The sequence below is a fragment of the Kribbella ginsengisoli genome, from assembly GCF_039537185.1.
In the GTDB taxonomy this organism is placed as follows: Bacteria; Actinomycetota; Actinomycetes; order Propionibacteriales; family Kribbellaceae; genus Kribbella; species Kribbella koreensis.
On record NZ_BAABAA010000013.1, the window covers coordinates 1 to 57,671 of the forward strand.

Annotated in this window: 54 protein-coding genes (1 of these 54 running past the window's edge); 25 read left to right on the forward strand and 29 right to left on the reverse strand. The window is 67.5% G+C overall.

Annotation, left to right across the window (positions count from 1 at the left end; all coding sequences use genetic code 11):
* The 3 genes from ABD768_RS33180 to ABD768_RS33190 form a co-directional block, all read right to left on the reverse strand.
* Positions 1-246, reverse strand: a 246-nt coding sequence (locus ABD768_RS33180) for a DUF222 domain-containing protein (RefSeq protein WP_344847425.1), incomplete at its 3' end; no start/stop codon positions are given.
* Between the two features lie 544 nt (positions 247-790).
* Positions 791-1,585: a response regulator transcription factor gene (locus tag ABD768_RS33185; RefSeq protein WP_344847435.1), complete on the reverse strand. Its 795-nt coding sequence runs from the start codon at positions 1,583-1,585 to the stop codon at positions 791-793.
* Positions 1,582-3,555 carry a sensor histidine kinase gene (locus ABD768_RS33190; protein ID WP_344847437.1) on the reverse strand — a complete coding sequence of 658 codons (1,974 nt, stop codon included), beginning with the start codon at positions 3,553-3,555 and terminating at the stop codon, positions 1,582-1,584. Before ABD768_RS33190 ends, ABD768_RS33185 begins: the two co-directional genes overlap by 4 nt.
* Before the next feature lie 158 nt (positions 3,556-3,713).
* Between ABD768_RS33190 and ABD768_RS33195 the strand changes: the two genes are divergently transcribed.
* Both ABD768_RS33195 and ABD768_RS33200 read left to right on the forward strand, forming a co-directional pair.
* Entirely contained in the window at positions 3,714-4,421 is a 708-nt protein-coding gene (locus ABD768_RS33195) for a hypothetical protein (RefSeq protein ID WP_344847440.1), read from the forward strand.
* 80 nt (positions 4,422-4,501) lie between these two features.
* Positions 4,502-5,941: an Nramp family divalent metal transporter gene (locus ABD768_RS33200; protein ID WP_343968830.1), complete on the forward strand. Its 1,440-nt coding sequence runs from the start codon at positions 4,502-4,504 to the stop codon at positions 5,939-5,941.
* Here the strand turns inward: ABD768_RS33200 and ABD768_RS33205 are convergent.
* The 4 genes from ABD768_RS33205 to ABD768_RS33220 are packed head-to-tail and all read right to left on the reverse strand — an operon-like array spanning position 5,925 to position 12,563.
* A complete protein-coding gene (locus ABD768_RS33205) occupies positions 5,925-8,288 on the reverse strand; it encodes a helix-turn-helix domain-containing protein (protein ID WP_344847445.1) in 2,364 nt (787 codons plus the stop codon). The genes ABD768_RS33200 and ABD768_RS33205 overlap by 17 nt on opposite strands.
* 59 nt (positions 8,289-8,347) lie before the next feature.
* Complete coding sequence (locus ABD768_RS33210; protein ID WP_344847447.1) at positions 8,348-10,696, reverse strand: ATP-binding protein; 2,349 nt, start codon at positions 10,694-10,696, stop codon at positions 8,348-8,350.
* Entirely contained in the window at positions 10,689-11,609 is a 921-nt protein-coding gene (locus ABD768_RS33215) for an SMP-30/gluconolactonase/LRE family protein (protein WP_343968835.1), read from the reverse strand. Before ABD768_RS33215 ends, ABD768_RS33210 begins: the two co-directional genes overlap by 8 nt.
* A 24-nt stretch (positions 11,610-11,633) precedes the next feature.
* On the reverse strand, positions 11,634-12,563 hold the full coding sequence (locus ABD768_RS33220; protein ID WP_344847449.1) for an SMP-30/gluconolactonase/LRE family protein: 930 nt from the start codon (positions 12,561-12,563) through the stop codon (positions 11,634-11,636).
* A gap of 54 nt (positions 12,564-12,617) precedes the next feature.
* Between ABD768_RS33220 and ABD768_RS33225 the strand changes: the two genes are divergently transcribed.
* The 4 genes from ABD768_RS33225 (at position 12,618) to ABD768_RS33240 (ending at position 17,038) form a co-directional block, all read left to right on the forward strand.
* Positions 12,618-13,067, forward strand: coding sequence for an Lrp/AsnC family transcriptional regulator (locus ABD768_RS33225; RefSeq protein ID WP_344847451.1), 450 nt, complete (start codon positions 12,618-12,620; stop codon positions 13,065-13,067).
* Positions 13,068-13,133: 66 nt separating this feature from the next.
* Positions 13,134-14,909, forward strand: coding sequence for an acetyl/propionyl/methylcrotonyl-CoA carboxylase subunit alpha (locus tag ABD768_RS33230; protein ID WP_344847453.1), 1,776 nt, complete (start codon positions 13,134-13,136; stop codon positions 14,907-14,909).
* A 71-nt stretch (positions 14,910-14,980) separates the two neighbouring features.
* Entirely contained in the window at positions 14,981-15,877 is an 897-nt protein-coding gene (locus tag ABD768_RS33235) for a peptidylprolyl isomerase (RefSeq protein ID WP_343968843.1), read from the forward strand.
* Between the two features lie 96 nt (positions 15,878-15,973).
* Complete coding sequence (locus ABD768_RS33240; RefSeq protein ID WP_343968845.1) at positions 15,974-17,038, forward strand: hypothetical protein; 1,065 nt, start codon at positions 15,974-15,976, stop codon at positions 17,036-17,038.
* Between the two features lie 63 nt (positions 17,039-17,101).
* Here ABD768_RS33240 and ABD768_RS33245 read toward each other — a convergent pair whose 3' ends face one another.
* The 3 genes from ABD768_RS33245 to ABD768_RS33255 form a co-directional block, all read right to left on the reverse strand.
* Entirely contained in the window at positions 17,102-18,283 is a 1,182-nt protein-coding gene (locus tag ABD768_RS33245; protein WP_344847455.1) for a glycoside hydrolase family 76 protein, read from the reverse strand.
* 85 nt (positions 18,284-18,368) lie between these two features.
* Entirely contained in the window at positions 18,369-19,574 is a 1,206-nt protein-coding gene (locus ABD768_RS33250; protein ID WP_344847474.1) for a SpoIID/LytB domain-containing protein, read from the reverse strand.
* Positions 19,571-21,178, reverse strand: coding sequence for an N-acetylmuramoyl-L-alanine amidase (locus ABD768_RS33255; protein ID WP_344847476.1), 1,608 nt, complete (start codon positions 21,176-21,178; stop codon positions 19,571-19,573). Before ABD768_RS33255 ends, ABD768_RS33250 begins: the two co-directional genes overlap by 4 nt.
* 168 nt (positions 21,179-21,346) lie before the next feature.
* Here ABD768_RS33255 and ABD768_RS33260 point away from each other — a divergent pair, with 168 nt between their 5' ends.
* The 4 genes from ABD768_RS33260 to hypB all read left to right on the forward strand — a co-directional run bounded on the left by ABD768_RS33260 (position 21,347) and on the right by hypB (position 25,019).
* A complete protein-coding gene (locus ABD768_RS33260; RefSeq protein ID WP_343968852.1) occupies positions 21,347-21,829 on the forward strand; it encodes a winged helix-turn-helix transcriptional regulator in 483 nt (160 codons plus the stop codon).
* 98 nt (positions 21,830-21,927) lie between these two features.
* Positions 21,928-22,773, forward strand: a complete 846-nt coding sequence (locus tag ABD768_RS33265; RefSeq protein ID WP_344847478.1) for a hypothetical protein — start codon at positions 21,928-21,930, stop codon at positions 22,771-22,773.
* Between the two features lie 991 nt (positions 22,774-23,764).
* The gene (locus ABD768_RS33270) at positions 23,765-24,094 is read left to right on the forward strand and encodes a hydrogenase maturation nickel metallochaperone HypA/HybF (protein ID WP_344847482.1); all 330 of its coding nucleotides are present in this window, start codon (positions 23,765-23,767) and stop codon (positions 24,092-24,094) included.
* 1 nt (position 24,095) lies between these two features.
* A complete protein-coding gene (gene hypB / locus ABD768_RS33275) occupies positions 24,096-25,019 on the forward strand; it encodes a hydrogenase nickel incorporation protein HypB (RefSeq protein WP_344847484.1) in 924 nt (307 codons plus the stop codon).
* Here hypB and ABD768_RS33280 read toward each other — a convergent pair.
* The 7 genes from ABD768_RS33280 to ABD768_RS33310 all read right to left on the reverse strand — a co-directional run bounded on the left by ABD768_RS33280 (position 24,934) and on the right by ABD768_RS33310 (position 33,046).
* Complete coding sequence (locus tag ABD768_RS33280) at positions 24,934-26,067, reverse strand: glycosyltransferase 87 family protein (RefSeq protein WP_344847486.1); 1,134 nt, start codon at positions 26,065-26,067, stop codon at positions 24,934-24,936. The genes hypB and ABD768_RS33280 overlap by 86 nt on opposite strands.
* A complete protein-coding gene (locus ABD768_RS33285) occupies positions 26,045-27,319 on the reverse strand; it encodes a glycosyltransferase 87 family protein (protein WP_344847488.1) in 1,275 nt (424 codons plus the stop codon). Before ABD768_RS33285 ends, ABD768_RS33280 begins: the two co-directional genes overlap by 23 nt.
* Positions 27,320-27,373: 54 nt before the next feature.
* Positions 27,374-27,511: a hypothetical protein gene (locus ABD768_RS33290; protein WP_344847493.1), complete on the reverse strand. Its 138-nt coding sequence runs from the start codon at positions 27,509-27,511 to the stop codon at positions 27,374-27,376.
* A 273-nt stretch (positions 27,512-27,784) separates the two neighbouring features.
* Positions 27,785-28,240 carry a hypothetical protein gene (locus tag ABD768_RS33295; protein ID WP_344847494.1) on the reverse strand — a complete coding sequence of 152 codons (456 nt, stop codon included), beginning with the start codon at positions 28,238-28,240 and terminating at the stop codon, positions 27,785-27,787.
* Positions 28,227-28,463: an RNA polymerase sigma factor FliA gene (locus tag ABD768_RS33300; RefSeq protein WP_344847496.1), complete on the reverse strand. Its 237-nt coding sequence runs from the start codon at positions 28,461-28,463 to the stop codon at positions 28,227-28,229. Before ABD768_RS33300 ends, ABD768_RS33295 begins: the two co-directional genes overlap by 14 nt.
* A gap of 13 nt (positions 28,464-28,476) precedes the next feature.
* A complete protein-coding gene (locus ABD768_RS33305; RefSeq protein WP_344847497.1) occupies positions 28,477-28,776 on the reverse strand; it encodes a hypothetical protein in 300 nt (99 codons plus the stop codon).
* Positions 28,777-28,927: 151 nt separating this feature from the next.
* Positions 28,928-33,046, reverse strand: coding sequence for a S8 family serine peptidase (locus ABD768_RS33310; protein WP_344847499.1), 4,119 nt, complete (start codon positions 33,044-33,046; stop codon positions 28,928-28,930).
* A 326-nt stretch (positions 33,047-33,372) separates the two neighbouring features.
* Between ABD768_RS33310 and ABD768_RS33315 the strand changes: the two genes are divergently transcribed.
* Positions 33,373-33,915, forward strand: a complete 543-nt coding sequence (locus ABD768_RS33315; protein WP_344847501.1) for a hypothetical protein — start codon at positions 33,373-33,375, stop codon at positions 33,913-33,915.
* 5 nt (positions 33,916-33,920) lie between these two features.
* Here ABD768_RS33315 and hypE read toward each other — a convergent pair whose 3' ends face one another.
* The 5 genes from hypE to ABD768_RS33340 all read right to left on the reverse strand — a co-directional run bounded on the left by hypE (position 33,921) and on the right by ABD768_RS33340 (position 39,497).
* Complete coding sequence (gene hypE / locus ABD768_RS33320) at positions 33,921-35,003, reverse strand: hydrogenase expression/formation protein HypE (RefSeq protein WP_344847503.1); 1,083 nt, start codon at positions 35,001-35,003, stop codon at positions 33,921-33,923.
* Positions 34,996-36,108 (reverse strand): hydrogenase formation protein HypD, encoded by a 1,113-nt coding sequence (hypD, locus tag ABD768_RS33325; protein WP_344847505.1) that lies wholly within the window; start codon positions 36,106-36,108, stop codon positions 34,996-34,998. Before hypD ends, hypE begins: the two co-directional genes overlap by 8 nt.
* Complete coding sequence (locus ABD768_RS33330) at positions 36,105-36,416, reverse strand: HypC/HybG/HupF family hydrogenase formation chaperone (RefSeq protein ID WP_164602167.1); 312 nt, start codon at positions 36,414-36,416, stop codon at positions 36,105-36,107. The genes hypD and ABD768_RS33330 overlap by 4 nt, the downstream gene beginning before the upstream one ends.
* Positions 36,407-38,815: a carbamoyltransferase HypF gene (gene hypF, locus ABD768_RS33335; RefSeq protein ID WP_344847507.1), complete on the reverse strand. Its 2,409-nt coding sequence runs from the start codon at positions 38,813-38,815 to the stop codon at positions 36,407-36,409. Before hypF ends, ABD768_RS33330 begins: the two co-directional genes overlap by 10 nt.
* 178 nt (positions 38,816-38,993) lie before the next feature.
* Positions 38,994-39,497, reverse strand: a complete 504-nt coding sequence (locus ABD768_RS33340) for a helix-turn-helix domain-containing protein (RefSeq protein WP_343968874.1) — start codon at positions 39,495-39,497, stop codon at positions 38,994-38,996.
* 197 nt (positions 39,498-39,694) lie between these two features.
* Between ABD768_RS33340 and ABD768_RS33345 the strand changes: the two genes are divergently transcribed.
* From ABD768_RS33345 to ABD768_RS33390, 10 genes are all read left to right on the forward strand, one after another.
* Positions 39,695-40,762, forward strand: coding sequence for an NADH-quinone oxidoreductase subunit B family protein (locus ABD768_RS33345; RefSeq protein ID WP_343968876.1), 1,068 nt, complete (start codon positions 39,695-39,697; stop codon positions 40,760-40,762).
* A complete protein-coding gene (locus ABD768_RS33350; protein WP_344847510.1) occupies positions 40,759-42,570 on the forward strand; it encodes a nickel-dependent hydrogenase large subunit in 1,812 nt (603 codons plus the stop codon). The genes ABD768_RS33345 and ABD768_RS33350 overlap by 4 nt, the downstream gene beginning before the upstream one ends.
* 1 nt (position 42,571) lies before the next feature.
* Positions 42,572-43,420, forward strand: coding sequence for a NifU family protein (locus ABD768_RS33355; RefSeq protein WP_344847515.1), 849 nt, complete (start codon positions 42,572-42,574; stop codon positions 43,418-43,420).
* The gene (locus ABD768_RS33360) at positions 43,417-44,157 is read left to right on the forward strand and encodes a DUF5947 family protein (RefSeq protein WP_343968882.1); all 741 of its coding nucleotides are present in this window, start codon (positions 43,417-43,419) and stop codon (positions 44,155-44,157) included. Before ABD768_RS33355 ends, ABD768_RS33360 begins: the two co-directional genes overlap by 4 nt.
* Complete coding sequence (locus tag ABD768_RS33365) at positions 44,150-44,782, forward strand: DUF6084 family protein (protein WP_344847517.1); 633 nt, start codon at positions 44,150-44,152, stop codon at positions 44,780-44,782. The genes ABD768_RS33360 and ABD768_RS33365 overlap by 8 nt, the downstream gene beginning before the upstream one ends.
* Positions 44,779-46,062: a hypothetical protein gene (locus ABD768_RS33370; protein ID WP_344847519.1), complete on the forward strand. Its 1,284-nt coding sequence runs from the start codon at positions 44,779-44,781 to the stop codon at positions 46,060-46,062. The genes ABD768_RS33365 and ABD768_RS33370 overlap by 4 nt, the downstream gene beginning before the upstream one ends.
* Positions 46,059-46,580: a hydrogenase maturation protease gene (locus tag ABD768_RS33375; protein ID WP_344847521.1), complete on the forward strand. Its 522-nt coding sequence runs from the start codon at positions 46,059-46,061 to the stop codon at positions 46,578-46,580. The genes ABD768_RS33370 and ABD768_RS33375 overlap by 4 nt, the downstream gene beginning before the upstream one ends.
* A 7-nt stretch (positions 46,581-46,587) precedes the next feature.
* The gene (locus ABD768_RS33380; RefSeq protein ID WP_343968890.1) at positions 46,588-46,803 is read left to right on the forward strand and encodes a HypC/HybG/HupF family hydrogenase formation chaperone; all 216 of its coding nucleotides are present in this window, start codon (positions 46,588-46,590) and stop codon (positions 46,801-46,803) included.
* Entirely contained in the window at positions 46,803-47,486 is a 684-nt protein-coding gene (locus tag ABD768_RS33385; RefSeq protein WP_344847523.1) for a DUF6390 family protein, read from the forward strand. Before ABD768_RS33380 ends, ABD768_RS33385 begins: the two co-directional genes overlap by 1 nt.
* 134 nt (positions 47,487-47,620) lie before the next feature.
* A complete protein-coding gene (locus tag ABD768_RS33390; protein ID WP_343968894.1) occupies positions 47,621-48,400 on the forward strand; it encodes an SDR family oxidoreductase in 780 nt (259 codons plus the stop codon).
* Between the two features lie 72 nt (positions 48,401-48,472).
* Here ABD768_RS33390 and ABD768_RS33395 read toward each other — a convergent pair whose 3' ends face one another.
* From ABD768_RS33395 to ABD768_RS33405, 3 genes are read right to left on the reverse strand one after another with little or no spacing between them, the layout of a single operon-like run.
* A complete protein-coding gene (locus ABD768_RS33395; protein ID WP_344847525.1) occupies positions 48,473-48,865 on the reverse strand; it encodes a helix-turn-helix domain-containing protein in 393 nt (130 codons plus the stop codon).
* A gap of 52 nt (positions 48,866-48,917) precedes the next feature.
* Positions 48,918-49,178 (reverse strand): muconolactone Delta-isomerase family protein, encoded by a 261-nt coding sequence (locus ABD768_RS33400; RefSeq protein ID WP_328334473.1) that lies wholly within the window; start codon positions 49,176-49,178, stop codon positions 48,918-48,920.
* On the reverse strand, positions 49,175-50,554 hold the full coding sequence (locus tag ABD768_RS33405) for an NAD(P)H-quinone dehydrogenase (RefSeq protein WP_343968899.1): 1,380 nt from the start codon (positions 50,552-50,554) through the stop codon (positions 49,175-49,177). Before ABD768_RS33405 ends, ABD768_RS33400 begins: the two co-directional genes overlap by 4 nt.
* Positions 50,555-50,585: 31 nt before the next feature.
* Between ABD768_RS33405 and ABD768_RS33410 the strand changes: the two genes are divergently transcribed.
* The gene (locus ABD768_RS33410) at positions 50,586-51,047 is read left to right on the forward strand and encodes a gamma-glutamylcyclotransferase (RefSeq protein WP_343968901.1); all 462 of its coding nucleotides are present in this window, start codon (positions 50,586-50,588) and stop codon (positions 51,045-51,047) included.
* 512 nt (positions 51,048-51,559) lie between these two features.
* A complete protein-coding gene (locus ABD768_RS33415) occupies positions 51,560-53,218 on the forward strand; it encodes a phospho-sugar mutase (protein WP_344847531.1) in 1,659 nt (552 codons plus the stop codon).
* Between the two features lie 81 nt (positions 53,219-53,299).
* On the opposite strand, the gene ABD768_RS33420 is transcribed toward ABD768_RS33415, so the two are convergent.
* The 4 genes from ABD768_RS33420 to ABD768_RS33435 form a co-directional block, all read right to left on the reverse strand.
* On the reverse strand, positions 53,300-53,749 hold the full coding sequence (locus ABD768_RS33420) for a hypothetical protein (RefSeq protein ID WP_343968905.1): 450 nt from the start codon (positions 53,747-53,749) through the stop codon (positions 53,300-53,302).
* A gap of 204 nt (positions 53,750-53,953) precedes the next feature.
* Positions 53,954-54,886, reverse strand: a complete 933-nt coding sequence (locus tag ABD768_RS33425; RefSeq protein ID WP_343968907.1) for a neutral zinc metallopeptidase — start codon at positions 54,884-54,886, stop codon at positions 53,954-53,956.
* A 112-nt stretch (positions 54,887-54,998) separates the two neighbouring features.
* Positions 54,999-55,880 carry an alpha/beta hydrolase gene (locus tag ABD768_RS33430; protein ID WP_344847534.1) on the reverse strand — a complete coding sequence of 294 codons (882 nt, stop codon included), beginning with the start codon at positions 55,878-55,880 and terminating at the stop codon, positions 54,999-55,001.
* A 76-nt stretch (positions 55,881-55,956) separates the two neighbouring features.
* Positions 55,957-56,526, reverse strand: coding sequence for a PH domain-containing protein (locus ABD768_RS33435; protein ID WP_343968909.1), 570 nt, complete (start codon positions 56,524-56,526; stop codon positions 55,957-55,959).
* An 82-nt stretch (positions 56,527-56,608) separates the two neighbouring features.
* On the opposite strand from ABD768_RS33435, the gene deoC reads away from it, so the two are divergent.
* Together deoC and ABD768_RS33445 are read left to right on the forward strand one after the other, a co-directional pair.
* Positions 56,609-57,565: a deoxyribose-phosphate aldolase gene (gene deoC / locus ABD768_RS33440; RefSeq protein ID WP_343968910.1), complete on the forward strand. Its 957-nt coding sequence runs from the start codon at positions 56,609-56,611 to the stop codon at positions 57,563-57,565.
* Between the two features lie 5 nt (positions 57,566-57,570).
* Positions 57,571-57,671: the start of an aldehyde dehydrogenase family protein gene (locus ABD768_RS33445; RefSeq protein ID WP_343968912.1), read on the forward strand. It continues 1,336 nt past the right edge of the window; the window shows 101 of its 1,437 coding nt (coding positions 1-101); its start codon is at positions 57,571-57,573; the stop codon falls past the right edge of the window.

The window sequence follows — 57,671 nt, forward strand, 5'->3', positions numbered from 1 at the left end:
CGGGTGTTTCGGGAGTGCGAGGGCCAGGCGGACGCGGCGGCGGGCCTCGGCGGGGTCGAGGCGGTAGCGTTTCTCGAGCAGCCGGGCGGTGTCGTGGGCGCCGATCTCCTCGGCGTACCTGATTTCGTCCAGGCGGCGGATGACCTGGTGGCGGCGGGCCAGCAACTCTTCGATCGTGGCCTCGATGACGTCGGCGTCGGACAGCAGCTCGTCGCCGCTCATCAACTCCACCGCCCGGTCATCCATACCGGTAACGTTAGACGAGTCCGTCGACAGTTTCGGGGGCGGAAAGCCCTTATCCACAAGGTGAATTCCTCACCACTTCACATCGACCAAGTACCTGTAGGTTGTTTGAAGGGCGGGCCTCGTTCGGCGTTCGCGCCAGCGGCTACGCCATCGAGTTCGACAGCGGCCGACCCTATGCTGCCTCTCACTTTGGCGCCCTTGCCGCCCAGCAACCCGACCTTCACCCTCGCACCGAGTGAACCACAGCAGCAGCCGGGCCTTGCCTGTAGCCCTTGCCTGTAGTCCTTCTCTCCACACCTGCCGCTCCTGGCACTGGCTAAACGACAGCGGCAACCAGGACTCTCTGTAACTCTTCTCTGTAACTCTTCTCTGTAACTCTTCTCTGTAACTCTTCTCTGTAGCTCTTCTCGCCTGGAAGCCCGGCACCGGGTGGACCACAGCGGCAGCCGGGACGGTCTGTTGCTCTTGGCTGTTGCTCTTGGCTGTTGCTCTTGGCTGTTGCTCTTGGCTGTTGCTCTTGGCTGTTGCTCTTGGCTGTTGATCTTTAGGAGTCGCCGAGGCCGGCGGAGCGGGCTCGGATTATGGCTTCGGGGCGGGTTGCTACCTGGAGTTTGGCGAAGATGTTGGTGATGTGGTTGCCGACTGTGGCTGGGGCCAGGGATAGGCGGTGGGCTATGGCTGCGTTGCCCAGGCCGGTGGCGATGAGGTCTAGGACTTCGCGTTCGCGGGGGGTCAGCTCGGGGAAGGCGGGTTGGTCGGGGCGGGGGCCGGAGAGGTAGGCGAGGGCTCGGCGGGCTACGCCGGGGCCGAAGATTGCTTCGCCGGCGGCGACGGCGGTGATTGCGCGGATCACGTTGTCGGGGGCGGCGCCCTTCAGGACGTAGCCGCGGGCGCCGGCTCGCATCGCGGCGAAGACTGATTCGTCGTCGTCGAACATGGTCAGCATGAGGACCGCGACCTCGGGTGCCACCTTCGCGATCTCGCGGGTCGCCTCGATCCCGCCGAGGTCAGGCATCTGGATGTCCATCACCAGTACGTCGGGGCGCAACGTCACCGCTGAGCGCACGGCCTCGGCGCCGGTGGCCGCGGTGCCGACGAGGTCGAAGCCGGCATGGGCCGACAGCAAAGCGCCCAGTCCTTCGCGGACGATGCCGTGATCGTCCGCGACCACGATCCGCAGGTCAGCCGAGGCACGCCTCCGCGGATCACCGGAGGCACCGATCCGCGGATCAGCCGAGACACCAATCTGCGGATCAACCGAGACACCGATCCGCGGATCAGCCGAGGTGCCGATCCGCAGGTCGGCGGAGGTACCGTCTCCAGCCGCGGGTCCATTCATCGACGAGCTCCTTCCAACGGCAGTACGACGTCGACACGGCAACCGGTTCGGTCGTACCGGATCTCGCATCGCCCACCCAGTTCGCTGGCCCGCTCGCTCATCGAGGTGAGCCCGACGCCCGCCTTCCACTCTGGGCCTGCGTTCACCCCGTTGTCGAGTACGCCGAGCCGCAACACATCCGTCTCCACGCTCAGCCGAACCGCCGCCGTCGTAGCCGTCGAATGCCGGATCACGTTCGTGAGCGCCTCCGTCGCGATCCGATAAGCCGCAACCTCCACCGCAGCAGGCAACTCCGCCAGCGTCGCCGGCGCATCCACGGTCACCGTCAACGCGCCGCCATCGCCCCGACGCGACGCCATCGCCGCATACTCACGCAACGCCCCCAACAACCCAAGCCCATCCAGCGCAGGCGGCCGCAACTCGTAGACCAACCGGCGAATCTCCTCCACCGCCCCGATCGCCTGATCCCGCAACTCTGCGAGCAACGTCGCCGACCGCTCCGGCTCAGCCTCGATCAACCGCCGCGCCGCATCCGCATTCAGCACCACCGCGGTCAGTACCGGCCCCAGCCCGTCATGCAGGTCCCGCCGAATCCGCCGCCGCTCCTCCTCCCGCCCACTGATGATCCGTTCCCTGGAGTCGCGCAGATCATCAGCCAGCCCTCGAGCCTGTACCGCGACCGCCAACGGCGCCGCAAGCAACGACAGCACCTCCGAGTCAGCCGCATTCACCCGCGACTCCCCCGACCGCAGCCCCACCACAAGCTCCCCCAACCGCTCCGAACCGGAACGCAACGAGATCGCATGCCGAGCCGCCGGCAGTTCGCCGTACGCCGCAATCTCCTTGCCCTCGACAACGATCGTGGCGGCCGGGAAGCGCATCACCCGGCAGAGCGCGGCCAGTACGCCGGTGAGCCCCGACCCCATCTGCGCCCCCACCTCCGCCATCGCCCGCACCGGATCCCGCCGCGCACCGTAGAACGCCCGGTGAATCACCCCCTGCAACCAGACCCGCACCGGGTTGAACGCCAACGCGATCACCAACGTCGCCAGCACCGATGCGTTGCGATCGAGCAACGCGATCAGCCCGAAGTACGCGGCGACAACCCCACCGACCAGGATCAGGTAGAGCAACGACCGCGACACCACCAGCCGGATGTCGAGCAACTGGTGACGCAACACGGCAACAGCGACGGCCAACGGAATCAGCAGCAGCGGCAGCACACCGAGCACCAGGGACTCGCCCGACACCAGGTTCTCCAGCCCGAAGCACGCCACGATGACCAGCAGGGCGAGCAGCAGCCACAACACCTGCCCGCGGACCTGATCCGACCCACCCCGATACCGCAGTACGACCGCCACCAACGCCGCGACGAAGCTGACCAGCAACCCAGCACTGCTGATCGCGCCAATGGCATCGACCGCGGCAAACCCAGTCCAGTGCGGATACCCCGGAATGCCGACCTCGGCCGACAACCCACCCTTGCGATCCAGTACGCCGGTTGCCGTCCACAACACCGCATTGACCACCAACCCGACGACCAGCCAGCGCCAGCGACGCGAGAGCAACCGCCCATCCGGGAACACCACGAGCGTCAGCGGAATGAACAAAGCCAGCGCCGGAGCCCAACCCCCGTTCGTCACCGTCGCAACCAGCCGCCACCCCACCGTCGGCTCACCCAGCCACGCAAGGAGCGACAGCCCGGTCGCAGTCGAGGCGTAACAACAGCCGCCCACCAGCAACGACCACCCGATGGGGTTCGCCGGCCGGTAGTACGCGATCGGCCAGCCGGCGAAGGCCAGCGAAAGACCGATCGCCGCATTCGAGACGACGAACAAGTCGGTCAACTCAGACCAGCTCAAGGACGAGGCAGGCGCCGCCACAGCCGTGACAACGGCCTCGAGCAGCGCGACGGCGAGCAACACCCAGGCCACCCAGGCCCAGGCCGCCGGCCGCCGTCTCTCGCTCATCTACTCATCATCAGGCCGCCGGCCCCCGATCGAGTAGGGGCCTGCCCCCAGGCGACCCAGGAACCTTTCCGGCCCGTACTACGACCCGCGCACCTGCCGACCAGGGGCGAGCCGACCCGACGCTGAGGCCATCAACCTCGGCCCTTAGGGAGCACGACATGTCACAACTCACCACCCCAGCAAGCAACAAGACAGTCAGAACGCCCCGCGACGTCCGCGGCTTCTGGCGGGTACTCCTCGCCGTGGTCGCACCGCTGCCGATGCTGTTCATGGGCATCTACTACCTGATCAGCCCGGTCGACGGCGACGCTCCCTTCGCCGAGACCGTCGCGGCCACCGCGGCCGACCCAGGCAGGTTCGAGCTGATGCAGTGGCTCCAGGTGCCGTTCTTCCTCCTGATCCCGGCGATGTTCGCTGCCGCCTGGGTCTCCCGGCGTACGGCGCCGCGGTTGGCCACCGCCGGCGGACTGCTCGCCGTCGGCGGGATGAGCGCCGGCTTCTTCCTGCTCGACGGAGTCGTCACGCCGACGTACCTGGTCGTGCACGACGGGCTGGACGCGTCGGCGGTGGAGAAGTTCGCGGACGCCGTCGAGAAGCAGTCGACCGTACAGATCGGCAGCCTGCTCTTCATCCTCGCTGTCACCTTCGGGCTGCTGCTGCTCGGGATCGCCTTGTGGCGCAGCAAGGTGGCACCCGCCTGGATGGGCATCGCGCTAGCCTTCGGTGGCTTTACCCACCCGTTCATGCCGGGCCACCTCGCCGCCGGTGCCGGCCTCGTCATCGCCGCCATCGGGTTCGCCGGTGCGTCGTACGCGCTGCTGCACTCCGCCAACGACAACTTCGATCTACCTCCGTTGCAGAGGTAGGCAGTGTCGGGTCGCCTGTGGCTCGGGAGTTGGTTAGTGTCCGGAGTCTGTGGGGGGTCGAGGAAGAGGTGAGGAGCCCGATGGCAGACACCAAGTCCGTAGACCAGAACAGATTCAACCTGCCGACCAAGAACCTGCCCGCGCCACAGGTCCGCGACCTGCCCGAGCCGCCCAGCCAGACCTGGCGGATCGTCGGGCCCGGCATGGTCGGGGCCGGGGTCGGTCTCGCGTCCGGGGAGTTCATCCTCTGGCCCTACATCTCGTCGCAGGTCGGGCTGGTGTTCCTCTGGGGCGCCGTCGTCGGCGTCGCGATCCAGTGGTTCCTGAACATGGAGATCGAGCGGTACACGCTGGCCACTGGTGAGACAGCGTTGACCGGCTTCAACCGCTACGGCAAGCACTGGGGCCTGTTCTTCGCCCTGATGACGTACTTCGCGAACCTCTGGCCGGGCTGGGCGACCAGCTCCGCGTCGATGCTCACGTACCTGTTCGGCGCCGGCGATCCACGCTGGATCGCGATCGGGATCCTGGTCGTGATCGGCCTGATCCTCACGCTGGCCCCGGTCGTCTACGTGATGCTGGAACGGCTGATCTTCGTCAAGATCGCGGCCGTCGCGCTGCTCGTCGTACTGGCCCTGATCTTCGCCATCCGGGCCAAGACGTACAACGCGCTCGGCGACGCGGTCACCCACCCGGAGTTCCCGGTCGGCACGCTGGGCTTCGCGTTGATGATGGGCGCGATCGCGTACGCCGGGGCCGGCGGCGGGCAGAACCTGTGCCAGAGCAACTGGATCCGCGACAAGGGCTTCGGGATGGGCGTCCACGTCCCCCGGCTCACCTCGCCCGTCACCGGTGAGAAGGAGGCCGACCCGAACGCCAACGGCTACACCTTCCCGCCGGACGCCGAAAACCTGGCCCGCTGGCGGCGCTGGTGGAAGTTCACCAACCTCGAGCAGGCGCTGACGTTCGTGCTGATCACCGTGCTGACGATCGTCTTCACCTCGATGCTGGCGCACGCCACCTTGTTCGGGAACCCGGCGGTGCAGAACAAGATCAGCTTCCTCAAGATCGAGGGCGTCACCCTGCAGTCCCTGGTGGGCGGCTGGTTCGGCTACCTGTTCTGGGCGATCGGCGCGTTCTCCCTGTTCGCCGCGGCGGCCGGCATCGTCGACTACACCTCGCGACTCGCCTCGGACATGATCAAGGCCCGGTACCTGCGTACGTCGACCGTCACCGAGTCCAAGCTGTACTTCTGGCTGGTCTGGGGACTGGTTGCCTTCGGCATCATCGTCCTGCTGGCCGGCCTCGATCAGCCGCTCGTCCTGCTCGTCATCTCGGCCTGCACCGCCGGCACGATGATGTTCGTGTACTCCGGGCTGCTCTGGTGGATGAACTCCCGCGCCCTCCCGCGCGCCATCCGGATCAGCCGGTTGCGCACCGCAGTACTGGCCTTCTCCTTCCTGGCCTTCGGTTTCCTCGCGGTCTTCACGATCATCGACCAACTCAAGAAGAACTTCTGACCTGCTCCAGCAACTCCCGTACTTCACCCGCCTGCGGCAGACCGTAGCGGGCGCAGATGTCGATGGCAGTGGTCCACTCGACCTGTGCCCGCTCCGGGCTGCCAAGGGCCGCGTAGGCGCGACCCAGGTGCTGGCGGACGAGGACCTCCAGCGACTGGTTCTCGAAGCGCTCGGCGATCTCGAGACCCTCCAGCAAGTGGTCCAACGCCGGCTCGCCCCGGCCGAGATCCAGCTCCGCCATCGCTTGCTGGATCTGGGTCTCGGCGAGCCTGAGCTCGGCGCCCCGGCCCCGGTTGTACTCCGCGACCTCCGCCAGCACTGTCAAGGCGAGCTCGGGCCGGCCGGTCTCGCGGTACGACCTGCCGATGTGCAGCAGCAGCCAATGATGCTGGCTCTCGATCTTCGACGCCCGGGCGAGGTCCGCCGTCCGGCGGAACTCCTCGTCCTGTTCCTCGCTCCGGCCGAGCCGCCCGAAGATCGTCCCCAGCGTCAGGTGCGCCTCAGGCTCCCCTCGTTCGTCCTCGCGCTCGATCGTCATCGCCAGCGCCTCGCGGGCCCACTCCAGGCCGTCCTCGGGGCGACCGGACTTCTGCAGGCAGTCGGCCAGGTTCAGCAGGCAGAACTGCCGGTGCTCCGGGTACTCCGCGGTCTTCGGCGCGGAGATCGACGCGGCGAACTGCTCGGCGGCGGCCGGGAAATCCTCCAGCATCGCATACGCCATGCCCAGCTCGAAGGGCGCGAACGCCCCCGCGAACGGATCGCCGACCGACCGCTCGGCCTCGACCGCGAGCAGTCCGAGATCACGCCAGTCGTGATGGCGCAGCCGCCCGACCAGTCCTGGACTCACGCCCGACAGGAGTCTGGCGACCAGGCGCCTGACCTCGATCGGTCCGGTGACGGCCCGGCGCGCGGCGGCCAGCACGTTGTGGCGCTCCGCGTCCAGCCAGGCCTCGACATCGGCCTTCTCGCCGATGTCCCGGGCCGCCGACAGCCATTCCTCCTGTAACCAGTCACCACTCATCTGGCCCAGTCCGAAGGACGAGCGGTACCTCCAGCCCGTCCCGACGTAGAGGTCCAGCACCCGCAGTCGCGCCGCGAACCGATCGCCCTCGTCGAGTTGCTGTTCGACGAGCTCTTGCGCGACCACCCGGACCAGGTCGTGCAGGCGGTAGCGGCCCGGCTCTGCGGCCTCCAGAAGGTGGATGTCGACGAGCCGCTCCAACAGCTGCTCGACCTCTCGTTCGGGCCGGTCAGCGAGCCCCGAGACCACGAACAGGTCGACATCGGGGCCTTCGGACAGCCCGAGCAGCGGGAACAGCGCGACGGCCTCGCGGTCCGCCGCCGCAGGGTCGTTCAAGGACAGGCCGATGGTGGCCCGGACGCTGAGGTTCTCGTCGGCCAGGACGTCCAGCCGGCTCCGCTCGTCGGCCAGCCGGTCCCGCAGATCGGCGACGCTCCAGTCGGGCCGGGCGGCCAGCCGCGCACCCGCGATCCGCAGTGCCAGCGGCAGGCCGCCACACTGCCGGATCACCGCTGCCGTCGCGTCCGGGTCCGACGCCAGCCGCTCCTTGCCGGCCGTTGCCTCCAGCAACTTCAACGCGTCGTCGTCGGGCAGTACCTCGAGCTCCAGGTGGAACGCCCCGGGCAGACCGGTCAGCAGCCGCCGGCTGGTGATCATCACCGCGCTGTCACCAGTGCCCGGAACCAGCGCCTCGACCTGCGACTGGCCGGCCGCGTTGTCGAGGATCAGCAGCATCTTGCGGCCCGCGATCGCCGAGCGGTACCGGGCCGTCGCCTCGGCCAGCGACTCCGGGATCAGGTTCGCCGGGGTGCCGAGCCGGCGCAGCAGGATGCCGAGCGCCTCAAGGGTCTCCATCGGCTCGGCCGCGCCGAATCCGCGCAGATCCAGATAGAAGTGGCCATCCGGATAGGCCGTGGTCACCGCGTGGGCGGCGTGCACCGCGAGCGCGGTCTTGCCGACCCCACCCATTCCGGCGATCGCCGAGATCACCACCGCCCGGCTGTTCTCGGGCATCCTGGTCAGCCTGCCGGTGAGGTCCTCGAACTGCGAACTCCGGCCGATGAAGTCGACCAGATCGTCCGGCAACTGGTTCGCGCCACGGGCCTTGGGGCGGGCAGCAGCTTCGGTCAGCTGGGCGACCTCGGCTTCGGACAGCCCGAGAGCCGCCGCGAGCGCCTCGATCGTGGTCGTCCGTGGATAGCGTCGCCGGCCACCTTCGAGCGTCCGGACGGCTTCGACACTGACACCGGCCTTGTCGGCCAGCGCTTCCTGAGTCAGCGCGGCCGCGCGGCGGAAGCCTCGGAGTACAGAGGCGAACTCGGGCATCAGGCGGCGGCCGACTGGGCGGCGGGCGAAGTCATGCGCCAAATCGTAGGCGGGCCGCGTCAGTCCTCGTGCAGCAGTCCAGCGACCTCGTCCACTCTCGGCGCGCCGTGCCGGATCAGAAGCGTGAGCGCGGCCTGCCATTGCGCGCGGGCCTCGTCCGACCGCCCGGCCTCCTGCAGAGCATGCCCGAGCTGCTCCCGCACCCGCGCCTCGGACTGCCACGTGCCGCGGGTCAGGCCCAGGGCTCCGAGCAGATGTTCTTCAGCACGGTCGAGGACTCCTAGTGCCAGCTCGGCCCGGCCGAGGCCTTCGAGGGCGTCCGCGATCTCGAAGGGCAAGCCGTTCGAGATCGCGGTGGTGTGGCATCGGCGGAAGTACCTGAGCGACTCGCCGGGCCGGCCGGCTTCGCGGTACGAGGTCCCGACCATGACCAGGATCCAATGGCGTTCGAGCTGGGTACCGACGCGGGCCATCAACTCGAGGGCACGGCGGAACTCCTCGTCCTGGGCCTCGGGCCGGCCTTGCTTGCCCGCCGCGATGCCGAGCATCAGCCGGCCTTCGGCCTCAGCGCCCTCGTTGCCGTGCCGTAGCGCCTCGGCGATGCCGCGGTCAACCGACGCGATCCCCTCGTCCACCCGGTCGACTTCCATCAGGTAGGCACCGAGATAGACGTGGGCGAACGGGTGCTGCCGCTTGCAGGCGATCAGCTCCGGGGTCGCGAGGGCGGCCGTCATCTGCTCGACCGCCAACGGGTAGAGACCGGCTCCGTCACACTGCACGGCGAGTTCGAAGTGCAGGATGGCGATCGCGGCCCGGTCACCGACCGACTGCTCCGTGTCCAGCGCGATCCTGCACAGCGCCACGCCATCGGACGAGCGGCGCCGCAAGGAAAGGTACTCCAGGTAGCCGATGGTGAGCCTGCTGACCATGGCCCGCTCAGCCGCCGTTCCGTCCGCCGCCCGGCGAATCGCGGCGATGATCTCCTCGATCTCCTCGCCGAACCAGGCATGGAACTCTTCCTGCGTCAGGTCCTCCGCCCCTGCCGTCCACCTGGCATCGCGCCATGACTCCGTCAGCCAGCCGTGCGTGTCCGGCAGCCGGCTGCGCCACGCCGCCGCGAGATAGAGCCGCAGGACCCGCAGCCGGGCGGCCTCCCGAGCCGGCTCGTCGGTCAGTTCGGCGGTGGTCTCCTGGACGAAGCTGCGGATCAGGTCGTGCATCCGGTAGCGGCCGGGCAACAGCGAATCCAGCAGGTGCAGGTCGACCAGCCGCTCCAGCCGGTCCTCGGCCTCGGCGACGGGGAGGTCGAGCAGAGCGGCGGCGACCCGGACATCGAGCTCGTCGCCCTCATGGAGACCGAGCAACCGGAACCCGGCCGCCGCCTCGGCATCCCGCTCGGTCGCAGCGGCCAGCGAGAACTCGATACTGGCCCGGACGTCGAGGTCGGCCACCGACAGTTCGTCCAGCCGGCGCCGGCTGTTCTCCAGCCGCCGGCTGAGATCGGCGGCGGTCCACGACGGTTCGTCGGCGAGCCGGGCGCCCGCGATCCGCAAGGCCAGCGGGAGACCGCCACAGAGCCGGACGATCGACAGCGCCGCGGCCGGATCGGCGCTGATCCGATCGCCACCGACGACCAGGGCCAGCAGCTGCAGAGCGTCCTGGTCCGGCAATGCGTCCAAGGTCACCCGGGTGATCCCGGGCAGTGCGCCCAGGTTCCGCCGGCTGGTGATCAGCACCGCGCAGGTCGATGCTCCAGGCAACAAAGGTGCGACCTGCGCCGCATCGGCGGCGTTGTCGAGAAGGACCAGCACCCGCCGGCCGGCCAGCGCGGAGCGATAGCGGGAGGCCGCCTCGTCGATATCGTGCGGATCGGCCGGCGCTCCCACCCCGAGGCTCTCCATCAGCCGGCCCAGGGCTTCTTCGACCGGCATCGGGTGGCCCGGACCGAAACCCCGCAGGTTCAGGTACAACTGCCCGTCCGGGTACCAGTCGGCCAGTCGATGAGCGACGTGCACGGCGAGAGTCGTCTTGCCGATGCCACCCATCCCGGCGACCGCGGACGCCAGGACGACGCCCGGACGGGGCTCCTGAGCCCTGAACACCTTCTCCAGCTCGGCGACCTGCAGTTCACGGCCCGAGAAGTCGAGCAGGTCGTCGGGCAGCTGGCGGATCTCCTGGGGTTGCGACGCGGGCCGGCCACCGGCCGCGGCCAGCTCGGCGCGTTCGGCGCCGGTCAGCCCGAGCCCGCGCGCCAGCGACTCCAGCGTGGCCGATCGGGGCTGACGACGCCGCCCTGCCTCCAGCGCCTTGACGGCCTCGACGCTGAGTCCGGCAGCCGCTGCCAGTCCCTCCTGCGACAGCCCGACGGCCTTGCGGAAACTTCGCAGTACCGGGCCGAAGTCAGCCATCGTACGGCTGGCGGCCGCCGTTCACTGTGGTGAAGAGGGAGTAGAGGGAGGTGGTGGCGGTCAGGAAGAGGCGGTTGCGTTTGGGGCCGCCGAAGCAGAGGTTGGAGACGGTCTCGGGGACCAGGAGCTTGCCGAGCAGCGTCGCGTCCGGGTGGTAGATGTGGACGCCGTCGGCGGCCGCACCCCAGACCCGGCCTTCGCTGTCGAGCCGGATGCCGTCGAAGGCGCCGTTGCCGCACTCGGCGAACAGCTCGCCGCCGCGCAGCTTGTCGCCCTCGACCGTGAAGACGCGGATGGTCGCTTCCTCGGTGTCGGTGACGTAGAGCAGGCTGCCGTCGTTGGAGAAGGCCAGGCCGTTCGGGCGGTTGAAGTCATCGGCGACCACCGTCAGCGCGCCATCGGGGCCAACGCGATAGACGTGACATCCACCGACCTCGATCGAGCCCTTGTGGCCTTCGTAGTCGCTGTCGATCCCGTACGCCGGATCCGTGAACCAGACCGCTCCGTCCGGGCTCACCACGACGTCGTTCGGGCTGTTCAGCCGCCCACCGTTGTAGCCGTCGGCAAGCACCCGGACCGAGCCGTCGTGCTCGGTCCGGGTCACCCTCCGGTTGCCGTGCTCGCAGCTGACCAGCCGGCCCTGCTCGTCGAGCGTGTGCCCGTTGGTGTTCCCGGCCGGCTCGCGGAACACCGACACCTGGTACGACGTCTCGTCCCAGCGCAGGATCCGGTCGCTCGGGATGTCGCTCCACAACACGTACCGACCGGCCGCCGAGTAGACCGGCCCCTCCAGCCACCGCCCGCCGGTCCACAGCCGCTCCAGATGCGAGTCACCCCGGATCCCGGCGAAGCGATCATCCAGCCTCACCCATTCAGCGGGGACGGTACCGGCCAACGGCTCGAGCAGGGGCATTGCAGCTCCTCAGGTAGGACGTTGTCACTCGCGATCGTACGGCTGCGGCGCTCCGTCCGTGGTGAGTAGCCAGGAGTAGACCGAGGTGGTTGCCGTGACGAACAACCTGTTGCGCTTCGGACCGCCGAAGCAGAGATTGGAGACGACATCGGGGAAGAGCAGCTTGCCGAGCAGGGTGCCGTCCGGGTCGAAGCAGTGGACACCCTCGTGGGTCGCCGCCCAGATCCGGCCGTCGGCGTCCAGCCGGATGCCGTCGAACATACCCGCTTCGCACGGTACGAAGACCTCTCCGCCGACCAGCCGGTCGTCCTTCACCTCGAACCGCCGGATGTGCTTGGCCGGGGTGTCCACGACGTACAACCGGGACTCGTCGAGCGAGAAGGCCAGCCCGTTCGGCCGGGTGAAATCGTCCGCGACGACGGTCAGTTCACCGGCCGGGCTCAGCCGGTAGACGTTGCAGGTGGGGAGCTCCTGCTGGGCGGCGTGGCCCTCGTAGTTCGAGGTGATCCCGTACGGCGGGTCGGTGAACCAGATCGAACCGTCGCGCCGGACCACCACATCGTTCGGGCTGTTCAGCCGCAGCCCGTCGAGGTGCGAGGCGAGCACCGTCACCGAGCCGTCGAACTCGGTCCGGGTGACCCGGCGGCTGCCCTGCTCGCAGCTGATCAGCCGCCCTTGGCCGTCGAGCGTGTTGCCATTCGTGTAGCCGGCCGGCTGGCGGAAGACCGAGACCGCGCCGGACAGCTCGTCCCAGCGGAGCATCCGGTCGTTGGGGATGTCGCTGAAGACGAGACTGCGCCAGGCCGGGACGTAGACGGGGCCCTCCAGCCAGCGGCCGCCGTCGTAGAGGCGCTCGATGTAGTCGTCGCCACGCGCCACCAGTGCGAACCGCACGTCCAGCGTCACCAGCTCGGCCCGCGATCGGGCCGGTGTGTCAGTCAGCGTGATCGTCATGATCCGAATGATATCCTTGCGATCATCTGATAGACCAGATGAGATTCGGGGATCATGACCATAGACCAGACAGATCGAGAGCTGCTTGCCCTCTTGCAGGAGGACGCGACCCAGTCGTACGCCGTCCTGGGGCAGGCCGTCGGCCTGTCGGCGGGGGCGGCGCACGAGCGGGTTCGCAAGTTGCGGGCGGCCGGCGTGATCCGGCGTACGACGATCGAGGTGGACCCGGCGGCGCTCGGCAACGGCGTACTGGCCTATGTCCTGCTCGACACGGATGCCTGGATGGGCGACGCGCCGACGGTCGAGGCCCTCAAGGGCATCGCCGCCGTCGAGGAGGCGCACATCATCGCCGGGCCCGCCTCCGTGCTGGTCAAAGTCCGCACCGGCAGCACCGAGGCGCTCCAGGCGACCCTGCGCGCGCTCCACCAGGTGGACGGCGTGACCAGCACTCAGACAGTCGTCGTGCTGGAGTCCTTCTTCGAGCGGCCACCGGCGGTGATGTGACATAGAACCTGTCACCCTCCTGGCCTGGTTGACCCTAGACTCAGCCGGGCCGAAGGGAGTTCAGCTGTGTCTGACAGCAAGCGCATCACCAAGGTCCTGGTCGCGAACCGTGGAGAGATCGCCGTCCGGGTCGTCCGGGCCGCGGCCGACTCCGGTCTGGGCAGCGTCGCCGTGTACGCCGAGCCCGACCGCGACGCCCTGTTCGTCCGGCTCGCCGACGAGGCGTACTCGCTGGACGGCGCGACGCCGGCCGACTCCTACCTGAACATCGCCAAAATCCTCGACGTCGCGGCCCGCTCCGGCGCGGACGCGGTGCACCCTGGCTACGGCTTCCTGGCCGAGAACGCGCAGTTCGCGCAGGCCGTGATCGACGCTGGCCTGATCTGGATCGGCCCGCCGCCGCTGGCCATCGACTCCCTCGGGGACAAGGTGAAGGCGCGGCACATCGCCGAGAAGGTCGGCGCCCCGCAGGTTCCCGGTACGCCGAACCCGGTGGACGGCGCGGACGAGGTGGTGGCCTTCGCAACGGAGTACGGGCTGCCGATCGCGATCAAGGCGGCGTACGGCGGCGGCGGTCGCGGCATGAAGGTCGCGCGCACGATGGAAGAGATCCCGGAGCTGTTCGAGTCCGCGACCCGCGAGGCGATCAGCGCCTTCGGCCGCGGCGAGTGCTTCGTCGAGCGCTACCTGGACAAGCCGCGGCACGTCGAGACGCAGTGCCTGGCCGATGCCCATGGCAACGTCGTGGTGGTCTCCACCCGCGACTGCTCACTGCAGCGCCGGTACCAGAAGCTGGTCGAGGAGGCGCCCGCGCCGTTCATCTCGGCCGAGCAGCTCGAGACGCTCTACACGTCGTCGAAGGCGATCCTGCGCGAGGCCGGCTACGTCGGCGCCGGCACGTGTGAGTTCCTGATCGGCCAGGACGGGCTGATCTCCTTCCTTGAGGTCAACACGCGGCTGCAGGTCGAGCACCCGGTCAGCGAAGAGGTCACCGGGCTCGACCTGGTCCGGGAGATGTTCCGGATCGCCGACGGCGAAGAGCTCGGCTACGACGACCCGGAGATCTCCGGTCACTCGATCGAGTTCCGGATCAACGCCGAGGACCCGGGCCGTGGCTTCCTGCCCGCGCCGGGCACGCTGACCAAGTGGCACGCGCCGTCCGGACCGGGCATCCGGCTCGACGGTGGGTACGACCAGGGTGAGACCGTCCCTGGCGCGTTCGACTCGCTGGTGGCCAAGCTGATCGTGACCGGCCGCGACCGGACCCAGGCGCTCGAACGGTCCCGCCGCGCGCTGAAGGAGTTCGTCGTCGAGGGGATGCCGAGCGCCATCCCGTTCCACGCGGCCGTGGTGAGCGACCCGGCGTTCGTCGGCACCGACGGCTTCAAGGTGCACACCCGCTGGATCGAGACCGAGTTCGACAACCAGATCCCGCCGTACGACGGAGCCGCCGACGTGGCCGAGCCGGTCGAGCGCGAGAAGGTCACCGTCGAGGTGGGCGGCAAGCGGCTCGAGGTCGTGCTGCCGGCCGGTCTCGGCGCGTCGGCCGCTGCCGGTGGTACCGGCGCTTCGAAGAAGAAGCCGTCGCGGCGCGCCGGTGGCAGCGGCAAGGGCGCAGCCGCCTCGGGCGACTCCCTGACCTCGCCGATGCAGGGCACCATCGTCAAGATCGCCGTCGAGGAAGGCGCGACGGTGGCCGTCGGCGACCTGATCGTCGTCCTGGAAGCCATGAAGATGGAGCAGCCCCTCAACGCCCACAAGGCCGGTACGATCACGGGTCTGTCGGCCGAGGTCGGCGCGACGGTGGCAGCCGGTGCGGCTATCTGCGAAATCAAGGACTGAAAACACAGCCGTTTCTCAGCATTTACCGGTAGCTTCCCTCCAGGATTGCCGCGAGGTGAGGAGAACTCTGCATGTCCAGGAAGACCCACGAGCATCAGTTGGCTCAGCGCAAGGCGCAGCGGTTGGCCGAGCGGCAGGCTGAGCGCGCCCGGCAGCGGCGGATGCTGATCATCACCATCACCTCGATCGTCGCGGTGGTCGTGGTGATCGCCGGCGTGTTCGTGGTCGTCGCCAAGAACACCGGCAAGGACGACACTCCCGCGGCAGCCGGCACGCCGTCGGCGAACCCGTCCGACCAGCCCTCGGCGCAGACGACGCCCGGCCCGGAGAACAAGCCGAAGTCGATCCCGACCGCGCTGGCGCCCGCGCCGAAGCGGGCCACGCCGCTCGCGGCCGAGGTGAACTGCAGCTACCCGAAGACCCCGAACGAGCCGGCCAGCCGGAAGGTGAACCCGCCGTCGGACGGCAAGGTGAAGGCCAGCGGTACCTCGCCCGTCACCCTCACCACGTCGGTCGGCGACATCCACCTGACCCTGGACAGCGCCCTGGCGCCCTGCACCGTGAAGAGCTTCCTCAGCCTGGTCGGCCAGAAGTACTTCGACAACACCAGCTGCCACCGGCTCACCGTCGGCGACGGCCTGCAGGTGCTGCAGTGCGGCGACCCGACCGGCACCGGCAGCGGCGGCCCCGGGTACAGCTTCAACGACGAGGTGTACCCGACGCTGAAGTACGGCCGCGGCATCCTCGCGATGGCCAACCGCGACAAGAACACCAACGGCAGTCAGTTCTTCATCGTCTACGGCAACGCCGAACTGCCGCCGTCGTACAACGCCTTCGGTACCGTCGACAAGGCCGGCCTGGAGGTCATCGACAAGGTCGCCCGCGGCGGTGTGATCCCGCAGGGCGGGCCGACCGACGGCAAGCCCGCCATCCCGGTCGAGATCAAGACGGCGACCGCCGCCAGCTAGCACTATTGCAGCATCCTGCAACAGTCTGTACCTGACTGATCAACAGTCTGTAGCGTTCACGACACGGTATCCCGCCCCGATACGTGAGGAATCATCGTGAGCAAACAGAACAGGATCAGCCGGCGTTTCGTCCTGAGCGCGGTCGCGCTCGCCGTCGTCGGGGGTTCGGTCGGCCTGACCCAACCGGTCACAGCCGCACCGGCCCCCGAGGCGTCGACGAGCGCCTACATCTACCCGGTACTCCCGGGCACCGACGCGTGGAAGAAGCTGGCCACCCACGACGACATGCTGCGCGTGACGCAGGTCCCGGCCACTGCCCTGGCGGGGATGTCGACCGCCGCGCTGGTCGACACCGTGCTGCGCTACCCGCTCTACGACGACATGCTGGCCTTCGACGACCTGCAAAAGGGCTTCGAGAAGATGTCGGCCGGCTTCGACGGCTTCTCCGCTCTGGCCGCCCGCCCGGACGCCGGTGCCGCGCTGCTGCAGCGGTACGAGTCGATGAGCCCGGCGATCGCCGAGAAGAGCACTCTGCTGGAGCAGGGCCAGGCCGACGCGTCGTTCCGCCGGATCGAGACCCTGCTGACGCAGAGCAGCATCCGCAAGACGATGACCGCGAGCCAGCTCTCCCGGCTGGCCACCGTCGGCCAGTCGAAGCAGCTGGGCAAACAGGCCCGCGCGGACGTCTACGGCAAGGCGAGCAGCAGCCTGATCTTCACGCCGACGGACAACAACACCACCATCTACACGCCGCGCGGCAGCGCGGTGGCGGCCATCAACATGACGACCGAGCTCACCTCGGCCCAGATCACCTCGAACAACAACTACGTGGCCAGCAACTACCCGAACGCCACCCGGCTGCGGAACTCGAGCCGGAGGTACAACTGCCACTCGTACGCCTGGTACGACCAGGGCACCGGGAACACCAAGTGGATCAACAGCCCCGGTGACGACAAGTTCTGGACCGACGGCAGCTACATCCCGAACTCCAACGTCGGGCAGGGCGGCCGCAAGGTCTCGTACCGCAACGACGACCACTCCGCCATCACGGTGAACGCGACCGTCTTCGACTCGAAGTGGGGCCAGCTCCCCCTGATGCGGCACAACTACAACTACACGCCGTACAACTCGTCCGCGCTCTACTACTACAGCCGCGCCTAGCCCGCCCGGGCCTCCCCGATCACGATCACGATGTCGATCTCGGGGAGGTCCGAGCTCGGTCAGCTAGGCCAGCTCGTCGTACTTGCTGCGCGGCCAGGCCAGCAAGGCGTCGATCTGGACCATGGCGGACTGCTCGAGCAGCAGTACCGGCCCGTCGGCGAAGTGGAAGAGGCCCGTGGCAGGATCGCGGGTCTCTTTCCATGCCCGGCCGGAGTAGTCCTGCGCGACCTTGGTGTAGGCGCGGTCGTGCGAGACCGAGTCCAGGATCAACAAGTTCTTGAAGTAGATCGCGTTGAACCGGGTCGGCTGCTTCCAGAGCCGGTCCTCGGCCGCATAGAACGCCAGGGACGCCTTCGCCAGCGCCTTGGCGTCGGTGAGGTATTTCTTGTCGTGAGTCGCCTTGTACAGCAGGGCTCCCGCGCCGAGCATGACGCCCTGGTTGTAGCTCCACTGGGTCTTCTCGACGTTGCCGGCCAGGTCGATGTGGTCCCAGTACAGACCGTTCGGCGCGAGCATGCAGGTCTGCGCCCAGGCGTACATCCGCTTCGCCGAGGTCAGGTACGCCTGGTCGCGCGTCAGCAGATACAGGTGCGCACCGAGTTCGGCGCCCGGACCGTTGGAGATGGTGTTGCGGTCCTGGCTCCAGGGCGCCTGGGTCCAGAACGTCCCGCCCGCGCAGGGATGCGACGGGTCCGTGTCCCAGCCATGCTCGACGAGCGCGAAGATCTCCTTCGCCCGGGCGAGCGACGAGCGGTCACCAGTCCGCTGGTAGTGCTGGATCAGGTTGAGGCCGATCCACTCGTTGTCGTCGTAGAACTTGTCACCACCCTGGCCGAGCGGCGGCCGGACGTACGAGTCGTAGCCCTTCGGCGTGGTCGTCGCGTTCCAGTACGGCTGGTACCCGGCCAGCCGGCGGGTGGCTTCGCGGTCAGCCTTGCGACCCGCGCCGGGGATGCCGGCCAGGTTCTCCGCGGCGACGGCTGCCTGCGAGTACGGCCAGACGTAGGAGTACGGGTTCTGCTGGGTGTTCGGGTACTCCTCCAGCAGCAGCCCTTCGTTGCCGGTGTCGAAGTACTTGTTCAGGGCCTCGTACGACGCCTGCGCCTTGGCCGCGGCTGAATGCGGCCCGCCGGTCACGTCGTCGACCTTCGCGGTGGCCGCTGGGGTGTGCAGCGCGGCGAGCATCCCCACCGCGAGCACTCCCCCGGCGATCCGTTGAGTTGATATACCAAATTTTCTGCGCATCGACCTGCTCCTCCTGGGGCGGCAGCGATTGACATCGATGTCACGTTCTAGCTGGCCAAGGGATTCGCCGTCAATGGCTCGCGAATCATGGCTCAGTTGGCATATCAAGTACGAGCGGCTGGACCCCGGCGAAGGCGAACCAGGCCGAGCGCATGTGCAGCCGGATCCTGACCTGGTCGCCGGTGAGCACGACCTTGCCCTTCGACCCGACCGCCTCGACCGTTAGCACCCGGCCGCCGGACGGTCCGATCCCTGTTCGGCGTACGACGCGCAGACTGCGGAGCGTGCCGACGCCGAAGGTGCTCTGGAGCTGCGAGCTGGTCCGCGTGACCGTCCAGGTGACGTTCGGATTCTTGTTGCCTGGGTAGCTGTCCCAGCTGTCGGCCTTCATCACTTGGTATGCCACCGGGCCGTCGGCCGTCGCGCCACCGTTGGACGACGAGAACTCGGCCATGATCGGCTTGCCCTTGTAGAGGCGGACCTGCCCAGCCGTTGCGGCGATGGCCGCGTTGGTCGTCTTCTCCTCGTCGTTGTACCCGCCGTAGACCTGACAGGCGGTGGTGTCGCACAGGTCGTACGCCCGCTTGGTGGACCGGTTGCGATGGAAGACCGAATAGGTGCGCGCGGCAACAGCCTGCACCTGGAGCGCGGCCGGCTTCCACGTCGTCACGGCCTCGCGCGGGACGACTCCCCGCAGATACAGCTCCAGCGGCAGCTCGTTGATGGTGTCGAAGTGTGCTCCGGAGAGGTCAGCGGGCCTGAGGACACCGCGATACCCGACCACCTTGCCGCTGGGCAGGATCAGCGAGATGACGGCCGGGCCTTCGAACTGGCCGATCCCGGTCAGCGTCTTCCAGAGCGTCCACTTCTTGGTCTTGCTGTTGTACGAGCTGACCTTCGCGCCGTGCTCGCCATTCGGGTCGATCGACCACTGATTGCGAGTCGATGCCTTGGGCAACGTATAGACCTTGCCGGTCTTCAGGTCGCGGAGGCGGAGCTTATTGACGGCGGCGATCCGTACGCCATCCGTGGTGTCGGCGCGGAGTTGGATCCGGATGTTGCCGGTCGCCTTGCCCACCGTCGTACCGGGGTAGTAGAAGTCCAGGATCGTCTTGGCGGACCGGCCCGCCAGGGCGGCGCCCTGAGCCCCGTACTGCGACATGCCACGGCCGTGGCCGAATCCCCGACCCGTGATCGTCTGCACCGCCTCCGGCTCGGGCGGCGGGACGGCCACAGCCGTTGCGCTCAGCAACGTGGAGCCGGCGATCAGGGCGACGAAGACACGTTTCATGAGATGAAGACCTTGCGCTCATGGTTGTTGTAGGTGAGCCAGCCGTGCTGGAACCTCTGCCGCAGGCCGCCCTTGATCCGGTACATGTCCGTGGTGGGCAGCCCGAGTCGCGAGCGCTCCGCACCGAGTGCGGCGTACTTGCGGTGGATCATCCCGGCGACCGGGCGCATCCCGGTCCGCTTCGACCAGTACAGGCCGCCGTTCTGGAAGCTCTGCACCTTGCTGTTGCCGGCGCGGCCGAGGCGGTACTCGCTCGTCGGCTGCTTCAGGACGCCGTCCGGGCCGCCGAGTTGGCGGTAGCGGGTCCGGAACAGGCTGCGAACCGAGTGCGCTCCGGTCTTGGGCGACCAGTAGATGTCGCGCGCTTTGAAGTAGGTGGCCCGGCCGGTCCTGGTGCGATGCTCGCCCCAGAATGGTTGCCCGGTCACCCTGAATCCGCCGAGCTTCACGGCGTACCGGTAGATCTCGGTGGAGACTCCTCGGCTCATCAGGGTGAGGATTCGCTGCTTCAGCCAGGGAAGTCTGGCGTAGAGGTTCTTGCCGGGGCAGGCGGTCGCCTTGGTGTCGCGGTGGCCGGACACCGTGTGCAGCTTGCTGCCGTCGAGCACGATCGTTGCCGTCGGCGACCGGTAGTTGGCGTCCATCTTCCAGGCGATGATGCGGGCGGTCGTCTCCAGCATCGGGGCCGGCGGCGCGACCTGGTCGAAGTTGCCGATCAGCGAGACGCCGAACGAGTTGGCGTTGAACGAGCCGGTATGGGCGCCGAGGACGGGCAGTTGCGCACCGCCGTACCGGCCCTCGAAGGCACGGCCGAAGCGGTCGACGAGGAAGTTGTAGCCGAGATCGCACCAGCCACGGCTCCTCACGTGGTACGCGTACATGCTGCGGACCATCGCGGGGACCTGCGCACGGGTGTAGTTGTTGCGGTCGGCGGTGTGGTGGACGAAGGCGGCCTGGACGGTGCCGGTGTACTTCGGCTTGATGCAGGACTTGCCGTTGAGGGCGCGGAGTCGCTCGTCGGCGCCCCAGCCGCGGCGGGTCACCATCAGGGGCATCGGGTAGGGCGCTTTGGCGGTGTTGGTCTGGATCGGATCCTGAGTTGTTGCCGGATCGTCGTCGGTCGCGCGGATGCCCGGGTTGACGAGGGCGACCTTCGCGTCGGTGATCTTCGTACCGTCCGTGGTGGTCAGGGAGGTCTGGATGCCGTTCGCGGTGCCGACCCAGTAGGGCTCGGTGCCGGAGCGTTCGCTGCCTTCCGTCGTACCGGTCGCCGGGCCGTGGTCGTCCTCCACTTTGAGGGTTTCCCATGCTTCCCAGCTGCCGTTGCGCAGGATCCGCACCTTGACCTGCACCGGCGCGGAGTTCTTGCGGTAGGGCCAGGTGACGCCGACCAGGCCGAAGGGCTTGGTCTCCTGCGCGGCGGCGGTCGCGTACTGACCGCTTTGCTGCAAGGGGATCTCGACGTAGTCGGGGTCGATCGTCGGCCGCTGGGTCTGCTCAGCTTGCTCGGTGGCGGCTTGGCCGGGGGTGTGCGCGAGCGGTACGAACAGGGCCAGGCCAGTCACCGCGGTCAGCGCCAGTCGGGGTGAGAAGGTCTTGCTCATCGGACAGCCTTCTGCTAGACGGGACAGCAGTAATCGATTATGCGCACTGCGTGAGCGCTCGCCCGGCATTTTCGTCACCCTGCGTGGCGTCGAGTCTTGATTGCTAGGATGACTTCTGAAATCGAAGTGACATCGCATCGGCATGGCCGGCGGAATGAGGTGGGCGTGATGGCGGGTGCCAACCGGTTCCGGGACGAGGACCTGTCCTGCCCGTTGTCGACGACGGTGCGGCACGTCGGCGAGTGGTGGACGCTGCTGATCCTGCACGACGCCTTCGACGGGTACACCCGGTTCGACGAGTTCCAGCGCAATCTGAAGATCTCGTCGAGCATGCTGACGACCCGGCTGAAGAGTCTGGTCGACGACGGGCTGCTGGAGCGTACGAAGTACCAGGACAAACCGCCGCGGTACGAGTACGTGCTGACGCCGCTGGGGCGGTCGCTGCGGCCGGTCATCATCACGCTCGCCGCGTGGGGCAACGAGCGGCTGGCCACCTCTGAGCGATCGATGATTCTGGTCGACGCAGGCACCGGCGAGGAGGTCGAGCCGGTCGTGGTGGACCGGTCGACCGGGCGGCGGATCGACGGGCCGGACTTCGTCTTCACCGCCGGACCCGCTGCCTCGGAAGCGATGCGCCGACGCTATTCCTGAGCCTGATTTGCGTTGATTTTCAGGAGATTCTCAGGAGATTTCGGTCGGATTCGACCGCCCGGTAGGCTCGACGCAACACCAGTCGAGGAAGGCCCGACATGTTCACAGTCATCTTGCTGATCGCGCTCGTCGTGATCGGCGTCCTGGCGTACCGTTCCTACCAGCGAACTCAGCTGCAGAACAGGAAGCAGCACGAGATCACCGCGGCCGAGCTCGAGTCGGTGAAGAAGACCGCCGACGAGGACATCACCCGGTTCGGCGAGGAGCTGCAGGATCTCGACCTGGACATGGTCGGCAAGGACCTCGGCGACGGCGCCCGGCAGGACTACCAGCGCGCGCTCGACTCCTACGAGTCGGCCAAGCAGGCGGTCGAGCAGGTCACCGAGGCCGAGCAGATCAAGCACGTGATCGAGATCCTCGAGGACGGCCGGTACGCCGCTGCCTGCGTCCGCGCCCGGGTCAACGGCGAGCCGCTCCCGCAGCGCCGCCCGTCCTGCTTCTTCAACCCCCAGCACGGCCCCTCGGTCGTCGACGTCATGTGGTCGCCCCCCGGCGGCGCCCCGCGTGAGGTCCCCGCCTGCGCCGCCGACGCCGAGCGCGTCCGGGCCGGCGCCGAGCCCGACGTCCGCAAGGTCATGGTCGGCCCGCAGCGCGTCCCGTACTGGGAAGCCGGCCCGGCCTACTCCCCTTACGCCCAAGGCATGTTCGGCGGCCTCGGCGGCGTGATGACCGGCATGTTCCTCGGCACCATGCTCGGCGGCATGTTCGCCGGCGGCGGCTACGGCGACTACGCAGCCGGCTACGACGCCGGCATGTCCGACGGCGGCGGTGACGGCGGCGGCGACAACGGCGACTTCAACTTCGGCGACAACCCCGGCGGCGACGGCGGAGGCGACGGCGGCGGCTGGGACTTCGGCGGCGGCGACTTCGGCGGCGACTTCTGATCTGACTGCACCACCGACCACCGGACGCCCCAGGCGTCCGGTGGTTTTTCTATCCCACGCAACTCCTCTGCCCAGCTCCCGCCCACCAGTTCGCTCTCCTGCACCGAATGCTCCGAATGCTCCGGCGGAAACCCTCCTCAGCACCTGGACGGCCCGGGAGACCGGCACGCCATTGAACCCCCGGCCGTACACCCCCGTCGCCCGACTCCACCCCGGGTCAGCGTCGTGGTTGATGCACTGGCTGTCCGCCCGCTACCACCACCGGCCACCCGCTACCACCGGCCACCCGCCACCACCCACAGCTCCCGCATGCCACCCAGACTCGCCGAGGTAGGCGCTTCAGGGCGAGTTGATGTGTCGTTGCGATCCGGCCGTTGCTGCGAGCAACCGAATCCGCCCCCACTGCCCCCACCGTCTGCAACCAGTCCCAGCGGCCCAGCGTCCTAACGGGCTAACGGGCCACCGGCCCACCGGCCCGCGGGATGACTGCCGGCCCACCGGCCGCGGGATGACTGCCGCTTGTCCGGTCCCCGCGGTTGGGGAGGGATTTCTCCGACGTTGCGGAGATTTTTCGCCCCTATCGGGGGTACGAGACTCCCCAACCCTCCACCACCGATCCAGGTGGCCGGGACGGTGGGGCAAATGGGGTTGCCCGAGCGGCCGGACGAGGAGCTGGGGTCGACTGGGAGGTGCTCCCGGCGGTCTTCGGGCAGTTGGCGAAGCCAGATCGCGCCTGGTGGGACGAGTTGCCGGCGATCGGCGTACTGACGTTGATGCTCGGCGGCGACTCCGCCGGCCCGGTACCACAGGACAAGCTGACCCAGGTGGCCGCGCGGATCCCGACAGCGCATCTCGGGACGATCGAGGTGCCGGCGCCCCACCCAGCGGATGCCGCCGACATCGCCGCTGTCGGCGGGCGGCTCGACGCACCTTGGGCAGCCGGCTGTTCACCGTCTTGCGGGGGTCGGCGGGCCGGCCTAGCGTCGGGAGGGTGCATGAGCTCGCCATTACGGAGAGCGTGGTCGATGCGATCGTCGAGAAGGTCGGCGACGGACCGGTTGTCGCGGTGCGCCTGGAGATCGGGAAGTTGTCGGGGCTGGTGGCCGATTCGGTCCGGTTCTGCTTCGAGATCGTGGCGGCCGGTACCGGGCTGGAGGATGCGCGGCTGGACATCGACGAGCCTCCTGGGCGGGCGTACTGTCGAACGTGCGGTGAGGAGTTCGCCCTCGACGAGCCGATCATGCTGTGCCCGTGTGGCAGTGCGGATCTCGACGTTCTCAGTGGCCGGCAGCTGAGAATCATCTCGGTGGAGGTGCGTTGACGTGTGCAGCACCTGCGGCTGCGGCCAACCCGGCGACGGCGGCACCCGCCTCACAGTCGTCCACGCCCACGACCACCACCACGACCCCACCGACCACCACCACGAACACGACGAACACGGCCACGACGTCGAGCACGGACATGGAGACGGCCAGGACACCGGGGACGGCCATGGGCACGGGCACGACGACGAGCACGGACATGGGCACGGCCACGACACCGGGGACGGCCATGGGCACGGCGACGACGCTGGGCACGGGCATTCGCACCAGCTCGTACAGGAGACTAAGACTGTTCTGCTGGAGCAGGAGATCCTGGCCAAGAACGACGGGCTGGCCGCGGCGAACCGGCATCTCCTGCAGGAGCGGGGTGTCGCGGCGATCAACTTGATGAGTTCGCCCGGCTCCGGCAAGACGACGTTGCTCGAGCACACCATCCGCGCCATCGGCGACCGGCGACAGGCGCTGGTGATCGAGGGCGACCAGGAGACCCTGTACGACGCCGAGCGGATCCGCGCGACCGGTACGAAGGTCGTCCAGATCAACACCGGCGCCGGCTGTCACCTCGACGCCCAGATGCTGACCTCCGGCCTGGCCGAACTCGCCCCACCCGACGGCGCACTGGTCTTCGTCGAGAACGTCGGCAACCTCGTCTGCCCAGCACTCTTCGACCTCGGCGAGGCGGCCCGCGTCGTGATCATCTCGGTCACCGAGGGCGCCGACAAGCCGGCGAAGTACCCGTACATGTTCCGCACCGCCGACCTGGTCCTCCTGAACAAGATCGACCTGCTCCCGTACGTCGATTTCGACGTCGACCTGTGCCTGCGGCAGATCGCCCAGATCAAGCCCGACGCGAAGATCCTGCAGGTCTCCGCGACCAAGGGAACTGGGATGGAGGCTTGGTACGACTGGCTTTCGAGGCTGTGAGCAGAACGGCCGCGGCAAGCGAAAGCCAAAGGTAGGAGTTCCCGGCCAGGACCTGGACAAAGTTCCAGTCGAACTCCTGGTTGTTACCCCTGGGCGGCCACCAGATCGGCGCGATCATGAACAACCCGAACCAGGTCAATGCCGTCGGTAACGGATACCGCCGCCCGACCGGCGTTGCCGTGAGCAACGAGACGCCGAGCGGGATCACCCAGACCCAGTGGTGACTCCACGACACCGGCGAACACATCAACCCGATCAACGCGGTCGTCGACACCGCCGCCAGCTCCTCGCCCCGACGCCAGAGGCTGCGACTCAACCAGAGCCCGGCAACCACAGTCACCAGTACGACGCCCTGCCAGACGTGCCCGCCACCGTCGAGATCACCAGTCAGCCTCGCGAGGAAGCCGTTCCACGACTGGTTCCCCGAGTAGGCCAGCCCGCCGATCCGGCTGGTGTCGGAAATCAGATGAGTCCAGTACTCGTACGCCGTCCGCGGCGTGATCAGGAACCCGATCAACACAGTCCCCACGAAGGCAGCCGATGCGTGTGCCAGCGCCTTCCACTGCCGGGTGACCAGCAGGAGACCGAAGAACACCAACGGGGTCAGCTTGATCCCAGCCGCCAGCCCGAGCCAGACGCCTCTGCCCATGCGGGTTTTCGGTCCGAGTACGTCGTACAGGATCAACGCGCAGAGGATGAGGTTGATCTGGCCGTAGGACAGCGTCTCGCGAACCGGCTCGATCAGTATCGACGCCGCCGTGACGGCAATCAGCACAGCCGGGTGGAGCTTCCGCCCGTTGAGCCATTGCTTGAGGCTCAGCTTCCAGATCGCCACTAGCGCGATCAACGACGCCGCGATAGAGGCTCCGTAGGCCAGTCCCCACGGCAACAGCGAGACCGGCGCCATCACCACGCCGCCGAAGATCGGGTAGGTGAACGGCATCGAGATGTACCGCAGGCGGGCCGTGTAGAGGCTGTCCGGATCGGACAGCATTGCGGCGCCACCCAGCCGGTAGACCTTCAGATCAGCCCCGGTGTGGTCCCACACGAACGGCAGAATCACCGCGACGACGACGCAAACCCCCGCCGCCACCCACCACCGGCGCCTGGCCGGGTCCCCCAACAAGCCCGATATCACCTAAGTCAGCCTGACACTCCGCAGGGTCAAGGCGGTCTATGCCACTCCTACAGTTGTGTCTCAACCTGAGCGTGAGCAGCACCACCGCGACCATCGCCGCGATCAGATACGCGTTCCCACTGAACTGCTCCGCGAACGACCAGTCCAGCTCCCGGTTGTCGTGATTCGGCGGCCACCAGATCGGCGCGATCGTGAACACCCCGAACCACAACACCCCGAAAACAACCCGGTACTTCGTAAGCCGCCCGATCACCGCCACACCCAGCGGAATCGCCCAAACCCAGTGATGACTCCACGAAACCGGCGAACACAACAACCCCACCAACGCCGTCACCGAAACCGCCGCCACCCGCTCGCCTGTCACCCAAAGCAGCCGCGCCAGCCAAAGCCCACCCGCCACCGTCAGCCCCACCAATCCGAGCCAAACCAGCCCGCCACCATCCAGATCCCCGGTCAGCCTGATCAGAAACGCATTCCACGACTGATTACTCGAGAACGCCAGCCCACCGATCCGCGTCGTATCCGCCAGCAACGAGGTCCAGTACTCCTTCGCCCCATGCGGCGTCACCACAAACCCCACCAACATCGTCACCACGAACGCCGCCGCCGCGTGCGCCAACGCCTTCCACTGCCTCGTGACAACCAGCAGCCCGAAGAACACCAACGGCGTCAACTTCACCCCCGCCGCCAGCCCGACCCAGATCCCCCGCCCCCGCCGCTCCGCCGGGCCCAGCAGGTCATACAAAACCAACGCACACAACATCAAATTCACCTGCCCGAACCCAAGCGTCTCCCGCACAGGCTCGAGAACCAGCGACCCGGCCACCACCGCCAACAACACCGGCGAAGCCAGCCTGTTGCCAGTGGACAGCTTCCAAACTGCAATCAAGCTGACGAACGTCCCCAAAGTCCACACAGCCACCGCCACCGACCAAGGCAGCAACGCGAACGGCACCATCACCACGGCGGCAAACGGCGGATAAGTAAACGGCAACCCCGCCAACCGCACGTCATACAAGGCAGCCGCATCATCCAACAACGTCACCCCACCCAGCCGATAGACCTTCAAGTCCACCAGCGAGTGCTGCCAGAGCAACGGCAGAACAACACTGGCGACAACACAAACCCCACCCGCCAGCCCCCACAACACCTTGCTCCGCATACCCAAGATCCTGGCACGGCACTCATTCCGCCTCTCCCACGCCCCAGGACCCGACTACTCCTTCATAGCCATCGAAACCCCACTCGTCGTCAGCGCGAACATCCGCACGAACGCCGCCCGGTCATCCTCATCGTGGTCACCCCGTTCCAGCGACAAGAACCTGGCCGGTTCGAGGTCAATCGTGGTGACCACCGCCACTTGCCTCCGAAGCGCCTCCACACAACTCCACCGCGTACCCACCCAACCCTCTCCGCCGCCAACTGAATCTCAACCAACTATCGAAACCGATTCGGCAAACCAAGACCCGGATCCGCGCACTCAACCGGCACCCTCCCCGCCCGACCGGTAAACCTTCAGTACACCAACGAATGCCGCCGCAACAACGGCAACACCGCACAAACCCGCCATGACCTCCCTGCGCCGCCGCCGCATCATGGACCGCTTCGAATGCGCACGGACCCAAGCTCAAATCAAGTGAGGAGGGTACCCATAGTGCGCACCATCTAGATAGAAGACGCGCCAAGCCTCGGTTTCCCTGGACGAGTTCGGGAAAATCTCCAGGAACAGCTCTTCTGCCCAGGTCAACACCAACCCTCCAGCGCCATCCAAAGAGACACCAGAGACTTCTAGATTGAATTTCTGGACAATTTCATTGATATCACACACGCGCGCATCGTAAAGAGTATCGAAGTTGTCAAAAGCATCATCACCCGCAGACTCCAGGGAGAAATTCATATCCGCAGATCCAACCAGGATGCGCCCATCTCTCACCATTCGGAAGGGGCATTGAATATGTATAATGAGCTCCCCTTCGGTTCCGAAAAGCTTTACAATCCCGGTACCGGCCGCCCGGCCGACCGACCGCAGAACCGCTCCTTCCATCAGGTCGTGAATCACCCGCGCCAGTTCATCCACAGCCACCGAAAATATCCTTTGCCTCGTCGAGAATCTGATGGTAGTCGTGCCCTTGGTTGCCGATCCTCTTGTGGAGAGCCTGCCGCTCGGCAGGACTCAACTTGCGTCCACTTTGCCGCTCATACTCACGAACCGCGTCGTTGAGCTGCTTATTTTCGGCTTGATTTCCCCGTGGCGCCCGGTAGCCATCGTCTCTACTTCGATCGCCCGGATCCCAGTTCTTCTCCACCAGTTTCCGCCAATCATCCCGCCCAGGTACCGTTCGCCTTCTTGAAGTTCAGCGGCGCCGGCGAGATGACCGTCGTCTCGCTCGTATCCGCGTTGGCGAACGTCTGAGTGAACCGATCCCGTTTCTCCGTTAGCTCCCGGCTCGTCTTCGCATCGAAGCCCTTGACCGCCGACGGCTGCAATGGCAACGCCTGAACGTTCTTGGGAGCAGGCTGTTCGGCAGACGGATCGACCGGCTTCGCCTCGCTCACCGGGAACATCGACCGCAACGACGGCGGCTTCAAGGGCACCGCCAATGCGACGCCGATCGCCACGAGTTTCGCAGTACGAAACCTAGGAATCTGCAGAAGCTGCAAAATCCCAGAAACCCTGTAACGCTTGAAGCTACGAGCATTTCCGGGATGACGAACAGCAGCCCACCCCTGGAGATCCTGGGGTGGGCTGCTGTTCGGTGCCGGTTGGTTGTTAGTTGCGGTTGATGGTGATGGGGACGGACAGAGCGGACGGGGCTGAGGTCGGGCCGAGGAGTAGCTCGCCGTGGTAGGTCTGGCCTGCCGTCATTGCCTTGTTGTAGGCGACGTGGAGAGTGACCGGGGTGCCGGCCGGTAGGGGGCCGGTGGGGATGCCGGTGACTGTTAGGTCGTTGCCCTGGACTGCGTTGATGTTGAGGGTGAAGGCGGGGGTGCCGGCGACCGCGAAGCCGTGGACCCAGATCTGGTAGTTGCCGTCGGGTGGGCTGACCAGGTTGACGGACTCGTTGGCGGTGCCGGAGGTCGAGGAGGCCACGATCTCCGACGGGGAGAAGACACCGTCGTTGTTGGCGTCGCGGACCACGAACAGGTCGAGGTCGTTGGAGTCCAGGGCGGTGGTGACGCTCAGCCGGGAGGCGTGGGTCAGCGTGATGTTCTTCTTCACGCTCGCCGTCGACGGATCGTTCGGGTCGTCCTGGTGGGCCGTCTCGGTGGTGGTGCTCGGCTGGCTGAGGCCGAAGGCGGTGGCCTTCAGGCCGTCCAGCGCGACGCTCGACTCGAAGGAGACGTCGAAGCTGCCCGAGTCAGCCGAAGCAGCCTGAGAAACAGCGGACGGAGATACCGAGGCAGATCCGAGCTGCACCTTGAAGGGCGTGTTGAACGCGTCGCCCTGCCAGCCGACCTGGTGCACCGCCACCGCCTGCAGGCCTTCCTGCGCCGGCGCCGTCACGAAGTCCGCGGGACCGCCGGTCGCCGTGTCGAACCGCCACACACCAGCACGGATGTTGGTGTTCGGGCTCTTCCCGACCGTGTCGATCGTGTACGGCGCACCGAACACCGAGTCCGGGAACAGCTGGAAGTGGTTCTCCGACCGGCCCATGATCAACGTGTCGAGATCGGTGTACGGACCCGTGCCCTCCCAGGTCGTGTTGGTCAGCAGCTTGGTGCCCTCGGCCGGCGTCTTCGGTACGTCGTAGTAGAAGAACCGCCAGTCGCCGGACTCCGCCCGCCAGCCCCAGTCGTTGGCGCCGAAGACAGATCCGTTGTTGTACGTGTAGTTCTTCTGCGCCTCGGCCACATCCGAACCACCGAAGGTCGTCGTCCCGACGATCTTCCCGGTCGCGTCCTGCGTCGCCTTGGCGGCAACCGCCACCGACACCGGTACGACCATCGAGTCCGACCCACGGGTCAGCACGACCGCACCGGAGTACATCCCGTACGGCGTACCCGTCGGCACCTTGATCGACGCGGTGACGGAGCCGTCCTTGGACCGGCCGGAGGTGGTGATCCACTTCCAGTCCGAGTTCTTGTACCAGTCGATCGAGATCTTGAAGTTCGTCACCGGGATGGCGGCGTTCTTGGTCGAGTGCTGCAGACCGAGGAACACACCGTCAGCCATCCGCGAGTACGGATCCCGCACCCACGACTGCAACACGTTCGCGCCGGCCCGGTGGTACATGAACCGCCCGTACTCGCCCTGCTCCATCTCCGACTTGGCGAAGTCCAGGTCCTTGAAACCGTCGATGTTGGAGCTGGTCGTCTTGTCCGTGTGGTTGACGACTCCGTTGCCGTCGGCGTCCTTCCAGAGCTTGCCGTCGCCGTTCACGTCGGTCCAGTTGTAGGTGAGCAACCGCCACGCCTGATCCTCGGTGTAGTCCTTGTTGGCGTCGAACTGCTCGCGCGGGTACTCCAGCTTGACCACCATCAGGTCGGCGTCCTTGTGCTGTTTCACCTTGCTGGTCAGGTCGACCAGATAGTCCGGCGCGTTGAAGTTGCCGGTGCTCTCCTGCTTCAGATCCTTGCTGCTCAACGAGAACGTGTCGTTCGCGGTACGGACCAGTTGCCGGTCGCTGACGTCCCAGACCCCCGGCCCGCTGACCGTGAACTTCTGCGTGTCGGTTCCACCGGGCGCGATCACGTTCGCGAAGACCGGGTACTCCGTACCGCGGTAGTCGCCGACCCGCCACTGCGTCGGGCTGACCGAGGCGCGGGTGCCGACCGCGCTGCGGACCGCCTTGCCGACGTCGATCGAGCCGGAGCCCTGGATGTTCGAGTCGTAACCGAGGTCCTGCGCCGAACTCTTCAGCAGGTTCTTCGCCGTTGAGTAGAACCCAGCCGGTACCGCGCCCGCGTGCTGCGCCTTGTACGCCTGGTAGACCAGCGCGGTCGCACCGGCGGCAACTGGTGTCGACCGGCTCGTACCACCCCAGGTGGTCCATGCGTTCCGGCCGTCGAGCACGGTGTTCAGCGTGGCGTCACCAGGCGCATAGGCGCCGTCGGCCACCACATCGACACCGTTGGTCGCGTTCGCGCCGAAGCCACGGTTCGACCAGACCATCACGTCGTTGTCGTTGATCTGCTTGGTCCGGATGATCGAGTCCCAGCCGGAGCCGCCGAACTGCGTCGACGCACCGACCTCGATGCCGGCCGTCGGGGCGGCCGATCCCGTCGTACCGAAGCCAGGCGCGCCGTTACCCGTCGAGAACAGCGGGGTCGTCCGACCGCCGTTGTGGATCACATCGGCCTCCTGCGAAGCCGCGTCCCAGCCGTCGTTGTCGATCTGCGACTGCCCGTAGGAGTTCGAGGTGACGTCGACGCCCTGACGAGAGGTCAGGAAGTAGCCGAACTGCGTGGAGAAGGCGAAGCCGAGGTAGATGTCGCCGAACGGCGCGAGCTTCGCGTTCGGAGCACCACCCAGTACCGCACCGGCGTACTTGCCACCGGCGATGTCCTTGAAAGCCGGCGCCTTGCCGTTGGCAACCGCCTGGCCGACGATGTTCGACGCGGTCAGTGTGCCGTGGCCCTCGATCGACGGGTCGAAGTCACCCGTCCAGGCGACCACCTCGCCGGGGCCGAACGGCGTACCCTCGCCGCCGAACGCGTCCAGACCGCCCGGGAGCGGGGTCGCGCCGTCGGAGATGTAGTACAGCAGTCCGCCGGACAGGTCGGTGTAGCCGTCACCGTTCATGTCCCGGTACGACGCCGGGCTGGCCTTGCTGACCGGCTTCTCGTCCGCGAACGAGTGGTCGTTGTCCAGGTCGGCGTAGATGGTGTCGTACACACCGGCCGTGTGCGGGTCGGTGAGCAAGAACGCCGGGCGCTCGCCGTACAACTCGAGCAGGTGGTCGTCCGGGTGACTGCCGAGGCGGACCTTGCCGGACTTGCTCCACGCGGCCGGGAAGCTGTAGCTGTGCTCGACCGTGCCGGCGGGTGCGGAGAAGTTGCGCGACGGGCCGGTCTTGGTGGCGAAGTCGACCGAGCACTCGCCGGCAGCCGGAGTACAGGTTGCCGCGTCGGTCTTCACGTACCAGGACAGGCCCTGGTCGATCTGGTCCGGAGCGAACAGCCACTGCTGCGTGCCGTACGGGTCGAAGGCCTTGGGCCAACCGTTCCAGCCGGCCTTGGCGCCGGTCTGGCCGGACCAGGTCTGCCAGGTGTTGAGCAGGTCCGGGTGGCCGAAGTCGGTACCGCCGTCGAGGACGCCGACGGTGATGCCGGTGCCGGTGAAGCCGTCCTTCCACGCGCCGGTGAAGTTGTGCGACTTGGCGTCGAGCAGGTTCTGGTTGCGCAGCTTCTCGAAGTTCGAGGGGAGCGGCGGCGGCGCTTCGGAGTACGGGACCTCGGCTGCCTGGATCTTGGCGATCGCGGCCTGCTGCTCGGCCTTGGTCGGTGCCTGGTGCAACTGCGGGTCGGGGTCGCCGAGCGGTTGCCCGGTCTTGCCGAACTCGACCGGCTGCACGGAGACGACGCCCGGCGCGGATGCCAGTTTGGCGAGCGCCTGTACGCCGATCGAGCCGGCGATGATGCCCGTGCCGCCGGACTGCGCGACCCGCGCGTTGTCGAGCAGCGCGCGGGCCTTGGTGGAGTCACCCTTGACGGTCGCGAACACCGCGACCTGCTGGGTCTCCCCCTTCTTGACCCGCATCTCCAGCTTCGGATCCAGCTTCGCGACCGCGCCGTCGGTCGCCGTCTCCACCTGCGTGGTGGGCGGCGTACCAGGCGGTCCCGGCGGCGCCGCCCCGGTGGCAGCCTGCACCGGCGCCGACATCAGCGGCGCGGCGATCAGAGTGGTCAAGGCAACAAGCGCGGAGCCATGCAAAAGCCGACGTCTCATCAAGTCCCCTCCAGCACGGGCGGCCCCCCGACCACCGCAAGTCAACGCAACGGACTGTACGACCGTCACCTGCCGTCACGGAAGCAATCCGCGAGGCCAGTTCCCGCCACCCGGCATTTGGTTGCCACAAGCAACGGACACGGTCCGTACACGGCTCTCCACCGCCTGCCACCCGGCCCCCGATTTTCCGCATCACGCCGCCGACCGACCCCCTCGAACCCCGACTACGCGGAGTGTCCGACCCTCCCCCTTGCGAAAACGCATGTTTACCCCTGTCCTGTCGCGATAGGTTTCCGCTGCCACCCCGCCCCCTGAGGAGACACCCGTTGGACAGCTCACTGGCGATCGCCGGCATCGGCGTACTGGGCACCCTGACCGCCTCGACCCTGTCCCCGCTGATCTCCGAGCGCTCCAAGCGCCGCGAGTTCGAGCGAGCCCGCGCCGAACGCCTCGAACAGGCCGAGCGGGACGAGTTGCGACTCCGACGGCTGGAACTGCGCGAGGGTTACATCGCCTTCAACGCGGCGGCGCGGGACTACCATCGCGCGCTTCGGGCCTGGTCCTACGCAGACGACAACGGCACCGAGCGGGCGGCCGAGTCCGTTGAGCTGCCGCAGACGCGGCAAGCATTCCAGACGGCGTACGCCGAGGCGCAGATGATCGTCACGGCGCCCGTGCTGGTGCTGGCGCAGCAGATCGCCCGGGGTCTCGCCGACGCGTGGGCCATCCTCAAACACCGCGAGGACGGCACGCACGATCCGGTCACCGATACGACCGAGCGCGCCCGGGAACTGCTCAACGACACGTGGGGACCGTTGCGCACCATACGGGTTGCCATGTGCGCTGATCTCGATCTGCAGACCAGCTGATGCGGTCAGCAGATTCGGGGTAGTTGTTCTCCGATCGGGGTGTCGACTACTCGGGTGGCGCCGAAGGTGGTGTGGGTGGTGACCATGCCGGGGTGGGTGGCCACGCAGGTGCCGATGACGGTGGCGTCGGCTCCCAGCGGATGGGCTCGCATCGCCGCTAGTACGGCATCGGCGTCCGAGGGGGCGACGATGGCCAGGAGCTTGCCCTCGTTGGCTACATAGAGGGGGTCCAGGCCTAGGAACGAGCAGGCGTTGGCGACCGTCTCGGGGATCGGGAGGTCGGACTCGACCAGCTCGATGCCTACGCCTGCGGCCTTGGCGATTTCGTTGAGTGAGGTGGCGACTCCGCCGCGGGTTGGATCTCGTAGTACGTGGATGTCCAGAACTGCGTCCAGCATCGCCCCGACCAGCCCGTTGAGGGGAGCGCAGTCGCTGACCACCTCGGTGCCGAACGAGATGCCCTCACGCACGCTCATGATCGCGATGCCGTGCACCCCGATCGCGCCGCTGACGATCACCACGTCACCGACGGCCGCGCGCTGCGGCCGGATGTCGACGCCCTCGCGCACCAGCCCGATACCGGCCGTGTTGATGTAGACGCCGTCGCCGTGCCCGGAGTCGACGACCTTGGTGTCGCCGGTCGCGATCGTGACGCCGGCCCGTTCGGCAGCCGCCCCCAGGTCCTCGGCGATCCGGCCGACCGTTTCCAGCGCAACGCCTTCCTCGAGGATGAACCCGCAGGACAGGTACGCCGGTTGCGCACCGGACATCGCCAGGTCGTTGACCGTGCCGTTGACCGCCAGGTCGCCGATGCCGCCACCGGGGAAGAACAGCGGCTGCACCACGAACGAGTCGGTCGAGAACGCGATCCGCGCCCCGCCCAACGTGACCACGGCCGAGTCCGTCAACCCCGCCAGCAACGGATTCGAGAACGCCGGTACGAAGAGGTGCTCGATCAGCTCGCCCGACATCTGCCCGCCACCGCCGTGGCCCATCACGATCGTCTTGTGATCCCGCAGCGGCAACGGACAGGTCCAGCCGTCGAAGTTCGGCATCTCCGGGTCCGGAAGCATCACCTGCTCAGCCAACGGAGCTCACCGCCCCCGCGTCCAGGCGGCGGTACAGGTAGTACGCGGCGCAGGCGCCCTCGCTCGAGACCATCGTCGCGCCGAGCGGGTTGCGCGGCGTACAAAGCGTGCCGAAGGCCGAGCACTCGTGCGGCTTGATGTGACCTTGGAGGACCTCGCCGCTGCGGCAGATCTTGGACTCCTCGGTGGCGATGTCGCGGACCGAGAAGCGGTACTCGGCGTCGTACTCGCGATATCTCGGGGACAACCGCCAGCCGCTCTGGGGGATGACGCCGATCCCTCGCCAGGCACGGTCGGTGGTTTCGAAGACGTCGGCGAGCATCGCCTGGGCGGCGGTGTTGCCCTCGTCCCTGACTGCCCTCTTGTAGGCGTTCTCGACGACGTGCTCGCCGCGCTCCAGCTGGGTGACGGTGCGCAGGATGCCGGCCAGGATGTCGAGCGGCTCGAAGCCGGTGACGACGATCGGGACCTTGTACTTCGCTGCGAGCTCCGGGTACTCCGAGACGCCCATCACGCTGCACACGTGGCCGGCCGCGAGGAACGCCTGGACCCGGCAGTTGGGCGATTCCATGATCGCGGCGATCGCCGGTGGGACCTTGACGTGCGAGACGAGCAGGCTGAAGTTGGGGATGTTGTGGCGCTTGGCCTGGTACACCGTCATCGCGTTCGGCGGCGCGGTCGTCTCGAAGCCGATGCCGAAGAAGACGACCTGGCGATCGGGGTTGTCCTTGGCGATCTTGAGCGCGTCCAGCGGTGAGTAGACGACCCGGACGTCGCCGCCCTCGCTCTTGATCTTGAACAGGTCGCGCCCGCTGCCCGGCACCCGGAGCATGTCGCCGAACGAGCAGAAGATGACGCCCGGCTGGGAGGCGATCTCGAGCGCCTTGTCGATGATCTCCAGGGGCGTCACGCAGACCGGACAGCCCGGGCCGTGGATCATCTCGACGCCGTCAGGCAGCAGCTGGTCGATACCGTGCCGGACGATCGTGTGGGTCTGACCGCCGCAGACCTCCATCATCGCCCACGGCTGGGTGACGGTCGCGTGGATCTGGTCGACCAGTTTGCGGGCGAGCCCGGGATCGCTGAACTCGGCGAGATACTTCATGACATCGTCTCCTCTGTTCCCGGCGGGCGACGCTCCCCGGCCTGCTGGGCCGCGATCCCCCAGTGATCACCGAACTCCTCTTCCAGCGCGCCGAGCGACCGGTACAGCTCGAGCGACTGCTGGGCCGACTCCTCGTCCAGGCGCTGCAGGGCGAAGCCGACGTGCACGATGGTGTACTCCCCCACCTGCAGGTCCGGCAGATACGCCAGGCAGACGTCCTTGATCACGCCACCGAAGTCGACCTTCCCCATCCGGGTGTCGTCCTCGTCGCGAATCTCCACCACTCGCCCCGGCACCGCTAGACACATATCCCCTGCTCCTTCCACTCAGTCATCCGCCCCGCCACCGCCAACTGCCCCAGCGCGATCCCCGCATCCGTAGGCGGCACCCGCCGATGCCGCAACACCTCGAACCCCTCTTCCGCCAACCCCTTACAAGTTGCCTCCAGCAACAACCCGTTGACGAACACTCCACCCGACAAGGCGACGGTGCTGATCCCCCGCTCATCCCTCACCCGAACCGCAGTCCGCACAGCCAAGTCCGCCAAACCCAGATGAAACTTCAAGCTGATCTCCGCCGCGTCCACCCCATCCAGCACGTCCTGTACGACGGCCTGCAACAGCACCCCGGGTTCCTCGAACTCAAACCGATATCCACGCCCGCTCAGCTCGCCAAAGCCGGCGTCCGATCCGGCAAAGGCGGAGGCCGCCCCAAAGCCGGAGCCAGCACCATCGGTGGCGAGGGCAGGCGCATCCGTGCGAGACGTCTGGGCTGGGCCGAGGTGGCGCCTAGCGCCACGAGGCCGGAGTGCTGCGGTGGCTAGGCCTTCTAGTTCCATGGCGGCTTGGGCTTCGTAGGTGGAGCGGTGGCAGGTGTTGGTTAGGGAGGACACCGCGTCGAAGAGGCGGCCCATGCTGGAGGTTGGGGTGCAGGCGAGGTTTCGGTTCAGTTGGGTTTTGAGTAATGCCAGTTCTTCGGCGGAGCACGCCTGGACGGATGGGAGGTGGGGGTCCCAGGGGATGCCGGCTGCATGGAGATGAGATAGGGCCATGCGGCAGGGGTTGTTGACGCCTGCGTCGCCGCCGGGGAGGGGGACGTAGGCGAGGTGGGTGTAGCGCTCGAAGGTGTTGTAGTCGGCCAGGAGGACTTCGCCGCCCCAGACCGCGCCGTCGTCGCCGTAGCCGGTGCCGTCGAAGGTGAAGCCGATTACGGGTGGGCCGGCGTAGGAGTGCTCGGCCAGTACGGAAGCTAGATGGGCGTGGTGGTGTTGTACGCCGATGACCGGGCGTCCGGCGGCATGGGTGAGGGCCCATTGGCGCGAGCGGTAGGAGGGGTGTTTGTCGACGATCAGCACCTCGGGGCGTACGCCGGTCAGTTGTTCCAGGTGTTCTTCGGCTTTGGCGAAGGCGTCCTGGGTCGCCAGGTCGTCCATGTCGCCGACATGGGCGGACAGCCAGGCATAGCGGCCGTCGCCGAGGCAGAAGGTGTTTTTCAGGTCGCCGCCAACCGCCAGAGCAGGTCGCACCGGAGTTGCCAGGTTGATCGGGTACGGCGCATAGCCGCGGGACCGGCGGATCGGCAGCTCGGCGCCGTCGACCACCCGCACCACCGAGTCGTCGCACGGTACGTGGATCGCCCGGTCGTGACTGAGCCAGGCATCGGCCAGCGGCGCAAGCCGTACCAGTGCCTCCGCGTCGTCCACCACGATCGGCTCGCCCGACACGTTCCCACTCGTCATCACCAGCACCGACGGCCCCGGCTGGTCGAACAGCAAGCGATGCAACGGCGTGTACGGCAGCATCACCCCGAGATCCGGATTGCCTGGAGCGACCATCGAGCAGACAGCAGAGCACGCGGTACGCCGAAGCAGCACGATCGGCCGTTGATGCCCCGTCAACAGCGCCTCCTCAGCAGGAGAGACCGAGGCGATACACCGCGCAGTCGCGAGATCAGCCGCCATCACCGCAAACGGCTTGTCGCCCCGATCCTTCCGCTTCCGCAGCGTCGCCACCGCGTCCTGATCCGACGCATCGCAAACGAGGTGGTATCCCCCAAGCCCTTTGACAGCGAGGATCGCCCCCGCCACCAGCAGCTGATGAGCAGCAGCCAGCGCATCCTCGTCGTACGCCGAAACCGCCCCCGGCTGGACAAACCGTAACCGCGGCCCACACGACGGACAAGCGATCGGCTGCGCATGGAAGCGCCGATCCCCCGGATCCGAGTACTCCGCCGAACACTCGTCACACAACGGAAAGCCCGCCATCGTGGTGGCCGGCCGGTCATACGGAAGCCCGGTGATGATCGTGAACCGCGGCCCACAGTTGGTACAGGTGATGAACGGATGCCGGTACCGCCGATCCGCCGGATCCCCGAACTCGGCCAGACAGTCGTTGCAGATGGCAACATCCGGCGAAACGAGCGTACGCCCCGCCCCGGCCGTGGAGTCGCGGATGACGAAGGCGGTGCCACCCCGTGCCGGCAGCTCCTCACGCTCCACGGACTCCACCACCGCCAGCGGCGGAGCATCCGTCCGGACCCGTACGCCGAACGCCGTCACCGCATCGGCCGCCCCCTCGACCTCCGCGATCACCCCCGAGGCGTCGTTGCAGACCTGCCCCGACAAGCCCAGCTCCCGGGCGAGGGCATAGACGAACGGCCGGAAGCCGACACCCTGGACCACCCCGGACACCGTGATCCGGGCACGCACGCGGGAAACCGGAACGGCCGTGGCACCCACCACCAGGGGATCGACTTGTCAGTTACGGTGACGTGCGGGCCGACCGCGAGATGGCGAATTCGGTCATGAACGGACTCTTCGCACACTAGCGCCGGGAGCGACACTCCGCCAGAGTCCGGAAATACCGGACCGCGAATCGCCAGGGAATTCATTCCCCGGGCGGCGACCCGAAGATCGCGTGCACCCGGCGGAGATCCCGTAACCGCGGCTCGGTCACCCCACTCAGCCACCGGCTGACGGTCCGCACCGACACCCCGATCCGCTGCGCCGCGGCCTGCTGCGACAACCCCTGGCGACGTAGTACGGCGGTCAGCCACTCCGCGAACGGTTCTTCGGCGACCCCCGGCGACGTGCTGAGCCGCCGGCTCGCGGCGCCGTGCAGCACCTCGACCTCCACCCCGTCGGGGAAGAGCCGCACAGTCACGTCGAAGACGCCGTCGGCCGGTCCCGCGGCGGCGAGCAGGGACGCGGTGATCGCCCGGTACAGGGCCTGGTTCTCCGCCGGTTCGAGCTCGACCGGTTCGAGTGCCTCCCGGACGAACCGCTCGGCGTCCGGAAGCGAGCCCGGCCGGGCCGGGAACGTATGGGTGACGACGACCACCGGCGAGACGAACAAGCCGGACTCATCGTCCGGCAGGGGATCGTCGGACATCTCGGCACGGGCTCTCAGAGAAATGCTGCGAAGATCAATCGTAACGGTCCCCGGAACGGTCGGAGAATCCACGAATCCCGGACTTCCGGAAAGCCCCATTAATACCCGACACAAGTGTCTGTTCGGGTGTGGCATCCGGACGTACCGTCCGAAGGAGGAACCCAGCCCATCCGTTGGAGGCGGCGCGGACCATGTCGATGACCGTGGAACCGGAACAGGCGCAGGAGACGGCCGACGAGGGTGTCGTCCACATTCTCTGGATGAACGGCGGGCTCAGCTGCGACGGCGACTCGGTCGCGCTGACCGCGGCTACCCAGCCGAGTATCGAGGAGATCGTCCTGGGCGCGTTGCCGGGACTGCCGAAGATCGCGGTGCACTGGCCGCTGATCGACTTCGAATGCGGCCCGGAGACAGGAGCCGACAACTTCATCGAGTGGTGGCACAAGGCCGACCGCGGTGAGCTGGAGCCCTTCGTCTTGGTGGTGGAGGGCTCGATCCCGAACGAGGCGATCAAGTCCGAGGGCTACTGGGCCGGTTTCGGCAACAACCCGGCGACCGGTCAGCCGATGAAGACGTCGGAGTGGCTCGACCGGCTGGCGCCCAAGGCGACAGCGATCGTTGCTGTCGGCACCTGTGCGGCGTACGGCGGAATCCACGCCATGGCAGGCAATCCGACCGGTGCGATGGGTGTGCCGGACTATCTCGGCTGGAGCTGGAAATCCAAGGCGGGGCTGCCGATCGTCTGCGTGCCAGGCTGCCCTATCCACCCCGACAACCTGTCCGAGACGCTCGTCTACCTGCTCTACCAGGTGGCCGGCCAGGCCCCGATGATCCCGCTCGACGCCGAACTGCGACCGCAATGGCTGTTCGGCGCCACCGTGCACGAGGGCTGCGACCGGGCCGGGTACTACGAACAGGGGCAGTTCGCCAAGGAGTACGGCTCCCCCAAGTGCCTGGTGAAACTCGGCTGCTGGGGTCCGGTGGTCAACTGCAACGTGCCCAAGCGCGGCTGGATCAACGGTGTCGGCGGCTGCCCGAACGTCGGCGGGATCTGCATCGCCTGCACGATGCCCGGCTTCCCGGACAAGTTCATGCCGTTCATGGACGAACCGTTCGGCAGCAACATCTCGGTCGCCGCGAGCACGGTCTACGGCACCGTCATCCGGCGGCTGCGCAAGATCACCCAGAACAAGGGCAACAAGGAACCCAAGTGGCGGCACAAGGGCTCCAGCCTGGACACCGGCTACGAGAAGGTCAGGCCATGACCACCACCGAACCGAAGGTCGATCAGCACCTCGAGCCCGACGCGGGCAAGGACTCCGACGTCGTCGAGATGGCCTGGGACCCGATCACCCGGATCGTCGGCAGCCTCGGCATCTACGCCAAGGTGAACTTCAGGAACAAGACGGTCGAGGAGTGCCACAGCACGTCGTCGATCTTCCGCGGTTACAGCATCTTCATGAAGGGCAAGGACCCGCGGGACGCGCACTTCATCACCAGCCGGATCTGCGGCATCTGCGGCGACAACCACGCGACCTGTTCGGTCTACGCGCAGAACATGGCGTACGGCGTGGCGCCGCCGCATCTGGGCGAGTGGATCGTGAACCTCGGCGAAGCCGCGGAGTACATGTTCGACCACAACATCTTCCAGGAGAACCTGGTCGGGGTGGACTACTGCGAGCGGATGGTCAAGGAGACCAACCCGGGCGTGCTGGAGCTGGCGAACCGGACCGAGGCGCCACACGCCGGCGACCACGGGTACAGGACCATCGGCGATATCATGCGCTCGCTGAACCCGCTCGAGGGCGACTTCTACCGCGAGGCGCTGCACGTCAGCCGGTACACCCGCGAGATGTTCTGCCTGATGGAGGGGCGGCACGTCCACCCGTCGACGCTTTATCCCGGAGGCGTCGGCACGGTCGCGACGATCCAGCTCTTCACCGACTACCTGACCCGGCTGATGCGCTACATCGAGTTCATGAAGAAGGTCGTGCCGTTGCACGACGACCTGTTCGACTTCTTCTACGAGGCGCTGCCCGGGTACGAGCACGTCGGTGAGCGGCGGATCCTGCTCGGCTGCTGGGGCAGTCTGCAGGACCCGGCGATCTGCGACTTCGACTACCGGAACATGGATGCCTGGGGCAAGCGAATGTTCGTCACCCCCGGCGTCGTGGTGGACGGCAAGCTGGTCACCAACAACCTGGTCGACATCAATCTCGGCCTGCGGATCCTGCTCGGCAGCTCGTTCTACGACGACTGGGCCGGCGGCGGCCACGAGAAGTTCGTCGACAAGGATCCGCTGGGCAACCCGATCGACGTCCGGCACCCGTGGAACCAGCACACCATCCCGAAGCCGCAGAAGCGCGACTTCGCCAACGCGTACAGCTGGACGATGTCGCCGCGCTGGTTCGACGGTACGGATCACCTGGCGCTCGACACGGGTGGCGGCCCGATCGCCCGGCTCTGGTCGACCGCGCTGTCCGGCCTGGTCAACACCGACTACGTCCAGGCGACCGGTAGCAGCGTGAAGATCCAGCTCCCCAGGACCGCGCTGAAGCCGGCTACGGAGTACGAATGGAAGATCCCGCAGTGGAGCAACGCGCTCGAGCGCAACCGTGCGCGGACCTACTTCCAGGCGTACTCCGCGGCGCTGGCGCTGCACTTCTGCGAGAAGGCGATGGCCGAGGTCAGGGCCGGCCGGACCGACACCTGGACGCCGTTCAAGGTGCCGGAGGACGCGATCTCGTGCGGTTTCACCGAGGCTGTTCGAGGTGTGCTCTCGCACCACATGGTGATCCGCGGCGGCAAGATCGCGAACTACCACCCGTATCCGCCGACGCCGTGGAACGGCAGCGTCCGCGACACCTACGGGACCCCTGGCCCGTACGAGGACGCGGTACAGAACACGCCGATCTTCGAGGAGAACCCACCGGACCGGTTCAAGGGCATCGACATCATGCGCGCGGTCCGCAGCTTCGACCCGTGCCTGCCCTGCGGGGTCCACATGTTCGTCGGCAACGGGAAAGAGAAGACACACCTGCACTCACCCACCCTCGCGGTGAAGCCGTACTGAGATGGACCGCCGCGACGTCGCCGCGCTGAGCGAACGGATCGACGTGCTGCTGGACGAGGTCCAGCGGCGGGCCGAGCCGGAAGTGACCGACAAGGTCGAAGAGCTGGTCCGTGCCGTGTTGTCTCTGCACGGCGCGGGCCTGGAACAACTGCTCGCGCGGCTCGACGAGGAGCAGGTCCGGGGCGTGCTGGAGGACGATCTCGTCGCCGGGATGCTGCTGTTGCACGATCTGCATCCCGATGACGTGGCGACGCGGATCCAGGCGGCGCTCGACAGCGTCCGGCCGTATCTCGGCTCGCATGCGGGCGGGATCGACTACCTCGGTCTCGATGACGACGGGGTCGTCCATCTGCGGCTCCAGGGCAGCTGCGAGGGCTGTCCGGGGTCGACGGCGACCGTGCGGCTGACGGTGGAGAACGCCGTTCTCGATGCTGCTCCTGAGGCGGTCGCGGTTGATGTCGAAGGCATGGTCGCGGCGACGAAGCAGAACCTGCTGACTATTGAGCCGTTCCGGCCCCGGGAGAGCAGTGAGGGGTGGCACAAGCTTGATCTCGTGACGGCCCCTGGGCAGCTGCAGAAGCTGGTCGTTGCCGATCTCGAGTTGCTGGTGGCGAATCTGGCGGGCACGTTCTTCGCTTATCGGAACAGTTGCCCGACTTGCTCATCGGCGCTACAGCACGGCGTACTGACGGGCGACCAGCTCACCTGCCCGCGGTGTACGGCCGTGTACGACGTACGGCTGGCCGGGCGGGCGCTCGCACCGATCGGGGCGCCGCCGTTGGAGGCGTTGCCTTTGCTGCCCGATGACACCGGCTGGAAGGTCGCAGTGCCTGGAAGGCAGCCGGCGTGAGGACGTCATCCACCCTGCGCGCGCTCGCCCGCGACAAGCCGCTCCCGGGCCGGGGCTCTGGACCCGGCTCCGGCCCGGGGCCGGTTGTCTCCAGTGCCGGCGATGCCGGTGGTGATGCCTTGGTCGATCCGGTGGCTGTGTTGCGCGGCTTCACGGGTGGGGTGCGGCAGCAGTTGGCGCCGGGTGAGCAGTGCGAGATGTGCATGGTGCCGATCGGGCCGACGCATCCGCACGTGGCCGACGTACCGGATCATCGGCTGCTGTGCACGTGCCGGCCGTGCTACCTGCTCTTCAGCGCCGAGGAGGCGTCGCGCGGGCACTATCGCGCAGTACCGGAGAACTACCGCTTCGATGCGGACTTCGCGATGTCGTCCGCGCAGTGGGAGTCGCTCGGGATTCCGGTGAACCTGGCGTTTCTCTTCCACCAGACCGGCCAGGACAGGAGCGTCGCGTTCTATCCGAGCCCGGGTGGCGCCACCGAGTCGCTGCTCGATCTGGCGTCGTGGGATGAGGTCGTTGCTGCGGATCCGCTGCTGAGCACGCTGATTCCGGATGTCGAGGCGGTACTCTTGCGACGCCTCGACGACGGCTTCGAGTGCTATCTGGTGCCGATCGACTCTTGCTATGAGCTGGTCGGCATCGTGCGGCAGTACTGGGAGGGTTTCGCCGGCGGCGAGGAGGTCTGGGGACGGATCGATGCGTTCTTCGCCGAGGTCTCGGAGCGGTGCCGTGGTTGACCTGGAGTTCGTCTGCACCGGCGCCGACGCCGACCGGTACGCCGCCACCCCGACCGTCTTGCTGCACCTGCAGGTCACCGAGACGACCGGTACGCCGGTGCACGCGCTGGCCCTGCGTTGCCAGATCAGGATCGAGCCGATCCGGCGGCGGTACTCCGACGAAGAGGGCGACGCGCTGGCCGACCTGTTCGGGGACCGGGCGCGCTGGGGCGAGACGCTGAAGCCGTTGCAGCTGGCCTTCGTGTCGCAGATGGTTCCGGGGTTCAGCGGGTCGACGTCGGTGGATCTGGCGTTGCCTTGTAGCTATGACTTCGATGTTGCCGCGCACAAGTACCTGTATGCGGTGCGTGAAGGTGGAGCGCCGTTGTTGCTGTTGTTCAACGGGACGATCTTCACCGGGCGGCCGGGCACTTTGTCGGTGACGCCGGTCGCCTGGCAGAAGGAGACGTCATTCGCGTTGCCGGTGCCGGTGTGGCGAGAGGCCATGGATCAGCATTTTCCTGGTGCCGCTTGGCTGAAGTTGCGGCGGGAGACGTTCGACGAGCTTTATGACTACCGGGCGCGGGAGGCCTTGCCTGGCTGGGATGACGCGATCGAGCGGTTGCTGAAAGAGAAGCTGGAATGAATGCTTTCGAGAGCGTTCAGTCGGTGGCGGACGCGTTGCTGTTCGAGGGGTACGTGCTTTATCCGTATCGGGCGTCGAACAGCAAGAACCAGGTGCGGTGGCAGTTCGGCGTACTGATGCCACCGGGGTACGCCGATCCGTCGGAGCGCTCGTGGTCGCAGACCGAGTGCCTGCTCGACGGCGGGTCGGCGCAGCTGACCGTGCGGATCCGCTTCCTGCAGGCGCAACGGCGTACGGTGCTGAATGCCGACGGGGTCGAGGTAGCGTCGTTGCAGACGTCGAATGCCTCCTACGTGCCCTGGGATGAGGCGGTCGAGCAGCATGTTGACGTCGCCCTCAACCTCGGCGAGCTGCCTTGCCAGCGCGCCTTCGTAGTTGCTGGAGGCATCGACTCGGAGGCGATCGAAGGCGGGGCGCTGCGCCGGTCCAGGCAGGAGTTGTCGGGTCTGTTGAGCGTCAGTGCTGAGGCATTGCCAGGGCCCTACGGGGTTGTCCGATTGCAGGTGCGTTTGCAGAACACCAGTGATTGCTCGACGTCCGAGCGATCGGTTGCCTTGCGGCAGGCGCTCATCGCGCATCACCTTCTGATCAAGGCTGATGGGGCTCGGTTCATCTCTTTGCTGGAGCCACCGGAGTGGGCGGTCGGGTATGTCGCGACGTGTGACAACGTCGGGATCTTTCCGGTGCTCGCGGGTGACCTGTTGTTGTGTTCGCCGATCATCTTGTACGACCACCCGCAGATCGCGGCGGAGTCGCAGGGAGATCTGTTCGATGCGACGGAGATCGACGAGATTCTGAGTCTGCGGACGATGACGTTGACGGAGGCGGAGAAGCGGGAGGTGCGGGGGACGGATCCGCGGGCGGCGGCGATGCTCGAGCGGGTCGACTCGATGCCGCAGGAGATTCTGGATCGGCTGCATGGGACGGTGCGGTACCTGCGGAAGGTGACGGCGCCGGAGCCGGCTCCATCGGATGCGCCCTGGTGGGATCCGGGGAACGACGCCAGTGTGGATCCCGAGCACGACACCGTGATGGTTCAGGGAGTTGCCGTGGGCAACGGAGTGCGGGTTCGGTTGCGGCCCGGCGTACGGCGTGCAGACGCGCAGGACATGTTCCTCGCCGGCCGGATCGGGACCGTGGTGGCTGTCTTGTCCGATGTGGACGGGGTGACGCATGTCGCCGTCGCGCTGGACGGCGAGGAGGGCGAGGTGCAGCGGTCGCACGGGCGGTACCTGTACTTCAGCCCGGAGGAGATCGAGCCGTTGGTGGGTGCCGGATGATTCTGGTGGCCGGGCTGGGCAACATGTTCTGCAGCGACGACGCGTTCGGGGTGTCGGTGATCGCGGAGTTGGCCAAGCAGGAGTGGCCTGAGCAGGTGGAGGTGCGGGACTTCGGGATTCGCGGGATTCACCTGGCGTACCAGTTGCTCGAGCCGTACGAGCTCGTCGTACTGGTCGATGTGGTGCAGCGGGGTGGGGCGCCGGGGAGGGTGTACGTGGTGGAGGCCGAGCCGGATCCGGAGCCTGGGCCGGAGGTCAGCATGGATGCGCATGATCTCGGTCCGGACGCTGTGCTCTCGCTTGTGCCGCGACTTGGTGGGACCTTGGGGAAGGTGGTGGTGGTCGGCTGCGAGCCGGCCGACCTCGGCACCGGGATCGGGCTCACACCGGCCGTACAGGACGCAGTACAGCCCGCGGCCCAGCTGGTGCGCGACCTGGTGATCGGCCACAGTGCGGATGGGCAGGGAGTGGTTGGGCAGGGAGTGGTTGGGCAGCGGGTCGGCGAAGGGAGCGCGTAGAGCGGCTATGTGCCTCGGCATTCCGGGCAGGATCGTCAGCGTGACTCCCGGCCTCGATCTCGGACAGGTGGAGGTCGCCGGAGTCGTGCGCGAGATCAACCTGGCACTGCTGGACGGGCCGTTCGTGCCGGGCGAGTACATCTTGATCCACAGCGGGTTCGCGCTCGAGCGGATGTCCCCCGAGCGAGCCGCCGACGCCCTCGCCTTCTTCGGCGGCGACTGATGGTCTCGGGGCCGATCCTGTTCGTCCGGTACGCGCTGGCGCCCAACCTGCTCGGGTACTGCGGTCCGGCCGACTGCGACAGCTTGCTCGCGTACGGATCGAGCGGCGAGGTGGATGACGGGCTGCGTGAGCGGGCGCGGCAATTCGAGGGCGCCTGGCCGTACCTGGAGATGATCGCCTCGAAGGCGGGCCTGCGAGACCCACTCGACCACCGCGTCGTCGAGGCGTACTGGCTCGGCAATGCCCTGCTCGACGACGTCGGACCGCTGTTGAAAGCCCATGGAATGCCCCACCACAGCTACCAGGTCTTCTGCTGCTACCCCTGGGCCGACCTGCTCCCCGACGACCGCGCCAGCGCACAGGCCTTGCATGTGCTCGACCAGTGCCGGATCCGCTGGGGCCGAGTCATCTCCGACCTGGGCACCCACGTCCTGGTCGAGTCCCGCCCCCTCGCCTGGGACGGCCATGCCTTGTCACTCGGCACCCTCCGCAAGGAGACAGTAATCCGCGGCACCAACGGCCTGGACCTCCTCGGCCCCCTCTCCCCCGGCGACTGGGTCTCCCTCCACTGGCAATGGGTCTGCGACCGCATAGACCTCCGCCGAGTCACAGCACTCCGCCATTACTCCGCCTACCACCTCAACCTCACCAACAGGCGGCTTGTCCCGAGCGACAGGACATAGTCGAGCGGACTCCCGGGTTCCACGCTCAGGAATCGGCGGCCCGACGTCAGATCAGGCACTATGTCCTGTCGCTCAGGACGGGACTCTAGGGTGAGCTGTCCGGGCGAGCCGGGCGCACAGGACTGGAGACCGCGATGGAGTTGCAACTGGCTGGCAAGACTGCGCTGGTGACCGGGGCCAGCAAGGGAATCGGGCTGGCGATCACCAAGGAGTTGCTGGCTGAAGGCGTGAAGGTGGTGGCGGGGGCTCGGACGGTTGGCGGTGAGTTGGCGTCGCTGGGGGTTGAGACCGTCGCGGTCGATCTCGGTACACCGGAAGGGCCGGCTGCGTTTGTGGCGGAGGCGTTGGCGCGGACGGGTGGGTTCGACATCCTCGTCAACAACGTCGGGGCGGTGAGTCCGCGGCCGGGTGGGTTCGCCTCGGTGACCGACGAGGACTGGCTGGCCACCTGGACGCTCGACTTCCTGTCCGCCGTACGGACCACGCGGGCCGCCTTGCCGCAGCTGGTCGAACGGACCGGATCGATCGTGACCGTCGCCTCGGTCAATGCGAGCTACCCCGATCCGCTGGTGATCGACTACAGCGCCGCCAAGGCCGCGCAGACCAACTTCTTCAAGGCGCTGTCGAAGGAGGTCGGACCGCAGGGCGTGCGCGTCAACACCGTCAGCCCGGGCCCGGTCTCGACAGACCTCTGGCTGGGCAAGGGCGGCGTCGCCGAGACGATCGCTGGGACAGGCGCGGTGGGAGGCGACCCTGCTGCGGTTGCGGCGCAAGCTGCGGCTGGGTCGGTGACCGGTCGCTTCACCACTCCCGAGGAGGTGGCCGCCCTGGTCGTCTTCCTCGCCAGCAACCGAGCCGGCAACCTCACCGGCGCCGACATCATCATCGACGGCGGCCTCACCCCGACGATCTGAGCAGCTGGCTGGCGGGTCTTGCTGCCGCTGGCGTCAAGCATCACGCCAGCGGCGCCAAAACCCGCCAGCCGGTCAGCTGCGGTGGGCGGTTGCGCGGGTGGGGACGTCGGGGCCGAGGATCCAGTTGCCGGTGGCCGGGGTGGCGGGGATGGGGCGGAGTAGGGGGGTCGGGTGGTCGGGGGACCATTGGGTGGGGTCCTCGGTCAGGCCGAGTAGGTAGGTGACTGTGCAGTCGAGGGCTGCGGCTAGTTCTGGGAGGCGGACTACGTCTACGCCGGCGCCGTGTTCGAAGCTGCTCAGGGTTTTGTTCGTCGTACGGATTCCGCGGCGGGCCAGCCGGGTGACGACCTGCTTCTGGGTCAGGCCGAGTTCGACGCGGCGGGCCCGCAGCCGATGCGTGAGGATCAGGTGGCGGTCGATCGCCAGATCGCCCTGGTCGATGAACATGTGGGGACCTCCCCTCATCGCCACGATCCTCCGGGTCCGGTAGTCCGTCAATCACGGACCGGGGTGAAAATCAGGTCATCTCGGCGAGCGCGTGCACCGTGTACCGGGCGAAGTTGAACACCGGCGCCCGCCCGAGCAGCCGCTCGAACTCCTCGTGCGACTCCACCTCGTAGATCCACGCGCCACCGTGCGAGCCGACCACGTGGTACCGCGCCAGCACCTTGCCCTCGCGCTGCAGGCGTTCGCCGTACTCCGGCATGGCGCCGACCGCCCTCGCCATCTCGGGTGAGAGCAGGCTCAGCTCCATCTGCCAGAGCACCAGGAACTTCATGACCTCAAGTGCAACCTACGCGCGGCTTCCGCGATAGACCCGGACACCGACGGATAGACGGTGAACGACTGCGCCATCTGGTCGACCGTCAGGCGGGCGCCGACGGCCAGTGAGATCGGGTGGATCAGCTCACTCGCCCGTGGCGCCACGACCACGCCACCGACGATGATGCCGGTGTTCGGCAGGCAGAACAGCTTCACGAAGCCGTCGCGGTTGCCCTGCATCTTGGCGCGGGCGTTGTCCCGGAGCGGTACCTTGACGACCATCGCAGTACTGCCGCCGGCGTCGAGTACCGCCTGGGTGAGGCCGACGGTGGCGATCTCGGGGGCCGTGAAGACGTTCGACGAGACGGTCGACAGGTCCAGCGGGGCGACGGCGTCGCCGAGCGCGTGGGACATCGCGATCCGGCCCTGCATGGCCGCGACGGAGGCCAGCATCAGTACGCCGGTACAGTCACCGGCCGCGTACACGCCGCGGGCCGTCGTACGGGAGACCCGGTCGACGGTCACGAACCCGCCGTCGCCCAGCGACACGCCCGACTCGACGAGGCCCATGTCCTCCGTGTTCGGCAGCGATCCGACCGCGAGGAGGGCGTGCGAGCCCTCGACCGTGCGGCCGTCGGTCAGGGTGACGATCACGCCGTCGCCCTGCCGCTTGACCGACTCGGCCCGGGACTTGCCCAGGACGGTCATCCCGCGGCGCTTGAAGACGTCCTCGAGCACCTCGGCGGCGTCCTTGTCCTCGCCCGGCAGGACCCGGTCGCGGGACGAGACCAGCACCACGTCGCTGCCAAGCGCGTCGTACGCGCTGGCGAACTCGGCGCCGGTGACACCGGATCCGACCACGATCAGCCGCTCGGGCAGCTCGTCGAGCTCGTAGACCTGCTCCCAGGTGAGGATCCGCTCACCGTCGGGCTCGGAGCCCTTGAGCACGCGCGGCCTTGCTCCGGTGGCGATCAGCACCACGTCGGCATCCAGCCGCTCGTCGCCGACCACCACGGTCTCCGGGCCGTCCAGCCGGCCGCGGCCGTTGATCACCCGGACCTTGTCGTCGGCCAGCCGCCGGCTGATCCCCTCCGACTGGGCCGCCGCCAGCGCCTTGACCCGTTTGTTGACGACGGAGAGATCGACACGCACGGAGTTCGCCGGATCGTCGTCGCCGTCGTCCAGCCGGACGCCGAGCTGGCCGGCGTCCTCGACCTCGGTCATCACCTCCGCGGTGGCGATCAGCGTCTTGCTCGGGACGCAGTCCGTGAGCACGCACGAACCACCGATCCCGTCGGAGTCGACGACCGTCACCTCCGCCCCTAGTTGGGCGGCCGCACTCGCCGCTTCGTACCCGCCTGGACCGCCACCGATGATCACAACTCGCGCCACGAGAGGCCATTGTTCCGTATCCTGTGACGTCGTGACCCTGTACGCCGCGTTTGCGTCGAATCTGGACCCGAACTTGATGGCCGAGCGGTGCCCGTACTCCCCCCTGCGCGGGACCGGGTGGATCGTCGGCTGGCGCCTGACCTTCGGGGGTGAGGAACTCGGCTGGGAGGGCTCGATGGCGACCGTCGTCGAGGACCCCAGCGACCCGACGAACCAGGTCTTCGTCGCCCTGTACGACGTCAGCCCGCAGGATGTCGAGCGGCTGGACGAGTGGGAATTCATCGACCAGGGCGTCTACCGCAAGATCCAGGTCCGCGTACAGACCCTGGACGGCGAGCAACTCGCCTGGATGTACGTCCTGAACGCCTACGAAGGCGGCCTCCCCTCGGCCCGCTACCTGGGCATCCTCGCCGAAGCCGCCGAAGCAGCCGGCGCCCCCGACGACTACGTAGCCGACCTCCGAGCCCGCCCCTGCCAGTCCTCCGGCCACTGACAGCCCCCACGCGATCTCCACCTCCGTCGCTCCGGTTCCGACCGCTCCCACCCACCCAGTGCGCGGCTCCTCCGTCGCCGCTTGAGTGAAAGCAATGCGGGCCACCCGCCGCTGAGTCGACCCGGACGCGCTCGCTGCTGCCCGCTGAGCCGGGTTGAACGCCTGATGGCGCCCGATCCGGGGACCTGCCTGGACAGCCGGCACTCCCGACGACTCTGGGCCGAACCTGCATGCCCAGCCCCACCCCGCCCCGCCTCGCCCCAGCCCGGTCCGGCCCGCCTCGCCCCAGCCCGGTCCGGCCCGCCCCGCCCCAGCCCGGTCCGGCCCGGTCCGGTCCGGTCCGGTCCGGTCCGGTCCGGTCCGGATAGTTCTACGGCCGGTGAGCCCGTCAGGGCAAGGCTCGCCGGTGCCTCGCCGTGCTGGGTTGGATACGCCGTGGCGCTCTGGTGGTTCATGTGCCCGGATCCGGCCCTCGTCGCGCCGTCCGGCGGTGTACTGGGCGGTATCGTGCGGTGGTGACCGTCAACGATGCCGTTCTGATTCGTACTGCTGCCCAGGCTTGGCTTGCCGAGGATCCTGATCCGGACACGCGGGCGGAGCTTCAGGCTCTGCTGGATTCTGGGGCGGAGGCTGACGCGGAGCTGGCCGATCGCTTCGCCGGGACCCTGGAATTCGGTACTGCGGGGCTTCGGGGTGCCGTTGGCGCTGGGTCCAACCGGATGAATCGGGTCGTGGTGATCCGGGCCGCGGCGGGACTGGCGGCGTACCTGAAGGCGAACGGGCTGACTGATGGGCCGGTGCTGATCGGGTATGACGCTCGGCACAAGTCGGATGTGTTCGCTCAGGACACGGCGGCTGTGATCCGGGGTGCTGGACTGGATGCGGTGTTGCTGGACCGGCCGACGCCTACGCCGGTGGTGGCGTTCGGCATCCGGCATCTGAAAGCGGTTGCCGGGGTCGTGGTGACGGCCTCGCACAATCCGCCGCAGGACAACGGGTACAAGGTGTACCTCGGGGACGGGTCGCAGATCGTACCGCCGGCCGACAGCGAGATCGCGGCGGCTATCGAGGCTGTCGGGGCGCTGGCATCCGTGCCGCGTGGGGATGACTGGCAGACGGCCGGCGACGACCTGCTGGACGCCTACCTCGACCGGATCGCGACGCTGGTACCGGCCGATGCTCCTCGAGAACTGAACGTCGCGTACACGCCGCTGCATGGGGTTGGGCGACTGCTGGTTGAGGCGGCTGTCGCGCGGGCCGGGTTCACGGCGCCGTCGGTGGTGGCGTCGCAGGCGGATCCGGATCCGGACTTTCCGACGGTGTCGTTCCCCAACCCGGAGGAGCCGGGGGCGATCGACGCGGCGTTGGAGCTGGCCCGGTCCGTCGACGCCGACATCGCCGTGGCCAACGACCCAGATGCTGATCGCTGCGCTGTCGCAGTACCGGACCCTGCTGCCGATGGTGGGTGGCGGATGCTCCGCGGTGACGAACTGGGCGCCCTTCTCGGCGAGTTCTTGCTCTCCTCCCGCCCGTCCGGCGTCGCCGCCTGCTCGATCGTGTCGTCGTCGCTGCTGGGCAAGATCGCCGCGGCGTACGACGTCGCCTACACAGACACCCTCACCGGCTTCAAGTGGATCGGCCGCGTCCCCGACCTCGTCTTCGGCTACGAAGAAGCCCTCGGGTACTGCGTGGATCCCGCGGCCGTCAAGGACAAGGACGGCATCTCGACCCTCATCCGGGTCCTCCAGCTGGCCGCCGGGGCCAAGGCCGCCGGCCGCACCCTCCTGGACCTCCTCGACGACCTGGCCAAGAAATACGGCCTCCACGCCACCGACCAACTCGCCGTCCGCGTCGAAGACCTCAACCTGATCACCGCAGCGATGGGACGACTCCGCGCCACCCCACCCACCCAACTCGGTGCCCACACGGTGGAACGCGCCGAAGACCTCAACGAAGGCTCGGAATCCCTACCCCCCACCGACGGCCTCCGCTACACCCTCTCGGCCGGCGCCCGGGTAGTAGTCCGCCCCTCCGGCACCGAACCCAAAATCAAGTGCTACCTCGAGGTCGTCATCCCCGTCGAAGCCGACGACGTAGCCGCGGCGCGCACTCAAGCAGCCGCCGAGCTCGCTGCCATCAAACAGGACCTGGCAACAGCAGCAGGCATTTAGTCGATCAAACAACTGACTGAGGGCTCCCGGGTGGTGGGAGCCCTCAGTCAGTTGGTGCAGTGTGTGGCAGCTGGTGGCGGGTCAGCTGCTGAGTGCTGCGGCTTCGGCCTGCTCGGCTCGCAGGGAGCTCTGCAGGGAGGAGTGCAGGATTTTGAGGGTACTGGTGGACTGCATCAGCGCCTCGCGCTCGTCGGGGTTGCGGTTCGCGAGGGTGGTGATCTCGTGGATGCTCGCCTCGATCCGCGCGATCCGGTCGGCGACCGTGCCCTCGCCGCTGCTGGCCCGGCGTACTGCCTCGGAGGTGACGGTCCAGACGTCTTCCTTGTCGTTGGTCCGCCGGGACAGGTCGACCATCTGGCCGAGCGCGGCCAGATCGCTGTCGATCTGCGCGCGCTCCACCGGCGTGGTGATGCCGGCCGTCCCCTGCCGCAAGCGGGTGACGTGGCCGGACAGCTCCGACCAGCTGCACTTCCCGCTCTTGATCTTGTCCAGCACCTTCGTGTACTCGGTGTTGAACTCGTCGTAGTTCACGATCCTTGACTCCTGCCGTTCGTGGGTCGACCAAGACTGTAAGGCGTGCGGACCCGAAACACGGTAACCACACGATCGCAGATCGTGAACGTGTCGGCCAAATTGCAACATTCGACCGGATCAAAAACAAAGCCGCCTGGAACGTGAACGCGTTCCAGGCGGCTTGGTTACTCGGGGAACACCGGCGAGATTGTGTCAGTCAGGTCAGGAGACCCGGCTGGAGACCGCGTTGAAGGTGTTGCAGTACTTCGCGTAGGTGGCCGAGCTGCTGGCGTTGAAGCCGGCCGTCGACCAGAAGTTGTGGTTCGCGAACGAGCCGTGGTCGCGCGGGTAGCCCTTGATGTCGCCGGAGTGCGAGACGACGTACTTCCACTGGGTGTAGAGCGCGCCGGCCATCGGGTAGTAGCGCTTGTTCGCGCCGATCATCGCCGAGCCGAGGCAGGAGGCCTGCAGCTCACGACGGCGGTTCTCCTCGAGCTTCGCGGCGCTGCCGGAGATCGCGTACTGACGGCTCCAGGAGGCGCTCAGGATGCCGGTCATGTACTGCACGTGGTGGCCGTACTCGTGCGCGATCGTGTTGGTCGCGTACGCCCGGGCGTAGACCGGGTTCTGCTTGTAGAAGTTGACCACGTAGGCGCCCGGGATGTAGATCTCGGCCTTGCTGCCGTGACCGCAGTAGTACGACGTCGGCTGGCTGATGACGCCGCAGTACGTCTTCGCCCGGGAGGTGTACATCACCAGGGTCGGCTTGATGTGGTAGTTCGCGCCGGAGGCCTTCAGCGTCGGGGCCCAGGCGGCCCACATGCAGTTGACCATCGTCTGGTCGTAGGCCTTGACCGCGTTGGAGGTGCTCAGCGGTCCGCGGACCTCCTTGCACTTCGACGCCGCGATCGCGCCGGTCTTGTACAGCTTGTTGTTCTTCACGATCGCCGTGTCGGAGGCATACGACTTGGTGCTCGGCTGCTCGCTGAGCGCCTTCGCCGGCGGCTCGGCGGCGATGCCGGCCTCCGTGGCGACCGGCTGCGGCACGCCACCCGCGGCCTGGGCGGCCTGGGTCGGTACTGCGAGGGCTGCGAATCCGGCAACGGCGGCGGCGCCGGCCAGAACACGCAGTTTCTTGCTGGAGAGGTTGAACATGGGCTCCACTCTCGGTGATTCGGGGGACCTTGCGGTGACCATCCTGGCGACCTTGAGGTTCACCTGGCGACGGACACGGGACTCGGACGCTACCGATCCGGGCGAAGTTCCCCTAATCCCGGATTTTCTCGCCGAGAAAGGCGAGTTGGGCCCCGAGCATGCGCCGCCAGTAACCGGCCGTGTGCGCTCCGGCCTGAAGCCCACCGGCCGCGGTGACCTCGGTCCGCAGGTCCCGGACCGCGTCGGCGAACGGGTCGTCCCGCCCACAATCGATGCGCAGGGCAACATCTTCGAGATCGGCCGCACGCCCGAACACCTGGTTCCGCTGAAAGTCGCCGGCGCCGTCGAACGCACCGCCCGCGGCCTCAGAAGCCTTGTGCCACAAGGCCGGACTCATCGCCCCCGCCGCCGCGACCTCCTTCGCACCCCGGTCAGCCGCGAGCAGCAGAGCGCCGTACCCACCCATCGACCACCCCAGTACGCCGAACCGCTCGGTCCGCAGCCCGAGTTTCTTCAACAGAGGAAGGAACTCCGCCGTCAGCATCCGCGCCGGGTCGTCACCGGACGCGCGCCGATGCCAGTAGTTGTCTCCCCCGTCGACAGCGGCCAGCGCGAAGGGCGGAGTACCGGCTTGTACCGCAGCTGTGAGGTATCGATCAGCGTTGAGGTCATTGATGGCCGATGTGTGGTCTCCACCACGTCCGTGCAGCATCAGTACGACGGGCAGCACCGCATCAGGATCCGCCCCGTGCGGGTACATCACCGTCCAGCCGACAGTGGTCCCTCGAGCGGACGACGCGAAGCTGCCGGACTCCACCGCACCGGGTGGGACGTCAGGAGCCACACCGTCTTCACCAGTAAGCCCCAGTACGCCGTGCAGCCGCCCACGACCCGGTACCACGCCTGTCTCCACCAGGCCGACGCCACTGGCGCCGGCAACCGCGACAGCTGCTCCAGTGACCAGCAAGCTCCGGCGGGACAGGTAACGGGTCATCTGCGCATCATGACCGCGCCAAGGGTCGATCAGCGCAGGGTCGATCAACGCAGGGGTCGATCAGCGCAGGGGTCGATCAGCGCAGGAGCTGGGCGACCAGGCCGATGACGGCGACGACCGCGGCGATGATCAGCTCCGGGCGGGCCCACGAGGTGACGATCTCGGCGTCGGCGGAACCCGTTCCGCCGTACATGTTCTTGTGGTAGTCGATCCGGTCGACGACGAACTCCGCACGCGACATCGAGTTCTCCGACTTGAGCTTGCTCGTGCGGCCGGCCCGTTGCTTGCGGATGTCCCTCATCACCAGCTGGACGCCGGGGCAGCGCAGCTTCCGCTCCTCGGTGTGGACGCGGAGGATGTCGGTCACGTCGACGTCGGTGATCTTGTTCCACGGCACCGCGTGGTCGCGGAGGTGGTTACGGATCAGCAGGTTCTCGGGGCGCAGCGTGACGGACGGGCGGAACAGGCCGACGTACGCGGCCAGCACCACCAGGCCGATCACGCAGGCCGACACCAGACCGCCGAGGGTGCGCCACTCCAGCACGATGTCGAGCACCCCGAGCGCGCCGATCGCCATCACCACGACCGCGGTGATCCGGTTCGACTGCGACAGGTACTGCTCGTTCTCCAGGGACTTCGAATTCACTCCGACAACGTAGCCGCCCGATGTCCACAGGCCCACATTCGGCCGGGAACGGGCGGGCCGAAACCGGATTAGACTGCCGAGCGTGACCACTACCGACACTGGCGTCGACAGTCTCGCCGACGTGACCTCGTCCGAGGACCGGCTGCGCCGGTTCCTGCTGGGCCTGCCGGGCGTCGACCAGGTCGGCGCCGAAGCCCGGGCCGCCGCCCTGAGCACCCGGTCGATCAAGACCACCGCGAAGGCGTACGCGCTCGACCTGGCCATCCAGATGATCGATCTGACCACGCTGGAGGGCTCGGACACCCCGGGCAAGGTGCGCGCGCTCTGCGCGAAGGCCAAACGCCCGGACCCGGCCGACCCGACCGCGCCGCAGGTGGCCGCGGTGTGTGTCTACCCGGACCTGGTGGCGACGGCGAAGTTCGAGCTGCGCGGCACCGGGATCAACGTGGCCAGTGTCGCCACCGCCTTCCCCAGTGGGCGTTCCAGCCTCGCGATCAAGGTGCAGGACACCAAGGACGCGGTCGCTTCGGGCGCCGACGAGGTCGACATGGTGATCGACCGCGGCGCGTTCCTCTCGGGGCGGTACGGGCTGGTCTTCGACGAGATCGCCGCGATCCGCGAGGCCGCCGGTGAGGCACATCTCAAGGTGATCCTGGAGACCGGCGAGCTGGTCACGTACGACAACGTCCGGCGGGCGTCCTGGCTGGCCATGCTGGCCGGGGCAGACTTCATCAAGACTTCAACCGGCAAGGTCTCCCCCGCGGCGACGCTGCCGGTGACGCTGGTGATGCTCGAGGCGGTCCGCGACTACCACGAGGCCACCGGGCTGCACATCGGCGTGAAGCCGGCCGGCGGGATCCGGACCGCGAAGGACGCGATCAAGTACCTGGTCACCGTCAACGAGACGGCCGGCCCGGACTGGCTGGACCCCGAGCTGTTCCGCTTCGGCGCGTCCAGCCTGCTGAACGACCTGCTGATGCAACGCACCAAGCTGGCCACCGGGCACTACCCGGGTCCCGACTACTTCACGCTGGACTGAGGGCATTGAGCAGATTCGAGTACGCACCCGCGCCGGAGTCGCGCGCGATCGTCGACATCAAGTCGTCGTACGGGTTGTTCATCAACGGCGCCTTCACCGAGGCGAC

Excerpts from the sequence above, each read along its gene's own strand:
- ABD768_RS33185 (WP_344847435.1), bottom strand. The coding sequence starts at position 1,585 with ATGAATGGACCCGCGGCTGGAGACGGTACCTCCGCCGACCTGCGGATC.
- ABD768_RS33190 (WP_344847437.1), bottom strand. The coding sequence starts at position 3,555 with ATGAGCGAGAGACGGCGGCCGGCGGCCTGGGCCTGGGTGGCCTGGGTG.
- ABD768_RS33195 (WP_344847440.1), top strand. The coding sequence starts at position 3,714 with ATGTCACAACTCACCACCCCAGCAAGCAACAAGACAGTCAGAACGCCC.
- ABD768_RS33200 (WP_343968830.1), top strand. The coding sequence starts at position 4,502 with ATGGCAGACACCAAGTCCGTAGACCAGAACAGATTCAACCTGCCGACC.
- ABD768_RS33205 (WP_344847445.1), bottom strand. The coding sequence starts at position 8,288 with ATGCCCGAGTTCGCCTCTGTACTCCGAGGCTTCCGCCGCGCGGCCGCG.
- ABD768_RS33210 (WP_344847447.1), bottom strand. The coding sequence starts at position 10,696 with ATGGCTGACTTCGGCCCGGTACTGCGAAGTTTCCGCAAGGCCGTCGGG.
- ABD768_RS33215 (WP_343968835.1), bottom strand. The coding sequence starts at position 11,609 with ATGCCCCTGCTCGAGCCGTTGGCCGGTACCGTCCCCGCTGAATGGGTG.
- ABD768_RS33220 (WP_344847449.1), bottom strand. The coding sequence starts at position 12,563 with ATGACGATCACGCTGACTGACACACCGGCCCGATCGCGGGCCGAGCTG.
- ABD768_RS33225 (WP_344847451.1), top strand. The coding sequence starts at position 12,618 with ATGACCATAGACCAGACAGATCGAGAGCTGCTTGCCCTCTTGCAGGAG.
- ABD768_RS33235 (WP_343968843.1), top strand. The coding sequence starts at position 14,981 with ATGTCCAGGAAGACCCACGAGCATCAGTTGGCTCAGCGCAAGGCGCAG.
- ABD768_RS33245 (WP_344847455.1), bottom strand. The coding sequence starts at position 18,283 with ATGCGCAGAAAATTTGGTATATCAACTCAACGGATCGCCGGGGGAGTG.
- ABD768_RS33250 (WP_344847474.1), bottom strand. The coding sequence starts at position 19,574 with ATGAAACGTGTCTTCGTCGCCCTGATCGCCGGCTCCACGTTGCTGAGC.
- ABD768_RS33255 (WP_344847476.1), bottom strand. The coding sequence starts at position 21,178 with ATGAGCAAGACCTTCTCACCCCGACTGGCGCTGACCGCGGTGACTGGC.
- ABD768_RS33260 (WP_343968852.1), top strand. The coding sequence starts at position 21,347 with ATGGCGGGTGCCAACCGGTTCCGGGACGAGGACCTGTCCTGCCCGTTG.
- ABD768_RS33265 (WP_344847478.1), top strand. The coding sequence starts at position 21,928 with ATGTTCACAGTCATCTTGCTGATCGCGCTCGTCGTGATCGGCGTCCTG.
- ABD768_RS33285 (WP_344847488.1), bottom strand. The coding sequence starts at position 27,319 with ATGCGGAGCAAGGTGTTGTGGGGGCTGGCGGGTGGGGTTTGTGTTGTC.
- ABD768_RS33310 (WP_344847499.1), bottom strand. The coding sequence starts at position 33,046 with ATGAGACGTCGGCTTTTGCATGGCTCCGCGCTTGTTGCCTTGACCACT.
- hypD (WP_344847505.1), bottom strand. The coding sequence starts at position 36,108 with ATGAAGTATCTCGCCGAGTTCAGCGATCCCGGGCTCGCCCGCAAACTG.
- ABD768_RS33330 (WP_164602167.1), bottom strand. The coding sequence starts at position 36,416 with ATGTGTCTAGCGGTGCCGGGGCGAGTGGTGGAGATTCGCGACGAGGAC.
- ABD768_RS33340 (WP_343968874.1), bottom strand. The coding sequence starts at position 39,497 with ATGTCCGACGATCCCCTGCCGGACGATGAGTCCGGCTTGTTCGTCTCG.
- ABD768_RS33345 (WP_343968876.1), top strand. The coding sequence starts at position 39,695 with ATGACCGTGGAACCGGAACAGGCGCAGGAGACGGCCGACGAGGGTGTC.
- ABD768_RS33350 (WP_344847510.1), top strand. The coding sequence starts at position 40,759 with ATGACCACCACCGAACCGAAGGTCGATCAGCACCTCGAGCCCGACGCG.
- ABD768_RS33355 (WP_344847515.1), top strand. The coding sequence starts at position 42,572 with ATGGACCGCCGCGACGTCGCCGCGCTGAGCGAACGGATCGACGTGCTG.
- ABD768_RS33370 (WP_344847519.1), top strand. The coding sequence starts at position 44,779 with ATGAATGCTTTCGAGAGCGTTCAGTCGGTGGCGGACGCGTTGCTGTTC.
- ABD768_RS33375 (WP_344847521.1), top strand. The coding sequence starts at position 46,059 with ATGATTCTGGTGGCCGGGCTGGGCAACATGTTCTGCAGCGACGACGCG.
- ABD768_RS33380 (WP_343968890.1), top strand. The coding sequence starts at position 46,588 with ATGTGCCTCGGCATTCCGGGCAGGATCGTCAGCGTGACTCCCGGCCTC.
- ABD768_RS33385 (WP_344847523.1), top strand. The coding sequence starts at position 46,803 with ATGGTCTCGGGGCCGATCCTGTTCGTCCGGTACGCGCTGGCGCCCAAC.
- ABD768_RS33390 (WP_343968894.1), top strand. The coding sequence starts at position 47,621 with ATGGAGTTGCAACTGGCTGGCAAGACTGCGCTGGTGACCGGGGCCAGC.
- ABD768_RS33395 (WP_344847525.1), bottom strand. The coding sequence starts at position 48,865 with ATGAGGGGAGGTCCCCACATGTTCATCGACCAGGGCGATCTGGCGATC.
- ABD768_RS33400 (WP_328334473.1), bottom strand. The coding sequence starts at position 49,178 with ATGAAGTTCCTGGTGCTCTGGCAGATGGAGCTGAGCCTGCTCTCACCC.
- ABD768_RS33425 (WP_343968907.1), bottom strand. The coding sequence starts at position 54,886 with ATGTTCAACCTCTCCAGCAAGAAACTGCGTGTTCTGGCCGGCGCCGCC.
- ABD768_RS33430 (WP_344847534.1), bottom strand. The coding sequence starts at position 55,880 with ATGACCCGTTACCTGTCCCGCCGGAGCTTGCTGGTCACTGGAGCAGCT.